This window comes from Rhizobium halophilum (assembly GCF_021648825.1).
GTDB lineage: Bacteria > Pseudomonadota > Alphaproteobacteria > Rhizobiales > Rhizobiaceae > Neorhizobium > Neorhizobium halophilum.
Genome location: NZ_JAKJHS010000001.1, coordinates 1 through 55165, shown reverse-complemented (window position 1 = coordinate 55165; position 55165 = coordinate 1). Strand labels below are relative to the sequence as shown.

Below are 55165 nucleotides of genomic sequence, written 5' to 3'. Positions count from 1 at the left end.
ATCGCGCATGTAATAGGCGTTCATCGACAAGATGACCTGCACCGGCGTTTCACCGGTTGCGAAAAGCTGCTGGCTGTTGGCGTCGTTGGTGTAAAAAGCTTTGTAGTTCGGCTTCAGGGCAGCCAGCTTTTCCTGGCCTTTCTCCCATCCCGCAGCATCGCTGCCTTCAAGCGTTGCGGCTACCGCGATCACATGGCTGGGATCGAAGTCCGGCGAGGCGATCATGCCCTTGAGCGCGGGGTTCCAAAGCCCTTCCCAGCTGTCGAAGTTGACCCCCTCGGGCAGTTGGTCGGGCAGGTAGCCGATCGTGTAGACGTAGGCCCAGGCACCGATGTGATGGGGGCTGATCTTTGCCTGCTCCACCAGATGCGAGGCGTTCGGCACCTTGCTCAGATCGAGCGTTTCGAACAGGCCGTCATTGGCATAGAGCCAGCCGACATGGGCGGTGGTGAAGGTAACGTCGCTTTCCGGCGCGCCGCCGGCGAGCTTGGCCTGGTTAAGGCGGTCCATCGTGCCGCCGGTTAAATATTCGACCTCGACGCCGGTTTCCTCGGTGAATTTCTGGCCGATTGCCTCATCGATCAGATCGCGGAAGCTGCCGCCCCAGGTGCTGACGACCAGCTTTTCCTGGGCATTGGCGACACTGGCTTGCGAGAAGAGTGTCAGGGCCGAAACGACTCCGGCCATCAGTACGGTTGTGCGATACATGCTGTTCCCTGCCTTTCTTGTTGAAGGTCAAATTTTGACCGCGTTGTCCGCGCCCACCGCTCCTCCCACGGCCGATGCCGGCTTTAACTTTGCTTCGCCTCAGGAGGCGGTGTCGGGATTTGGGACCAATCCCGCCGGTCGGGCTGTGGATCTCTGTTTGTTAGAATATATGCCTATTTTATCGCCGCAGCCAATCTGAATGACTATAATGCTTGAAAAATGGGCTGGACGGATGTTGAGGCATGCCATAGCATTTCCAAAATATTATTATCTTCTGTATTGGATAGGCTATAGCTATGAACCTGTCGCTTCGTGTTCTTCGCTACGTCGTCGAGACAGCCGACTGTGGGAGCGTGACGGAGGCGGCCCGCAGGCTGAACGTTTCGCAGCCGTCCATATCCACGGCGCTTGCGCAGGTGGAGGCGCAGCTCGGCATCCAGATCTTCGTTCGCCATCATGCACGCGGCGTCACCCTCTCGGCAGCCGGACAACGCTACGTCAATGACGCGCGGCTGCTGCTGAACCACGCGCGTGACTTTGCCAACAGTGCGCAGGCGCTTGGGGATTCCTTGCGGGGCGAGATCGTCGTGGGCAGTTTCCCAACCCTGGCCATCCGGTTCATGCCGGCGCTCCTGTCCGGCTTTGCGCAGCGCTATCCCGGGATCTCGGTCAAGCTTGAGGAAGGCGATCAGCAGGAGATGATCGGCCACCTGATCTCCGGGCGCACGGAACTGGCGCTGTCCTATCACTTCGCCGTTCCCGACGAGATCACCGGGGAGAAGCTGGCGGACCTTCCCCCTTACGCCCTGGTCTCCGCGGAACACCCGCTTGCCGGACGCGACGAGGTCAGCCTCGCGGAACTGGCCAGCGAGCCCTTCATCCTTCTCGACCTGCCGCACTCGCGCGACTATTTCTTCTCTTTGTTTGCCGCGTGCGGGCTGGAGCCGCAGGTCGCCTTCAGGACGCGCTCTTCGGAACTGATCCGCGGCCTTGTCGGCCACGGGCAGGGCTATTCGCTCCACAACGTCCTACCCCGCACGACCATTGGCTACGACGGCAGCAGGATTGCCATTTTGCCGATCTCGGAGCCGCTCTCGCCTGCCACCGTCACCTTCCTGCGTCTCACCCGTCATGGGTTGAGGCCGGCAGTTCAGGCCTTCGCGGACTATATGCGCGAGGCTTTCGCCAAGGGTGGGGTCTTTGCCTCCGGCTGAAGCGTCAATACCCGCGCTTTGGATCAATCCGGCTGAGCACCGCCTCGTTGCGCGCAATCCTCCTGACATTTTCGCCGATCTGCATTGCAGCCGAGGACGGCAGCGCGATCGAGGCCAGGTGCGGCGTGATGAGGACATTCTCCATCGTCCAGAGCGGACTGTCGGGGGAGAGGGGCTCCTTGGCAAAGACGTCGAGGGTCGCGCCGCCAAGCCAGCCGGACTGAAGTGCGGCGATCAATGCGGGCTCGTCCACGATACTGCCGCGCGACACGTTGATGAAGAAGGCGCCCTGCTTCATCGAACGGAACATGGCGGCATCGAGAAGACCGTCCGTCTCGGGGGTCCTAGGCAGCATGCAGACGACGATGTCGGATTGAGACAGGACCGAGACGAGCGCATCGGGCCCGCTGGAGCAGGAGATGCCTTCGACAGATTTTTGGGTTCGCGACCAGCCGAGCACCCTATAGCCCTGGCGCGCGACCTCTCGCGCAGATTCCAGGCCAAGCTCCCCGAGCCCCAGCACGCCAACGGTAATGTCGGCTGGGTCCTTTGGGTGAATATAATGCCAACGCCGTTCGCGCTGGGCTTTTTCGAACTGCGGAATGTCGCGGGCATAGCGCGTGACGGCAAACAGAACGAAACCCGCCATCATTCGAGCCATGCGTGGATCGGAGAGCCGGGTGATGGGAACGTCCGGCAGGTCGTTGCGTCCAACCAATGCGTCTACGCCAGCGCCTAGGTTGACGACGAGTTGCAGGTTGCGGAACCCTTGAAAGAAGCCTTGCGGCGGCTTCCAAACGAGTGCCGAACGCACGTTGTCGGCATCGGCGATATCCTCGCTGCGGCAAAGCTCAACTCCTTCCGATTCCAGCGCCTCGCGCCAAGCCTGAAAATCATCGAACGCGCTGTAGAACACCATGTACGAGCCCGTCATTTGGAGCTCCCTTCGCGGATCAGCGTGGCCACGGCCGTCAGCGCAAGCTCGTAACCGAGCGCGCCAAGGCCGGCGATGACGCCGGTGGCAGCCTTCGAGACGAAAGAGTGGTGACGGAAGGGCTCGCGCTTCCAGATATTGCTCATATGCGCCTCGATGATCGGGCCGTCGTAGGCAAGCAGCGCATCGAGGATCGGGATGGAGCTGTAGGTCAGCCCAGCGGCGTTGATGACCAATCCCTGGGCTGCCTGCCGGGCCTCTTGGATCCAGTCGACGATCTGCCCTTCGTGGTTAGACTGGCGAAATTCCAGTTGCAGGCCAATCGATGCAGCATGCGCGTGGCACCTGTCGCCGATCGACTCGAAGCTTTCGGAGCCGTAGGTCCCGGATTTGTCGAGACCATAGAGATTGGCATTTGGCCCGTTCAGGAAGAAAACGGTAGGTAGGGGTGTCATGGTGATGGCTCCTTGATGTGGAGCAAAACATAGCCAAACCAGCGCATTGATCGAATAGTAAAATGCTATCCATTGAACTGGATAACGATATGACCCCGTGCAATTTCATTCCGGAGGCCTTGCAGTCTTGGAGGCGCGGCTGAGAGCGGAAGTGCTGCTGTCACGACGGCCCGAGCAGGTTACGCGCTGCCGTTGCGGAGAACGGTGTCACGGCAGGGTATGTCGCCACTATGATTGCGGGGTCGAGTAACCCCTACTGCTCAAGAAATATGCAAGAACTGTGTCAATGTCCGTGCCCGCCAAAGGGGGCGCGCGTTACCTAGAGCGCGCTGCGATCTTCTTTTCGATGTATAGCTGACGAAGCGTGAGCGTCAGCGGCCCAGGTTTGCCGGTGCCGACCGCTTTTCCGTCGACTCGCGTAATGCCATGCAGGATTGCGTTGGAGAGGCCGCGCGTCACACGCTTGCCATCGCTGGTGATGATGTGGGCGGTGGCAGAGCTTGCTTCGGTAACGTAGCGGTCTTCAACCCCCCAGGCATCATCGCAGCCCCTGGCCATGGCTTCCATCTTAGCATGGAGCGATAAAGCAGTTGCACGTCTTGATGTCGTGGCGCGCCCAACGCTGATCAGGTAGCCGCGCCACGGAGATTCCGGTGGTGACCCTTGGGTTGTAGAAGACCGGCTTTGCTTGGGTAAAGAGCGTGAGTGTCGGCGTTGGGTCCTTGCGAAAGGCAAAATCGCGATCGGCTGTACCGCGAGAAATCTGTAGGTGGATCAGGCCTTGCTTCAGGTCGTTGCGGACGACGATCTCGCGATGGACCGCCAGTAGCTCTTCCGGCGTCAGCGGGCGCTTGATTGCGAGTTCGGCTGTGGATCGCTGCAAGGCGCGGCGTAACCGGCGTACTCCAGCAGCCTACCGTCAACCATACCAGTACTTCGAAGACAGCGTCGGCGAATAGAAAGCCGCGCTCGTCGGTCGGCGTAGACTTCGCAAGCGGCTGGAAGCTCGACGATCTTCCATAATTTGAACAGGCCGTTTGGACGACGTGCACGCTGAAGAGAGAATCGAGTTGGCCCGGCAGCCGCGCGATTTAGGACTTGAAGCTCGACGACACGCTTGACAGCGTCATCTTCTGTGTCCAGGGTGAAGCGGTTTAGTAAAGCGGTTTACCAAGTAGAAGAAGCTGTCACCAAACAGCCGGGGAATCTAACTGGGGAACACGTAGTGAAAAAGCGCGCGACCAGCTTGAAGGATGTTGCCAGTGCAGCGGGCGTCTCTGTCACAACAGTGTCTCGACTGCTTAACGGCACGATTGAGTTGCCGTTGGAGACGAAGTCGCGGATCCAAGCTGCGATCCAAGAACTAAGATACGAGCCCAATCCTCATGCGCGAAGCCTCAGTCGCGGGCGTTCGGACACGATCGGACTCGTAGTCCCCGACATAGCCAACCCCTTCTTCGCTACACTTGTCTCAGCTGTTGAAGAAGAAGCTGATCAACGTGGCTTGGCCCTCTCCCTGTACGCGACATTGAACAGACCGGGGCGAGAGATTGCATATCTTAGCGCGCTGGCTCGCAACCATGTCGACGGGCTGGTTTTCGTCACAAATCACCCGGACGATGGTGAATTGGCCTCGCGCATCAACCAGACCGGCAAAGTCGTTGTCGTCGATGAAGATGTACCCGATGCGATGGTCCCGAAGCTTTTCTGCGACAACGAGCAGGGGGGCTACCTTGCAGGTCAGCACCTCGTCCAGAACGGCCATCGGAGAGTGTTGTACGTCGGCGGCCCGCAGGAGATGATCAGTACCCGCCGCCGCTATTCCGGATTGAGGCGTGCGCTGCGCGAAGCGTCCATACCCATGGATGGCCTCTTACGATACGAAGGCGAATACACCGTCGAATTCGGACGCAAAGCAGCGCGACGATTCCTCAGTGAAGGGATGCCTGCAACTGCCATCTTTGCGAGTTCCGATGAGATAGCGATCGGACTGATCGAAGTTCTCAGGGAGCAAGGAGCATCCATTCCACGCGAAGTCTCTATCATCGGCTTCGACGACGTGGGCCCGCTTCATCTATTTGCCCCCTCGTTGACGGCCATCCGTCAACCCGTCCGGGCCATAGGACAGCGCGCACTTGCGCTTCTCGTCGACACCAACTGGGAGCAGCCGGAAGACCTCCTTTCTGAAGAGCTGTTACCCGTCGAAATCGTCGTGCGGAATTCCGTTGCTCCGCCTTCGAGAAAATAACAGCAGCGGGACCAACGCCAACCAGAGGATGAACTCATGACACTTCTAAGACGCAGAACCTTCACTGTCGCTCTCGCGGCAACCGCTATGGCAGGCCTGTCCTTCGGCGCTGCCCAGGCGCAGGACGCTCAGAAGACCTTCGCGCTCGTTCAGATCAATCAGCAGGCCCTGTTCTTCAACCAGATGAATGAAGGTGCACAAAAGGCCGCGGAGGAGGCCGGCGCGAAGCTGGTGATCTTCAATGCCAACAATGATCCTGCGGCGCAAAACAGCGCCATCGAAACCTACATTCAACAGGGGGTTGATGGTATTGCGGTGGTTGCCATTGACGTGAACGGGATCATGCCAGCCGTTCAGCAGGCAGCAGACGCTGGTATACCTGTAGTGGCAATCGACGCCATCTTGCCGGAGGGACCGCAAAAGGCGCAGATCGGCGTAGACAACGCCGCGGCCGGCGCTGACATGGGCAAGTTCTTCCTTGATTACGTGAATAGCAACATGGACGGCACTGTGAAATACGGTGTCGTCGGAGCCTTGAATTCCTTCATCCAGAACGTACGCCAGGAAGGCTTTGAAAAGGCGGTGCAGGGTGCCGAAGGAGTCGAGACGGCGGGTGTCGTGGATGGCCAGAACATCCAGGACAATGCCCTTGCCGCTGCAGAGAACTTGATCACGGGCAATCCAGACATGACGGCTGTCTACGCGACCGGCGAACCCGCCCTGATGGGGGCCATCGCGGCTGTTGAGAGCCAGGGCAAGCAGGACGACGTCAAGATCTTCGGGTGGGACCTTACCGCTCAGGCAATTGCAGGCATTGATGCCGGTTACGTTGCCGCAGTCATCCAACAGGACCCTGCGGCCATGGGCGCAGCGGCTGTCGAAGCCCTTCAGACCCTTTCTGAGGGCGGCAGCGTTGAGCAGACGATCTCTGTGCCGATCACCATCGTCACGAGGGACAACGTTGAGCCGTATCGGGACATGTTCAAATGATGGCGGAAGGGCAGCATCAATCCGCTGTCGCAGGAACCGGGGGAGGGCACATCCCCCGGCAACCTGGAGACGGCGTCAATCGTCAGCCCAGGGTGTCGTTGCGGAATATCCAAAAGAACTTCGGCTCTCATCAAGCGCTTCGGGGCGTTGATCTCGATATCTATCCCGGCGAGTGTTTGGGCCTGGTGGGAGACAATGCCGCAGGAAAGTCCACACTCACCAAGATTATCTCAGGCACCTACATCCCTGACGGCGGGTCGATTGCTATCGATGGACAGGAGGTCCGGCTGACCGGACCTGCCGACGCTCGCAAGCGCAATATCGAGATGGTCTTTCAAGACCTAAGTCTTTGCGACCACATCGACGTAGTGGGTAATCTTTTTCTCGGCCGGGAACTGACAAAGGGTCCATTCCTCGATCGTCCACGCATGGTGGCCGAGGCCCGTTCCATGCTGGACGCTCTCGAAATACGGATTCCGCGCCTCGGTGCAAAGGTGGAGAAGCTGTCCGGTGGACAGCGGCAGGCGATTGCCATCGCGCGTGCGGCCTCTTTCAACCCGAAGGTGCTCATCATGGATGAGCCGACCTCTGCCCTTGCTGTTGCCGAGGTTGAGGCGGTGCTCTCGCTGATCAACCGGGTGAAGGCGAGAGGGGTGTCCGTCATTCTGATCACCCATCGTTTACAGGATCTCTTCCGCGCATGTGATCGTATCGCGGTCATGTACGAAGGGACGAAGGTCGCCGAGCGCGACATTGGGAACACGGACCTTCAAGACCTCGTGCAGCTTATCGTCGGAGGGCAAAAGCATTGACCGCCTATACGGAACGCGCAGCCGGGTCGCCGATCGCGGATTTTCTCTCCGAACACGCTCAGGTTCTTTCGATCGCCGTGTTCTTCGTCGCCTGCCTAATCTTCTTTTCAGTTACGACTGACACGTTTCTGACGCTTGGCAACATCCTCAACGTCATCCGCCAGGCCGCTCCCATTCTCGTCGTGGCAGTAGCGATGACATTGGTAATCATCACCGGCGGTATTGACCTCTCTGTCGGTTCCCAGGTGGCGCTGGTGAACGCTGTAGCTGCAATGATCCTTGCCTTAGGCTATCCTTGGCCCGTCGTGGTCCTCGGCATGCTCGCGTTCGGTGCTTTGCTCGGAATGGCCCAAGGATGGTTCGTCGCCTATCAGGGGATACCTGCTTTCATCGTGACACTGGCAGGTCTTTCCATCTTGCGCGGCTTCGCGCTTTACCTGACGCAGGGCTACTCGATCCCCATCAAGGATGTTCCAGGTTTCTTCGCCATAGGCCGTGGTGAGCTTCTCAGCATTCCTGTGCCGGCGCTCATCGCCCTTGGTGTCGCTCTGCTCGGTTACGGCGTCATCGCCTATACAAAATATGGGCGGCAGGTCGTAGCTGTCGGTTCCAGTCTTGAGGCCGCACGACGCGTGGGGATGCCATCCAAGTGGATTGTGGCCTCTGTCTACATGATCTCGGGTATCGCGAGTGCGCTGGCCGGACTGCTCATCGCCGCGCGCCTCGGTTCCGGCTCCTCGAACGCCGCTGTCGGATTTGAGCTGCAGGTCATTGCAGCCGTTGTGCTTGGTGGCACATCCCTAATGGGCGGGCGAGGCAGCATACTGGGCACAGTGTTAGGAACGCTGACCATCGCCGTGATTGGCAACGGGTTGATCCTGATGCACATCTCGCCTTTCTTCACCCAGATCGTGACAGGCGCCATCATCTTGGTTGCGATCTGGCTCAACACAAAGATCTTCACCACGAACTTCCGCTTCGGCGGAAAGAAAGTGCGAGGATAATGTGAGCCAGGAGCTTTCTGAAGGTCATGTGCGCTCCGGCAAGGTGATGACCGTGGCCGGTCCGATCGCCGTTTCCGATCTGGGTCTGACCTTGATGCACGAACACATTCTCAACGATTGCCGCTGCTGGTGGCACGCACCGAAGACGCCAGAGCGGCAGTATCTGGCAGAGGGTTTCGTCTGCATCGAGATACTTGGGGAATTGCGTCAGGATCCCTTTGTCAACAAGCACAACATCACGCTTGATGACGAGCCGCTGGCCATCGCGGAGCTAAAGGAATTCGCCAGATGCGGCGGTAACACGGTCGTAGAACCAACCTGCCAAGGGATCGGGCGGAATCCGGTGGCACTGAAGCGCGTCTCCAATGCCACTGGCCTCAATATAGTGATGGGGGCGGGATACTATCTCGGCTCCTCCCATCCGGCGAAGGTGGTGGCAATGACCGTCGACCAGATCGCCGACGAGATTGTGCACGAGGCGGTGGTAGGCGTTGACGGCACCGACATCAAGGTAGGCTTGATCGGAGAGATAGGCGTCTCTTCTGAATTTACCGGCGAGGAAGAGAAATCTCTGCGAGCGGCGGCACGCGCTCAAGTTCGCACTGGCCTGCCCCTGATGGTCCATCTGCCGGGTTGGTTTCGCCTTGGCCACAACGTGCTGAACATTGTGGAGGAGGAGGGTGCTGACCTCAGGCACACCGTGCTCTGCCACATGAACCCCTCTCACGACGATCTCAGCTATCAGGTCGAGCTCGCTTCCCGAGGAGCCTTTGTCGAATACGATATGATCGGCATGGATTTCTTCTATGCGGATCAGCAGGTGCAGTGCCCGAGCGATGAAGAGGCGGCCCGCGCTATCGTTAAGCTGATCGAGCGTGGTTGCCTTGACCGCATCCTCCTGTCTCACGACGTCTTCCTGAAGATGATGCTGACGCGTTACGGCGGCAACGGCTATGCCTACATCCTAAAACACTTCCTGCCACGCCTGAAGCGCCACGGCTTGGCCGATGATCAACTCCAAATCCTTATGCGGGATAATCCCCGGTCCGTATTCCGCGCCCAGGGCTGAACCCGACATTGACTACAGAAATGGAACCAAGATGACCAAGAAAGTCCTCCTCGTTGGCGAAAGCTGGGTAAGCTCTGCCACCCATTACAAGGGGTTTGACCAGTTCGGCAGCGTGACCTTTCACCTCGGCGCAGAGCCATTGGTGAAAGCCCTGCAAGGGAGCGAATTCGAGCTTACCTATATGACGGCGCATGATGCCGTGGAGAAGTTCCCTTACGACATGGAGGGGCTGGACGCTTACGACCTTCTCATCCTCTCCGATATCGGCGCGAACTCGCTCCTCCTGCCTCCTGCGGTCTGGTTGCAGTCGAAAACGGTTCCTAACCGACTGAAGCTGATCAAGGCTTGGGTCGAAAAGGGCGGCGGTCTATTGATGGTGGGCGGCTACTTCTCCTTCCAAGGCATCGACGGGAAGGCTCGTTGGCGCCGGACCGCAGTGGAAGACACGCTGCCGGTCACGTGCCTTCCCTATGATGATCGCGTGGAGATCCCAGAAGGCGCGACGGCGGTTATCACGAAAGCGGATCATCCAACCGTTGCAGGCCTCTCAGGAAATTGGCCGCTTCTTCTCGGCGTAAATGAAGTCGAGGTGCGAGAGCGTAGCGATGTGGAGGTCGTTGCTCGCCTCCCGGACGATCAGGGTGGCCATCCGCTGCTCGTAACAGGAAGCTTCGGTCGTGGACGCAGCGCTGCCTGGACCTCTGATATCGGGCCGCACTGGCTTTCGCCGGAATTCTGCGAGTGGGAGGGCTATGGTCGCCTGTGGAGGAACATCCTCGGCTGGCTCAGCGAGGTTCGGTGAGCAGGGATCGGTTGCGGGTATCAGCGCGCCAAGATTGCCTGCAGTTCTTCGACCGTGGGGAAGGCCGCTCTGGTGCCGCGCCGGCTAACCGTCAGCGCCGAGGCGCAGGCGGCATGACCAACGGCTCGCGTATCGAGCTCAATGCCTCTCAAAGCCGCGGACGCAAGCGCGACTGCCATGAAAGTATCTCCTGCCCCTGTTGTATCCACGGCGTGGGTGGCGACTGCCGGTATGGTGGCGATACCATTGCCTCTAGTGGCGAGTATTGCGCCGTCGCCCCCAAGGGTAATGACGACGTGGCGGACGCCCGACTGTTGGAGGCGCTCAGCCGCTGCAGCGTCCGACGAGCGGGTAAGACTCTGAGCCTCTCCTCGGTTAAGGACAGCGATATCCACGAGCGGCCAGAGGTCCGAGAAGTAGGGCCGAAGCGGCGAGGGATTGAAGGCCGTGACAAGGCCACGGCGTTTGGCTTCCGCAAGCAGACCGCGGGTCGTGGTTTCTGCGAGATTGCCCTGGAGGACAACGAGATCACCGGTCACGGCACGGCTCAATCCTGCGATGGCATCGTCAGGCGTCAGAGAGCCAGCGGAATCGGTGGTGGTCACGATGGCGTTCTCGCCATCGGGCATGGTGAAGATAATCGAGAAGTCACTGGAGCGTCCGTCGATCACGGTAAGCTTTGCCTCAACCGGCTCGGGCGCCAGCTGCTCGCGAATGGTCTGGGCGCGAAAGTCCTCGCCCACGGCTGCAATCAGCGCGGTGGGGAGCCCTGTGCGGGCCATAACCACGGCCTGATTTGCGCCCTTGCCGCCCAGGTCCCGGGTCTCCTCGCGACCGAAGATCGAAGCTCCGGCTTCAGGCATGGACGACACTGAGATGGTTTCGTCGATGGCGACGTTACCGATGACATGGGCACGCATGGCTGGCCTTTAGGAAAGGGATGAGATGCAGACGATATCTGACAACAATTCGAGCGCCATAAGGGAAATATTTGGGACTGACAAGGCGCTGATCGGGATGATCCATTGCCTGCCTTTTCCAGGCGCGCCACGGTACCGTGGAGCTTCGATGGATGCGATATACGACGCGGCAATGCGTGACGCCGACGCTCTGATCCAAGGCGGTTTGCACGGACTGATTGTCGAGAACCACGGTGACATTCCGTTCTCCAAGCCAGAGGACATAGGCCCGGAAACGTCCGCCTTCATGTCGGTCATCACCGACCGCATCGCCCGCAATACAGGCGTGCCGATTGGCATCAACGTTTTAGCAAACGCTCCCATACCCGCCTTCGCTATCGCCATGGCCGGTAGCGCGAAGTTCATCAGGGTGAATCAATGGGCCAACGCGTATGTCGCCAACGAAGGCTTCATGGAAGGGCGGGCAGCGGAAGCCATGCGGTATCGTTCGCTCCTGCGTGCAGAGCATATCAAGGTGTTCGCCGACAGCCACGTCAAACACGGCGCCCATGCCATTACCGCCGATCGCACGATCGAAGAGCTTACCCGCGATTTGGCCTTCTTCGATGCCGACGCTGTGATCGCGACTGGGCAACGCACCGGCAATTCCGCAAGCATGGAAGAGATAGATACGATCGGCGCGGCCACGCACCTGCCGCTGCTAGTGGGATCGGGTGTTACCAAGGATAACATTGTTGAGATTTTGAAGCGCACCAACGGGGTGATCGTCGCATCGTCGCTCAAGGAGGGCGGCGTATGGTGGAACCCAGTTGAGCCGGTTCGCGTCAAAGCCTTTGTCGAGGCTGCTCTTCCTGCGCTGGAGCGTTGATATGATTGAAACGCTCTCGGAGCAGATACTACGCGAAAATGAGACAGTTCTCGACGCGATGGTCAATCATCGCTTCGTTACGGACATCAAGGCTGACCGCCTCTCGAAGGAGGTCTTTGAACGCTATCTCGTTTTTGAGGGTGCTTTCGTCGATACCGCGATCTCGATCTTCGCTTTCGCAGCAGCCAAGTCTGAGACAATTACGCAGAAGCGCTGGCTGATTGGCGTTCTGGATGCTCTCGCCAACCAGCAGATCGCCTATTTTGAGCGGACCTTTGCCGAACGCGGTATCGATCCCTTCGCATTCGACACGGCCATTCCCGAAGTCGCAGCCTTCCGCGATGGCATGTATTGGATTTCGTACGATGGCGGGTATCTGGACACCATTGCCGCAATGTTTGCAGCCGAATGGATGTACTGGACCTGGTCGCAACAGGCCGCACAACATCACATTAGCGATGTTCTTCTAAAGGAGTGGGTCGACTTGCATGCGGGGGAGGAATTTGCGGCGCAGGCGCTGTGGCTGAAGGCGGAACTGGACGCGGCAGGGGAGGGGATGAGCGAGGCGGAGCGCTCCCGTCTCAGCATGATCTTTGCCGAGGTGCAGAAGCTAGAGATCGCTTTCCACGACGCTCCCTATCTGTCGAATACGAAGACGGGGTAGGTCATGGTGGAGATTAACGGCAGTCGGCTGGAAGCGCGGCTCGATCAGTTCGCAGCCATCGGTGCAACGCCGAAGGGCGGCGTCAACCGGCAGGCGCTGACTGAAGGGGATCGGCATGCGCGGCGGCTGCTGACAAAGCTGGCGTTGGCGAGAGGCTTCGACGTCTTTCAGGATCAGGTCGCGAACCTCTTTATTCGCCGGAGAGGCCGCTATGACGACCTACCGCCGCTGATGATGGGCAGCCACCTCGACAGCCAGCCCACGGGAGGCCGCTTCGATGGCGCCCTTGGCACCTTGTCGGCCTTTGAGGTCCTTGAGAGCCTGGAGGATGCCAGTGTTGAGACTGAGCGTCCCATCATGGCGGTTTCGTGGACCAACGAAGAGGGATGTCGCTTCGCTCCTGGTTGCATGGGATCGATGGCCTTCTCGCGTGGATCTATCCCCGGGGAATGGTACGAAAAGACCGGGAGTGACGGCGCCTTATTCGCCAACGAGCTGAAGTCGACGATTGAGAGCCTGCCTGAGGCTCCTGTCCGAGCATTGGGGTTCCCGATCTACGCTTACGTAGAGGTCCATATAGAGCAGGGGCCTTCGCTAGAGGCAGAGGGCATCCCTGTAGGTGTCGTGACTGGCATCCAAGGCACACGCTGGCTCGATATTGCCGTGAAAGGACAGACGGCACACGCAGGCACCACGGGACTTGCCTATCGGCGAGATCCACTGGGGGCACTGACAGCTGCCCTTGCACAGCTCTATCATAATATAATGCCGTCGGATCCGGATGCCCGATTCACTGTAGGAAGGATCTCGGCTTCACCTGGATCGGTGAATGCAATTCCGGACGAAGTGATGTGCACGGTGGATATTCGTCATCCTCAGCCCGAGCGGCTAGATGAGATCGAGAAGGAAGTCATCTCAGCCATCACCTACACAGCGGACCTTCAGCATTGTGACGTGGACATTTCCCGGACCTTCGAGATGCCGCCGTGCACTTTCAACCAAAACCTGCAGGAGGTGATTATAGCAGCCGCTGGACAGCTGGATCTTGAATGGAAGGGCATGCTTTCCGGAGCCTTCCACGATGCGCTGTTTGTTAACCGGGTGGCGCCAGCATGCATGATCTTTGTGCCCTGCCACAAGGGGTTGAGCCACAACGAGGCTGAGTATGTCGATTCCTTACATGCCTTGGCTGGTTGCCGGCTGCTAGCGGACACGGCCACGAGACTGGCGGCGTATGGGCTGTGAAGCGTCTCACTGATGAGGAGTGCCGCAGGATCCTGACGACACTAGACGCGATTGCCGCGGAGTCGGCAAGCGGGGAGATCGAACCAGCCGCCAGCGACGAAGATATCCATACCTTCATTGAACGCCATCTGATCGAGCGCCTTGGGGACGTGGGAGGCAAACTTCGTGCGGGCCGCTCGCGCAATGACCAGGCCGCCAACGACCTCAAGCTATATCTGCGGGAGGAGGCGAAGGTTGTTTCGCAGGAGCTTCTGACGCTGACCGACGCCCTGATGGGACAGGCGTCGTCCCACTTGAACACTCCAGCGCCGGAGTTCACGCACCTCCAGGCGGCCCAACCAATCGTCTTCGGCCACCAGTTGATGGCTCATGCACAGGGGCTTTTTCGTAACCTCGACGGGGCCTGTGGATAGGGCGCGACTGCAATCTCACAAAAGCTCTTGACCCCATGCCAGTCCTGAAAAACGCCCGGCACGAGAGGTTCGCCCAGGTGCTCGCCAAAGGAAAGACGATGCAACAAGCTCCCCGCTGCCATATCGCGGCTCATCGGTTTCAAGGGTCCCGTTGCTCTACTTCTTGTCGGAAGGTTCCGGCCGGTCCGGACTTCGATTGTGCTGGCACTTGTAGGCGGTGTTTAGCCGCCGCAATAGTGCCTCTTAGACGCGCCGGCCTGGCCTATCGATATGCTTCCGGCCACCTTACCTGCGCCTTGCTTCATGAGCCTGCCGCCGCTGAGGCGCTCTAGATCCGTCAAGGTACTTTTCCAATCCGCACCGTTGCGAGCTCGCTTCTGTGCAATAAGCCACTCTGAGGACTTGTCGCGGATAATCCGACGGTAGGCAGCCTCAATGGCTCCCTTGTCCTTGATCGAAGCGGTCACCTTAATCCGACTTGGTTTTCCGTCAGAGGTGCACCCGTACACGAAGATGTCGCTGGCGGCATTCCCTAAGGCTGGCAATAGAAGCGCTAGGCACAGAACGACTGCGGACACGATCTTTTTTGGCATCCAATGTTTCATCGCAGCCTCGGCGTCCTGAAAAACAATCAAAGCATGCAGCAGGAAATCAAAGATGTCGAGAGGTGGGCGAAGAGACGGCGCCGGCCGTAAAAGAGGTAGCCCAAACGAGGCTACGCAGGAGCGGCAGGCGAAGGTGGTGGCCACAGGTGTCACGGAATGGTGGATGTGGATCATCGGACAGAGGCGCAGATCGAGATGCCAGCAGCGATGCAGGCACTGGGGGAGAAGGGCGATGAAGGGCGGGCTGCCGCTTGAGGCGCTGCACCGGCGGATTACTGCGGAGCTGCTGCCCACGGCGCGATACGCCTTGCTGGTTGATGCCGCCACAGAAAGCTCGGATCTGCCCTGGCTCGCGGGCTATTCAGCAGAGGCGCTCATTGATTGGGCCGCCGATCGGATGCCGTTCGTCCTCGACGAGAGCGGTTTGGCGGGAGCTCACTTAGCAGGAGCGCCGGCCGCTCGCGTCAAAGCTCAGCCATGACTCTATCAGCAACTGCGAAGAGCCAATGCTGCGGTCGCAGCTAAACTGAAGCAGCGTGGGTAGCAATACCTGAGCGGGCACGTGTCCTGGAGAGAACAGAAAGGAGCCCGCCGGAAAAGTGGCGGGCTCCTTTCTATCCTGCATGTCACAGCAGACGGCAGTTGTGCGAGGCCAAAACCGAATCCCGTGATCGCGATATGTCCCGCGGTCAGGCCGGCATCGGAACGCATTCCCGCTTTCGCGGAACGCCCGGTACAGAGCCAGTGACTTGCGTCACCTGACCTTGAGGACAAGCGCCGTCATCGACGAGTACCCGTTGGCCCGTCTTGAGGCTGCCTGCCTTCGGCTCACTTTTCAGTACTGTTTGGCACCCTGTCAGTCCGACGGCTAGTGCTAGCGCCAGAAGCCGATAACGCATTCCATACCCCCTCAGTTGCTCGACGCCTTTTTGGCGACGACTGAATTCACCATTAGACACCCCGCACCGCCTCACCCAAGTGGGTGAGACAGGGTGCCAATGAGAAGGGAGCTCACGAGGAAGAGACCGGAGGGACCGCCGCTAGCGCTGCGACGAAGTCCGTTTGTCTTTCCATGCCTGATTTAGCGAGAATGGACTTTACGTGCGTTCTGACGGTCTCAACGCTCACGCCAAAGTCTCTTGCTGTCGTTTGTATTGTTCCCCCACTCGCGAGGCTTTCACCGACCTTAGCCTCCGATGGCGTTAAATCGAAGAGGCCACGAATTATCTCTATCGGCGGCACGTTTCGCCGTCCAACTGGCGTCACCAAGACTATGAAGCTCGCCCTAGTGAAAACATCCCTCGCAGACCTTCGAATAGGAAGAATATGGACTATCGCTGGAGGCACATCTTCTATTGCAGGTACGGGGAAGGAATGGCCGTCAGAGCGATCACCTCTCTGAAGATTTGCTACGATGCCCGCAAAGCTACGATATGATCCGCTGGGACGGTGGCAGCAGAAATGTAAGGCATCTTTCGCTTCGACGACTGCCTGAGGTGCAAGTTTTGCGAAGGAGGCGTTGCGATCCAAGATCCTTCCGTCGCTCCTCACCATAGCAGCTGGAAGTCTCGCCAATTGAAGCGCGTGTAGCGCCGCCTCCGTCCGCGCGAATTGTAGACGAGTGGCTAGCAGTGCCGCCCTTGCCAAGTGCGGTCGGTAGATATCGAGTAACTCGAGATCGTTTCGCTGCACTGGGCCGAGGCATCTTCTCTTTTCGATCGAAAAAGCGATCACGTCTCCGCTGGGGGTCTGGACGGTGGTGCCGGCGGCATAGCCAAAGCCGTGTTTCCAAAAAAACTCTCGGTAAACGTCTTGTTCGGCCATCCAGTCCTCGCCGAGGTAGATTGCATCGCTGATGAAGCCCGGATGCGGGTTTCTTAACAGAGCTCTTGTTTTAGGGTTGTTGTACGCCCAGCCGCCTTCAAAGAAACTTTGAAACAGGCGCTTCACGCCCTCGCTTGCTATCCAGGGTGCGGATGGGTCACTAACGTTGGCAAGAAGAGCGCCTTCAGCACCTATCAAAGTCGAGATTCGATCGAGAACTGCTGGCCACGCTTCGGCCACGACCGCCGCTTCATAGATCTGATCCTCAAAGGTCCAAGTCATGTTGTCCGCAAGCGTAGTTCGCGAGGCCGCGATATTAGCTCACGACCATGCTCAGCAACAGATACAAAAGCGTTAGCGCGACGGTTGGGAAAGGACGCTCCTCGCTTTGTTTGAATCTTCAGAAACGGCAATTCTGTTCTTCTGAATCAATAGAGGAAACGTGCGTTTTAGAACGGAAACCAGATCCAACGGTGACTGCGCGATAGCAAACTCACGGCGAAAAAGGAAAACAGTAGATGCCCCGCATTCTACGGCAACCTCTTAGAGGCTCTGGCTTATCGTGAAGCGCGGACAATGCGCTTAACTCGGTGTTGTAGCCTGCGCGGGAGTACATCCCCGACCGCCTCCACGGCCTGGAGAGCTCGGCCATGGTCGTCATCATGCAGCGACTGCGCAAGAACGATGTCGCCGACACCATCCTGAAGCTTGGGTAGCCCTAACCGCAGTTTCTTTGTAGGGTTTGAAGGGATCGCTTGCCTCCCCTCATGAAACTCCCTGACGGACGGCTCGCCGTGTGACACGGCCGCCTTGCTCTCTTCCACGCGCCAGCCGTCATGACACCCTCCGGAGGTCGGTTCTCGCGGCAATGTAGTCTCGCCGGTGGCTGAAGAAGGTGATCCATTCCAGCGTTCTGTTGCCTGCCTCATCCGGTGGCCAGTAGCCTGGCAAGGCATAGCGGGGCTTTCCGGCTTTCGTGATGCGAAGGTTTAAAACTTCAAGCGAGGGGAAGCCGTGACGACGCAGCCAAAGGCGCCACTGTTCAATCTGCTTTGTCTTGGTCTCGGCGACAATACGAGCGGGATGGCGCGCTGCGTGTGGACGCGGGCAGGGGCGTCCTCACGCGGGTTAGGTTTATATATTTTCTCTTTCTCTGGGTTTGGTGGACGTATCTGTCCCCCTTCATCGGACGTATTTGACCGCCTTGCCGGACGATTTTGGCCGCCTTTTCCTGGGTAAAGGGTGACTACTTTGTCTGTCTTTTCGCGGGCCTCCGATGCGCGTAGAATCGACGCCGCTGAGGGACGATATTCTGTGTTGTGCCCGACGCCGTTTCCGCGCTGGATCTCGAACCATCCTTTGTCCTCAAGTTCACGGACGGCGCGCTGAATGGTCTTGAGGCTCTTGCCGGTCACTTCGGCAATCGTCTGATAGGACGGCCACGCCTTCTCGGTGTGGCCGTTCAAATGTGTGGTGACGATATAGAGCGCTATGGACCGGGCGTTATCGCTCAAATCCTTGTCGCAACTCAGCTGCTGAAGCCATTGCAGCTTCACATCCCGAAATGGCCGCGCCCCGCTCATGCGCACCTCCCAAGGTGCAAGACCACGGGAAAATGAGGGCCGGAAACGTCCGGAAAAAGTGGGACGGCGGCTTTGCTAAGCCGTTGATATCTATAAGAGGGGGTTTTCGTCCCACACAGGGTTAAGCTGCTGATATCATTGCGAATCAGCAGGCCCTCCGGGCCCACCAAAGATCTAAGTCTTTGATTTCAATTATGTTGGTTAGGCCTTTTGGTGGACGTGCACGCTGGAGGAGCGATCGCCGCTTGTTGCTCAACAGGGCTCTAGTTCGTCGATGGCCTCCCGCTCCTCGTCCCCTTGTCACCATCGAAGTCAGGTCGTCGCTGTGGAGGTCCTCGAGAGCCTACGAGAGGAACAGTGGGGGTTCAGCTGCACCCCGCCGCCAGGGCCACTGACGGGTTGCGACGACTGATCGCTTGGCCGGGAGAAAGGAACTTTCATTATTAGACTTTCAGCCCTATTATTTTGCAATCATTTGGGTGAAGTTTCAAAACGGCAGGCGCTTTTGGATAACCAGAACAGACACGATATCACAGACGCCGTTGCCAACTCCAAGCCAGCCTTGATGGAGCGGCAGTCATCGGTACGCAGGACGATGGAGATCGTCCTCGACACGTGGAACTTCTTGATACTCCGAGAAGCCTACTTCGGTGTCCGGAGGTTCGACAAGTTTCAGCAGCGCCTTGGCATCCCTCGGCAGACCTTATCATCAAGACTGGCCTCACTGCTAGCAAATGAAATCCTAGCGTTAGGCAAGCGTCCGAAAGAGCCGGGGCAACAGTACTTTCTTACTGAACGTGGAAAGGACCTGTTCCCGACGATGCTCTCTTTGATGGAATTCGGAGACAAGTGGCTCGCCGGCGGTAACGAACCGCCACTGCAACTGCTTCACAAGAGCTGCGGATGCAGCTGTCGGCCGGTGACTGTGTGCAACGAATGTCTCGAACCGTTCACGGCACGGGAGGTTGCGCCGCGTGATGGTCCGGGAGCCGGTTACACATCCGTTGAAGCGAGGCCAACATCCAGGAGAAGTTCGGACCCCGCATTGCTGGAAAGAGTAAGGCCTTGCTCTGTTGCACGGACCTTGGCGATCATCGGGGATCGCTGGAGTTTCCTTATTCTTCGCGAGGGTTGGAACGGCGTCCGCCGATACGAGGAAATGCGCGAGAACCTTGGAATCGCGACCAACATCCTCTCCGATCGGCTTGCACGGCTCGTTCAGGCAGGCGTGTTTCGCAAGACTCCATATGGTAGTGGAGACCGTTTCGAGTATCGCTTCACGGAAATGGGACTCGATCTCTATAAGCCGATGCTGGTCATGATGGCCTGGGGCGACCGCTGGTTGGCAAACGGCAAGCCCCCGATGCGCCTTCGGCACAAGAAGTGCAGCAATGATTTCTCTGCCGTCGTTGTCTGCTCCGAATGCAAGAAGCCCATCTCGGCGAAGGACACCGACTACCTGCTCAGTTACTCGTTCAACCTTTGAGGCGAGGCCGGCGCGTTCGCTTCGAGTGCTACGTCGGCGTCTGGATCGGCTGACCTGCTAGTGCCTTGTCGCGCAGCAACTGGAATATCCGCTCGGGGGTAATGGGCAGGGTCTCGACTGAGACGCCAAGATGGGCCAAGGCATCAGATACCGCGTTGGCAATAGCTGCTGGAGCCCCAATTGTTCCTCCTTCACCCATTCCCCGGAAGCCGCCAACGTTGTTTGGCAAGTCGGCCTCTATGTGTACGATGCTGATGTTTGGTACGGTGCCTGCGACAGGCACAAGATAATCTGCAAGGCTGGCAGCCACTGCTTGTCCATTGTCGTCGTGAATGATCTCCTCGAGCAGCGCGGCACCGATGCCTTGCGCTACAGCCCCATGTACTTGCCCGTCCACGATCATGGGATTTATGATCTTGCCGCAGTCCTCTGCCACGACATAGCGGCGTATTTCAACACCGTAGGTCTCCGGATCGATCTCCACCATCGCCAGATGGGTGGATGAGCAAGCCGTCCCCAGGTAAGGATCGTAGGTTTCCGATGCGGTGAGGTCTTCGCGTTGCTCGCGTGGGATGCGCCCCATTTGAGTATACACAGCTGAGGCGACTTCCTTGAGCGTCATCGTTAGATTGGACTGGCGGCTCGCAATGATACCGTCGCGGATATCCAGATCATCGACGTTCTGCTCCATGAGAAAGGCCGCTGCCCGTAACACCTTGCCTTTAACAACCCGTGCGGCGAGCGTGGCCGCGCCACCTCCTAGCACTGCCGAGCGACTGGCGTAGGTGCCGCTAGACATTGGTACGAGTGCGCTGTCACCGTGTCTTACCTGGATGTCCTCCAGCTTGCAGCCAAGCTCGTCGACGATCACCTGTGCAAGGGTCGTCTCCAGGCCTTGGCCATGTGACGAAATCCCGAAAGACGCTGTAATCGCGCCGGTTGCGTCTATCTCGATCTTTGAAGTTTCTGTCCCGGTGTTGATGGGCATGCCAGGCGCGACCGATATGCGTGAGCCTATACCCGTCAATTCCGCATAGCTTGCCAGTCCGATGCCCACCCACCGACCTTCCCTGCGTGCCGCGTCTCTCTGGCGAACCAGAGCCGCGTAATCGGCTTTCTCGCAAGCGCCTTCCAAACACTCTTGGAAGGCGGACTTGTCCCAGATGATCCCCGAAGCCGTCCGGTAAGGGAATTCTTCCGCCCGCACCAAGTTCTTTCGCCGGAACTCGACCGGGTCCATGTTCAACTCGCGCGCCGCCATTTCGACGAGCCGTTCCATGGCAAAGGTGGAGGAGGGACGGCCAACTCCCCTATACGGACCCGTGGGCGGCTTGGGAGTGAGGACACCCCTGATCCGGCCCCTGTAGTGTTCCATCCGGTATGGACCCGGGAGGAAGCTGACGACCTGTACGGTTTCCAGTGCGGCGGTCCACGGATATATGGAGTACGCACCGACGTCGCCGATCACGTCTGCTTTGAGCCCGATAAGCATTCCATTGCTTGTGACAGCCAATTCCGCCTCGATCAGTTCGTCGAAGGCTTGGCTTGTGGCTGATAGGTCCTCCAGACGATCGCTGATGAACTTCACTGGACGTTTCAGCTTTCGCGCCAGGACGCAGACTAGCATCTCTTCGGGGTACAACGACCCTTTAGCGCCAAAGCTGCCCCCGACGTCGGGTGCGACAACCCGCAATCGTGTTCCGGGCAAATCCAGGCAACTTGATAGTACGTCGCGTATGATACCCGGGCTGCCCGACGATGTGTGGAGGGTCAGCGACTGCTTTCTGCCGTCCCATTCGGCCAAGTAGGAACGGTTCTCCATCGCGACTGCCGTCTTGCGGGTCATCCTGAAGCGACCCTTCACTATAACGGCAGCCTCCTCGAAGGCGGCATCAACATCGCCTCGCTTGAACTCGCGGCGAATTATGGTGTTCGTCCCGGCCTCTTCGTGGAGTAACGGCGCATCGTCCTTGACTGCGTCAACCTGCCGGATGGCGAAAGGCAACGGATCGTACTGGATGTTTATGTGCTCAAGGGCATCCTCGGCGGCGTAGCGGCTCTCAGCGACCACCGCAACAACGGGTTCGCCAACATATCGTACTTTTCCTCGCGCTAGGGGCCAATTGGGAGTGGCGTAGTAGCCGGGCAAGCGGGATGTCGGGATCGCCGGCTTGATCTCGCCTTCGATGTCACTGATGTCATAGATGGCTACGACTCCGGGAACCGAGAACGCTTCGCCGACATCGATTTTCAGTATCCGAGCATGCGGCTGGTCGGAACGCCTAAGTGCCACATGCAAGGTTCCGGCGGGAGACATGTCGTCAACGTATTGCCCCATGCCGGCAAGAAGGCGAGGGTCCTCAGTGCGTTTGACGCGGGTCCCGACCATTTTTGGTCGGAGTTCGGCAGGATGTTGGTGATCGGTCATTCGTAGAATTCCGATCCTTTCCGAAGGCCCTTCCACTGAGCGTCATCGTGTCCTGAGATGACGGTATCGCCGCTGTCGCGCATGGATTTCAGACGCTTGAGGGCCGATGCTGCGAGCTCCATATCCCATGTATTCTTGGGCGCAATGCCGCTATTGATATTCTCCTGCAGAGGGGCCGCATCAGACGCGAGTACGAAAGCGCCGTCACGGCCCAGCTCTATTCTAGCAACGCTCATCCCCGGAGTGTGCCCCGGCATCGGGATGATCACGATCCTGCCGTCGTCAAAGAGATCATGCTCGTTGGCGAATGTCTGAAACCCCTGCGGCTGATCCCATTCGCGGGGAAGATAGCCCGCGCTAACGGCACCTTCGGCCTGTGCCGCTTGAAGCTCGGCCTCATGACAGATGATGGTGGCTTTGGCAAAGTAGGCGTTACATCCGCAGTGGTCAGGATGGAGGTGCGAACAGATGACAACGTCAACATCATCTGATGTCAGACCCACGTGGTTAAGCTGATGAATGACGGTTTGATCCGGCACGAACGCCGGCGTCATGACTTTGCTCAATCCTCCCCAACGCGCTTGGGGATCGATAGCGGCTTCGGGATTGCAGCCGCTATCGAAGAGTACGTTTCCTTGCGGGTGGCGTATCAGAGTGGCGTGCACAGGAAGCTCGATCGACTCTTCCTTTGGCGCTCCTGTGACATAGATCGACCGTCGCATGCGCAGCCGCCCACCTTCGAGGAAGTGCATTTTCATGTGAGAGGTCCTCTTTCCCGTGCCAGTTCGCGAACAGCGTTGACTATGTTCTCATATCCCGTGCAGCGGCAGATGTTGCCCGAGAGGGCTTCCCGTATTTGCTCGTCCGACTCGAGCGGGTGATGCCGGAGAAGGTCCGTGACTGCCATGATGAAACCTGGCGTGCAGAAGCCGCACTGAAGCCCATGATGCTGACGGAAGGCTTCTTGGACCCTGCCCAGGCGGTCGATCTCCCCCTGACCTTCGATGGTTTCGATCTCCGAGCCATCGACTTGGACCGCAAGAGTCAGACACGAGCGCACGCTTCGACCGTCCAGAAGTACGGTGCAGGCACCGCACACTCCATGTTCGCAGCCGACATGCGTTCCGGTAAGAGTCAGTTCTTGACGCAGGAAATCGCTAAGAAGCATCCGCGGTTCGACGGTGCGGGTGTAGGACATCCCGTTGACGCCCACAGTGATCGTTTTCTCAACCATTGGTCGCCTCTTTTCTACCGCCCGCTCTAACCCAGGCGGAGCGGAGCGCTCTCTTCGCGAGAACGCCGGACAAATGCCTGCGATAGTCAGCGGAGGCGTGGATATCGGTATTCGGCGTCAAGATGTCGTTGAGCTTTTCAGCGACCGCTTGGAGCACTGCTTGAGACAACTCCGTCTCCTCGAGAATCTCTTCGATTTCAGGAAGACGCAGAGGTACTTCGCCGACGCCCATCATCCCGATACGGACATCTCGGGCACGTCCGTTATCCATCCGGAGTGTGGCGGCAAAGGCGGCCAATGCAAAGTCACCGTGACGCTTGGCGAATTCCTCAAAGCCCCAACCGGCTTCATCGGGCATCACGTCGATCTCCACTGCGAGCACCATTTCATCCGGCTCGAGACTGTTGACCAAAGAACCCACGAAAAAGTCGGCCGCTGGGATACGTCGCTCGCCCCGTATCGACAAGGCGATGATTGTTCCGTCCAAGAACCGTGTCACCATCGGCATTTCGGCTGCTGGGTCGGCATGGGCGACGCTGCCGCAGAAGGTGCCTCGGTTGCGGACCGTGACATGTGCGACATGTTGCATGGCATCATGGACCACCGGCAGATGCTTGGCGATCAATGGATCAGAGGCTGTCTGATGATGGCGGACGGTCGCACCAATCCTTACCCGCTTCCCAACTAGCTCTATCCGGTTAAGGCCTGCGATCCGATTCACGTCGATGAGGATCGACGGCTTTACAAGGCGAAAGTTGATCATGGGCATGAGGCTTTGGCCGCCGGCAATGATCTTGCCGTCGCCGTTCGATTCCGCAAGCAGCCGCGCTGCTTCCTCGACCGTGTTGGGGACTGCATAATCGAACTGCGCCGGCTTCATCGTGCCACTTATCCCATCGTACCGGAGACTTGCCACCGATAGCCCTGTTATCAAGGCATTTCGGCTGCCATCTCTTCGAGATGATCCAAAAATCACTTGCATTATTAGACTTAACGAACGAATGTCAAGTGACCAGTGTGCGGCTCGGTATCAGTCGCAAAGGGACATAGGTGAGGAGAGAATCAATGGAAATGACGGGCCAGCAGATGATCCCGGCAACAAAGGAAGAGGTCTGGGCCGCGCTCAACGATCCTGAGGTGTTGAAACTCTGTATTCCAGGTTGCCAGGAACTGGTGAAAACTTCGGATACCGAGATGTCCGCGGTGGCCGTCATGAGGGTTGGTCCAGTCAAGGCAAGGTTTCAGGGAAATGTAACGCTGTCCGACCTCGACCCACCTCACGGGTACAAGATAAGCGGAGAAGGACAGGGCGGTGTCGCCGGCTTCGCGAAGGGCGACGCAACCGTGAAGTTGGAGGCCGTGGATGATGGAACCATGCTGCACTACAGCGTCGCCGCGCAGATCGGGGGCAAGCTTTCCCAGTTGGGCGGAAGGCTTATCGATGTTACCGCCAAACAGATGGCGGGGCATTTCTTCGCCAAGTTCTCTGAGGAAATTCAAGCCCGCAAGGCTTTGCCGGCCTCAGGCAGCCAGAAGCAGGACGGCTCTATTCAACTTACAGCGCAACATGGTGGCGCGACGGAGCCTGCGAATCCCGCGGCACCCGCCGCGCCTTCTGCCGGCCCATCTGGCGGAAGCCTGATTGCGGATACTCGTGGGGCAGCATCCTTGCCCGTGCTATCCCTTATAGTCTTTGTGTCAATGCTGGCGGCGTTGGCGGTTTACAGCCTGATCTCCCCGGCCTTAACGTCCGAAAGCGGCGTCCTGGACGGGGTATCTCCAGATTTGACGACTGTAGCGCTCTTGGCGATGGCCGCGGCAATCGGTTACTTGTTCGGCGCAAGGTCGAGATAGTCTGCGGTTGGACGAAAAAAGGCCGGATTGATCCGGCCTCCATGCTTGCATAACAAGACTTATCTACGCCTGACGTCGCTGGAGGAAGTGCTTCAATTCTCCAAAGACACCACGTCTAAACATCATGACGCAGACGATGAAGAAAAGGCCGATTATGAACGTGATCGGCAGGCCACTCGTTGCGAGGAAGTGTTCTAGTCCGACAACGACGGTTGCTCCGACGATTGGTCCGATAAGGGTCCCCATGCCACCGAGAAGCGTCATCAAGATGACTTCACCCGACATGTGCCAAGTCACGTCTACGAGCGAAGCCAGTTGAAAGGCTATCGCTTTCATTGAGCCCGCGAAGCCCGAAAGCGCAGCCGAAAGGGTAAAGGCGATCAGTTTGTAGCGCTCTGGCTTCAAACCCAACGAGGTTACTCGCGTCTCATTCTCTCGGATTGCTGAAAGGGTGTGACCGAAAGGCGAGTTGACGGTGCGCCAGATGATCACCAGGCCGAGGGCTGTGCCGCCGAGTACGGTATAGTACATCGCAGTGATGTTTTCGAGGTCGACGATTCCCAATAGGTAGCCCCGGGGCACGCTCTGAATGCCATCCTCACCGCCGGTGAAGGGCATCTGGACTGCGAGAAAGTAGATCATCTGCGCAAGGGCCAGCGTGATCATCGCAAAATAGATGCCGTGCCGACGGATCGCGATCGCTCCAAAAATGAAGCCGACTATCGTCGCAAATGCCGTGCCAGCGAGAATCGCGAGTTCAAAGGGCAGGTTCCAGACCTTCGCCGCATGGGCCGCGATGTATGCGCCCCCTCCGAAAAAGGCTGCGTGGCCGAAAGAAAGCAGGCCGGCGTAACCGAGCACAAGATTGAATGCGGCAGCGAAAAGCACGAAGCATAGGATCTTGATCAGGTACAGCGGATACGTGAGCAGAGGTGCGAGCAGCAGAATCGACGCGACCAATATCAGCAGGATGAGACCAATAGACCGCGCCAGGTTGGACTTCGGCAGAGAGGGGGAAAGGGCTGTCATATTCATATTACGCCTCCCGAGCGAAAAGGCCGGCCGGCCGAATGAGGATGACCAGCACCATCACCACGAACACCGCAATTGAAGATGCGGCAGGGTAGAATGTCTTGGTCAGACCTTCGATCACGCCCAACGCTAGCGCAGTGACGATCGCACCTCCGATGGACCCCATGCCGCCGATCACGACAACGGCGAATACGACAATGATGATACTTGAACCCATCCCGGGGCTCACTTGATAAAGCGGTGCCGCAAGAGCTCCAGCGAAGCCAGCGAGGCCGACACAGAAGGCGTAGGTCAATGTGAGCATCAGGGGAACATTGATGCCGAACGCCTGAACAAGGGACGGATTTTCTGTCGCAGCTCTGAGATAACCTCCAAGCTTCGTCCGTTCGATGACCAGCCACGTAATCAAGCAGATCGCCAGCGACACCACGATCACCCACGCCCGATACATTGGCAGAAACATGAAGCCGAGGTTGAGGCCGCCGCTCAGTAGAGTAGGGACTGGATAGGGCTTGCCGGCCGATCCGAATACGTGCCGGAAGAGGCCTTCTAACATGAGAGCGACGCCGAACGTCAGGAGCAGGCTGTAAAGGTGGTCCATGCGGTAGAGACGCTTCAAGAGCAACCTCTCCACGCCAATCCCCGCCAGCCCGACAACTAGGGGGGTCGCGATCAAGGTCCACCAGTATCCCAGGCCAAGTCTTGAGAGCAGGTACCAGGCGACAAACCCGCCAAGCATATAGAAGGCACCATGGGCAAAGTTGATTACGTTGAGCATCCCGAAGATGATCGCTAGACCAAGGCTCAGCAGCGCGTAGAATGAACCGTTGATCAGGCCGAGCAGCAATTGGCCCAAGAGGACGGGTATAGGCACCCCGAGGAAATCTGTCATTGGATTTCTACCTGTTGAAGTGTGTGTGCCACGGTCAGACCCCGAGGTACCGGTTGAGACGGTCCATGTTGGCGTCGAGTTCGCTGTTGGGGATTTCGTCGACAACCTTCCCTTGATCCAGCACAAAGTGACGGTCCGCGATGGAGGCTGCGAAGCGCAGGTTTTGTTCGACGAGGATGATGGTGATGCCTCGCTCCTTGAGTATGCGCAAGGCGGCCCCGATCTCCTCGATGATGACCGGAGCTATGCCCTCTGTCGGTTCGTCGAGAAGGATGATGTCCGCTCCAGTTCGCAACACTCTGCCTATCGCCAGCATCTGCTGTTCGCCGCCGGAGAGGCGCGTTCCGGGGGTCGCGCCACGTTCCCGGAGGTTTGGAAAGAGCTCGTAAATCTCGTCGATGCTCATCCCTCCTGTTTTCCACGCGGGTGGAAACAGCAGGTTCTCCAGTACGTTCAGTTTCGAGAATATGCCGCGCTCTTCCGGGACATACCCGATGCCGTGGCGGGCTACCTTGTGAGGTGGAACCTTCAGGAGGTCGACATTCCCCAATAACCCGCTGCCGGAGCGTTTTCCGACGATACCGATCAGGGTCCGTAAAGTCGTAGTCTTGCCCGCCCCGTTCCTGCCAATGAGCGTGACAACCTCGCCCCTCCTTACATTGAAATTCACTCCGTGCAGGACGTGGCTTTCGCCATACCAGGCTTCCAGGTCCTTTACATCGAGAAGTGCGGGTTCAGACATGGGACGCTCCCATATAGGCTTGTCGAACTTCGCTGTTGGCGGATACTTCGGCGTAGGAGCCTTCGGCGATCACTTCGCCACGACGGAGTACCGTGATCGTATCGGACAGGTCTGCCACAACCCCGAGATTGTGTTCTACCATCAGCACGGTTCTGCCTTTCCCAACCCGCCGTATGAGCTCAGCGGTTCTGCCGATATCTTCGGTGCCCATGCCTGCCATCGGTTCGTCGAGCAACAAAACCTCGGGCTCCAGCGCAAGTGTGGTCGCCAACTCCAGTGCGCGCTTGCGCCCGTAGGAAAGTTCGCTTGCCAATGCTCCTGCCTTGTCCGAAAGACCCACACTCTCGAGAAGCGCGCTCGCTTCGTCATCAAAGCGTCTGAGGCACGTATTGGATTTCCAGAACGAGAAAGTCTCGTGCTCGCGGGCCTGAAGGGCAACACGGACGTTCTCGTGTGCGCTTAGATGCGGAAACACTGACGAAATCTGGAAAGAGCGAACCAGTCCCAGCCTTGCGATGTCCGCAGGTGCCATGCCGGTAATGTCACGCCCCTTGAAAAATATGTGTCCGGAACTGGGGGAAAGGAACTTCGTAAGCAAATTAAAGAGCGTGCTCTTGCCCGCTCCATTTGGGCCGATAAGGGCGTGGATAGTTCCCGGACTGATTTGGATGTCGACGTTGTTGACGGCAACGAAGCCGCCAAACGAGCGCGTTAACCTGCGCGCTTCAATGATGGGTGCGTTTTCCGGCACGCGTCCTCCTACCGGCTCGAACTCTCCTCCAGCGCACCGATGAATGCTGCGCGCCCTCCCTTTCGAGAGGAGTTCAAGAAATCACACAAAGTCTAATAATGCAAGCTTGCAGAGTTTGGTTATTTCTGCTTTCTTTGCGACACAGTAGCTGTTGCGGCGCAATAAGATCGTTGGTCTCACCGGATCAAGGTACGATAGCGCAAGTGTCTATTGGCGTTGTGGAGGAGCCTCGACGCCGTAACTGGGAGGAGAAAGCCATGAGAAATCTGAGAGTCTTGTTGTCCTGCGCGGCGGCGTTTGCATCGGTAGGTATGCCCTTGCAGGCGCAGGAGTCGGGGCCGGTTAAGATCGGTGTTCTCACCGATATCAGCGGTCAATTCTCGCATGAGAGCGGGGAGGGGGCAGTCGCCGCCGTCAAGATGGCCGTCGAAGATTTCGGCGGAAAGGTTCTTGGCCGTCCTCTGGAGGTGGTTGTCGCGGATCATCAGAACAAGCCAGAGGTCGCCGTTTCCACGGCTCGAGAGTGGTACGAGTCGCAAGGCGTCACCATGATCAACAACCTGATCAACTCGGGAATTGCGCTTGCGGTGACGCAGGTGGCGAAGGACGAGGACAAGATCGCCATCGTGAATGGCTCCGGTTCGTCGCGCCTGACCAACGACAGCTGCACGCCGAACTCAATCCACTATTCCTATGATACCTACGCGCTCGCGAATGGTACTGCGAATGAGCTGATTCGCGAGGGCAAGAAGGACTGGTACTTTCTGACCGCCGACTACGCGTTCGGACATGCATTGGAAGCGGACGCAAGCCAGATCGTAAAGGCTAACGGTGGCACCGTCTCAGGCTCGGTTCGGTATCCGATCGAGACCTCTGACCATAGCGCGTTTATGTTGCAGGCCCAGGCTTCGCCTGCGGAGGTCGTCGCATTGGCGGGTTCCGGCACGACCTTCGTCAATGCCGTCAAGTCCGCTTCTGAATTCGGTCTCGCAGCGTCTGGCAAGACGGTCGCAGGTCTGCTGGTGTGGGCCACCGACGTCCATGCGCTGGGACTGGAGACGGCTCAGGGGATGATCCTCACCAACGCATTCTACTGGGACCGTGATGACGAGACGCGCGCTTTCGCCAAGAAGTTTCAGGAGCGGGTCGGTCGCCCCCCTCACATGGGAGACGCCGGGGATTATTCGTCCACGATGCACTACCTGAAATCCGTCGAGGCGGCAGGTACGACTGACACGACGGAGGTCATGGCGAAGATGAAAGAGACGCCAATCAATGACTTCTTTGCGACGGGCGGCAAAATTCGCGAAGACGGGCGAATGGTCCACGACATGTATGTGTATCAAGTCAAGACGCCCGAGGAGTCCAGTGGCGAGTGGGACCTGCTGAAGCTCGTCACAACGATCCCAGGAGACGAGGCATTCCGCCCCCTCTCCGAGAGCGAATGCCCCCTCGTCAAGAAGTGAGCCGACCAATGCCCGGCGGCGACGCCGGGCACCCTTGAGCTGCCCCATCAACTGGCGACGGGCCAGGAGCAAAGACGGACCACATGAGCGATCTTCTGCTTGAACGATCAGACGGCGTAGCTGTCGTAACCCTGAACAGACCGAAGCAACGCAACGCCGTCACCTACGACATGTGGCGCGGGCTGGCAGAGCTTTTTCAAGACCTCGATACCGACCAAGGCGTTCGTTCGATCATCCTCACGGGGGCCGGCACGGATTTCTCTGCCGGCGCGGACATCAGCGAATTCGACGCAATCAGAGGCAGCGCTGACGAGAGCAAACGTTACGAAGTCGCCGTGGATGCAGCTGGAGACGCGATCTTCAGCGTTTCCAAGCCCACTATCGCGGCCATCCGTGGCTATTGCCTTGGCGGGGCTGCGCACCTCGCAATGTCCTGCGACTTCCGAGTAGCGGAGCACAGCGCAGTGTTCGGCATTCCCGCGGCCCGGCTCTCGATCGTCTACGGGGTTTCCGCAACCCGGAAGCTGCTTTCGCTCGTCGGAGTGACGGAGGCAAAACGCATCCTCTATACCGCCCAACGTTTCGGAGCCGAAGACGCCCTCGGGAATGGCTTTGTCGACCAGTTGACGGATGACGCTTTACAGGCGGCCAAGGAACAAGCGGGTTCCATGGCCTCGAGCGCTCCCCTGACGATCCGGGGAGCGAAATACATTCTGAACGGATGCGTCAGAGGCAATTTCGACCGGGCCGAAGCGGACCGGCTGATCGACGCAGCGAGCGGGAGCCAGGACTACGCTGAGGGGCGAAGAGCCTTCAGCGAGAAGCGCCCCCCACGGTTTCTCGGTCGATAAAGAATTCAAGTGGCTGAACACGTTCGCGACGCTGGCAGCACGTTCCAACAGGAGACATGGAATGCAAACCAATCTGAATGGCAAGGTAGCGCTTGTAACGGGCGGAGGCCGCGATGTCGGCGGTGATATAGCCCGTTCACTGGCCGCAGAGGGCGCTGTCGTAGCCGTCAACTACAGCCGCTCGAAAGCCGAGGCCGACAGTGTTGTCGAGTCCATCGTCGCCAATGGCGGTAGGGCAAAAGCCTATCAGGCTGACATCAGCGTCAATGACCAGGTTAAGGCCATGATTGCTGCTGTTAAGGAAGACTTCGGCACGATCGATGTTCTGGTCAACAACGCTGGCTACGTAAAGTACCAGAGATTCATCGAATCGACTCCCGAGGAGTGGAGGAAGCAGATCGATGTCTGCCTCTACGGTGCGATCAACTGCTGTCACGCGGTGGCACCGCTGATGATTAGCCAAAACGCCGGCCGGATCATCAATCTTGTTGGCGATAGCTCCCGAATAGGAGAGGCAAACCTCGCAATCGCAGCTGCCGCCCGCGGTGGAACCATCGCGCTTGGAAAATCCCTGGCGCGCGAGTTCGGTAGAAACAGTATCACCGTCAACACGGTGTCCCTCGGCCTTGTCGAGACCTCCCATTCTGACCCCGAGTTCCTGGAGAAGAACCGCGAGAAGATCGTGAAGGCGTATCCGCTTCGCCGCATCGGCAAGCCCGACGATATCGCTCCGACGGTCACATTCCTCGCATCCGAAGCCTCGTCGTGGATCACGGGTCAAGTGATCAGCGTCAACGGTGGTTTCAGCATGGTGTGAGCGAGTAGGGGAGGAGCTTGCGATGATACACTTCGATCTCATAGCGCCCGTTGGCGATATTCTCCGCCGCAACGCGCGGATGCGTCCGGAGAAGATGGCCTTTGAAGATAAGCATCGGGCCATTTCATACAACCGGCTTGACGAGGAGACGCGGGCGCTCGCCTCCCATCTAAGGGCGGCTGGCCTGAAAAAGGGGGAGGCTGTCGCGGTCTTCCTTCCCAACTCGGTCAATTGGGTGGTCGCAGCCCTGGCGGTCGTCAGGGCAGGAGGCGTCTCCGTACCAGTGGCCATCGAATCCACCGACGCGGAACTGGCGTATCGGCTCGCCGATGCGGAGTGCTCAATTCTTGTCAGTGTTCCGGAAAAGAGGACGCTGGTTGATGCACTGCAGCCGCGCCTGGAAAGATCAGTGAAGGTCATAGAAGCGAGCGACACAGCCGGCTTCGAAGCTCTGGGACCGAACCCGGGCGTCGTGGAAGACGACCCCGATGTCGATCGGGCAGCATATATCGTCTACACATCTGGGACGACGGGGCAGCCCAAGGGTGTACTGTTGTCCACCCGTTCGATGCTATGGGTGACATCGGCCTGTTGGGCACCGATAGCGGGCTTGCACGAACATGATGTCGTCCTCAACACGCTGCCGCTATACCACTCCTACGCTCTGAATATCGCCGTCCTGTCCATCATTGCGACCGGTGCGAGTGAGTACATCATGGAGAAGTTCTCGACGACAGAGGCAACGAGACTGCTTCGAACCGGACGCTTCACCTTCATGCCGGGGGTCCCGACGGTCTTCCATTACTTCCTCTCTGCCTGCCAGGCGAACGGCGAAAAACTACTGTCATCAGTGCGGCTATGCGTTTCCGCAGGCGCGATTTTGCCCGGGACATTGAACAGCGACTTCGAGGCGTTCTTCGGGGTGCCGTTGCTCGACGGGTACGGCATCACCGAGACGTCGACCATGGTGACGATGAACTGGCCTGGCCGTTGGCGCGTCCCCGGTTCCTGTGGGTTGCCCCTTCCTGGGCTGACTGTGCGTCTGGTCGATCCGAAGACGGGGCTCGATGTTCCTCCAGGGACGGAAGGAGAGCTCATCTGCAAAGGCCCTAACCTGATGCAGGGCTATCACAACAAGCCTCTCGAGACCCAGAAGGCGGTAATCGAGGGGTGGTATCACACCGGAGACCTGGCAAAGTCAGACGCGAATGGCTTCCTTACGATTACGGGCCGGTTGAAGGAATTGATAATCCGCGGAGGACAGAACATCGCTCCAGCGGAAGTGGAGGAGGCTATACTGCTCAACTCGGCCATCATGGATTGTGCTGTAATTGGCATGCCACACACACTGCTGGGCGAAGTGCCGGTTGCTTGTGTCGTTCTGAAAGAGGGCGTGCCCTTCGATCAGGATGCTCTACTCAAGCACTGCAGGGACCGTCTTTCGACCTACAAGGTCCCTGACCGGGTTTACGTGGTCGGTCAAATTCCCCGCACTGGCTCCGGAAAGATTCTGCGTGTGAAGCTCCGCGAGAGCATCCCCGCCGCATAGACGAGACCGCATAGGAGAAGTGCATGAATCCGTTTGTTTTCAGTACAACGGCGCAGATCGTATTCCGGCCGGGGGCGGCAGCTGCGCTCGGCGAACTGACCGGGCAAAGGCTCGGCCGCCGAGTGCTTTTTGTGACAGACCCGGGGTTGCTGAAGCTCGGCCTCTGCGAACCTGCGCTCGCCTCCCTGGCCGCATCCGGGATTGAAACGACGATTTTCGACGGAGTCGAAGCCGATCCGTCGATCGGTACGGTCATGTCCGCCGCAGCAGCCGCAACGGCAGGAGATGTCTCGGGGGTCATTGGCTTTGGCGGTGGATCATCGCTTGATGTAGCCAAGGTAGTCGCCTTGCTATGTGGTTCCGGCGAACCGATTGAGGAGGCATGGGGCGTAGGAAACGCGAAGGGACCTCGCCTTCCTTTGGTGCTGGTGCCCACGACGGCCGGCACGGGGTCAGAGGTGACCCCGGTTTCGATCATTACCGTCGGAGGCGACGAGAAGCGTGGTGTCTCATCGCCGCTAATCCTACCCGATGTAGCAGTCCTTGATCCCGATCTAACTCTGGGCCTCCCACCCGGAATAACTGCTGCGACGGGAATCGACGCTATGGTCCATGCGATAGAGGCATATGCGTCAACGAACGCAAATAATAATCCCCTGTCGAAGATGCTTGCACGGCAAGCTTTGCTGCTTCTTGGCGCAAATATCGAGAAGGCGGTATTCGAGGGGCAGGATCGCAAGGCACGCGGCGCGATGCTTTTTGGCTCGATGCTGGCTGGCCAAGCTTTCGCGAACTCGCCTGTGGCGGCAGTACACGCCTTGGCATATCCGATCGGGGGGCGATTCCATGTGCCGCACGGTCTTTCGAACGCGCTCGTGCTCCCGCATGTCCTCCGATTCAATGCGCCTGCCGCCAGCTCTGTATACGCTGAGATCGCCGGTGACGTCTTTCCAGAGATGATCTCGGAAGAAGGAGAGCAGGGAAGATGTGCTGCTTTCATCGAGGGCCTCGCTGAGTTGTCGGTGAAACTCGGGTTACAGTCCAGGCTCCGCGACGTCGGAATCGGCCAAGCCGACCTGCCAGCAATGGCTCGGGACGCCATGAAACAGACACGGCTGCTCGTGAACAATCCACGGGAGGTTACCGAGGCTGACGCCCTCGCAATTTACAAGGCGGCGTGGTGATGGGAGAACGAGTAAAACCCGGAGATCGCTCTGCTTACAAGGTGTTCCGCACTATCGATCTAAGATGGTCGGACAACGACATCTACGGGCACATGAACAACGTCGTACACTACAGCATGTTCGACACGGCGGTGAACGCCTTCCTGATCGAGAATGGAGCGCTTGATATCCGGGGTGGCTCCGAGGTATTCCTGGTGGTTGAGACGGGGTGTCGCTATCACGCGGAGATGGCTTTTCCGGATCGCGTTACCGCGGGAATACGCGTCGCCAAACTCGGAAACTCATCCGTACGATATGAGATCGGGCTCTTCAGGAACGATGAAGACATCGCGTCGGCGGAGGGGTTCTTCGTTCATGTGAACGTCGATCGTTATTCGCGGCGACCGGTTCCGTTTGTCGGTAAGGCACGCGGAGTGCTCGAGCCCCTCCTGACGCAGCCCTAAGAAACTCCTGTAGAGGTAAAATTTCCATGGTCACTCTGAGACTGAAAGACCCATCGCTTCTGACTGACAAGTGCTTCGTCGCAGGTGAGTGGCGGGATGCGGACAATGGGGAAGTCCTGGAAGTCACCAATCCCGCCGATGGCACGGTTGTCGGGAGCGTTCCTCGAATGGGTGCCGGCGAAACGAGACGGGCCGTGGAAGAGGCTGGCAAAGCCCTTTCCGGCTGGAAAGCTCTTTCCGGCAAGCAACGGGCGGTGATCCTGCGAAGATGGTTCGACCTCCTGATGGAGAACCAGGATGATCTCGCTGCCATCATGACCGCAGAGCAGGGCAAGCCTCTTGCTGAGGCGAAGGGAGAAATAGCTTACGCGGCATCCTACATTGAGTGGTTTGGGGAAGAGGCAAAGCGCGTTTACGGCGACACCATACCGGCTCCAACTGCCGATAGACGTATCGTTGTCCTGAAGCAGCCGATCGGCGTCTGTGCGGCGATCACGCCGTGGAACTTCCCCGCTGCCATGATCACTCGCAAGGCAGGCCCGGCGCTTGCAGCGGGATGCACCATGGTGATCAAGCCTGCGAGCCAAACGCCGCTGTCGGCCCTGGCGCTATGCGTTTTGGCGGAGCGGGCAGGCGTTCCGAAAGGAGTATTATCCTGTATCACCGGGTCGGCTGCGGAGATCGGTGGCGAGCTTACGTTCAACCCGGTAGTCCGAAAGCTAAGCTTCACCGGCTCGACCGAAATCGGCAAGGTTCTGATGGCCCAGTGCGCAGCGACTGTTAAGCGCACATCCATGGAACTCGGAGGAAATGCTCCGTTCATCGTCTTTGATGACGCCGATCTGGAAGCCGCTGTTAAGGGGGCTGTCGCCTCCAAATACCGTAACGCCGGACAGACTTGCGTTTGCGCCAATCGCTTCCTCGTCCAAAACGGCATCTATGACAAGTTCGTGCAACGGCTGGCGGAAGTCGTCGGGGCAATGCCGGTCGGAAACGGCTTCGAGGCGGACACTCAGATTGGTCCCCTGATAGATCAGAAGGCGGTAGCGAAGGTTGAGGAGTTGGTTTCTGACGCTGTCCAGCGGGGTGGGCGGGTACTGGTAGGCGGCGAGAGACACGCCCTCGGGCATAGCTTCTATCAACCGACAGTTCTGGCTGACGTACCGCCCGGGTCTCAAATCTTCAACGAAGAAATCTTCGGGCCGGTCGCGTCTATCTTCCGCTTCGAGACAGAGAGCGACGCGATCAAACTTGCCAACGACACGCAGTTCGGGTTGGCAGCGTATTTCTACGGTCGTGACGTTTCCCGGATATGGCGGGTGGCGGAAGCGCTTGAGTACGGCATCGTCGGCATCAACGAAGGAATCATCTCTACTGAAGTCGCACCATTCGGCGGCGTGAAGGAAAGCGGGAACGGTCGCGAGGGTTCGAAATACGGAATGGATGACTATCTGGAGATAAAGTACTTGTGCATGGGTATCTGAGGATGTCAGCTGCTGGTTCTTGCTGAAGCGGTAGCTATTAGGGTCGCAAGGGCTCTGATGGTCGAAACCCTGCGATTCTCAAGGCGTCCCGACATCATGAAAAAGATCGTGAACCCTGCCGAGCAAACGGTCGACGGCCTTCGAAACGCAACCGGGCGCATCAGCGAAATCCACGTCTCAGATTGCCGCGATTACTTAGAAGCCGCCGATACGGTGCACCAGCGTCGCATTCCGCTATTCTCGTGCTGGCGTTGCCCCCCAAGTTCTATCCAGAGTTCGTTATCGGCGGTGGTCTTACATGATAGGGAACCGCAGTAACGTCCGCTCCTGCGGTTCGAAACTCAAGTGCGGATGGGTAGCTCTGTGCCCTGTCCAACCCGAGAACGGATCCTTTTCGAATGGCGGGTTTTGAGTCGCGAGCGAAACAGGCTGAAAGCTGAGATTGCGTCGGAAGCTGTCGTTATGATCAGCCCGCCCCAACGGCAGCTAGTTGATCCGCGACGCCCAGAAGCCGCCGATCCGCTTAGGGCCCCAAATCAAGTCGATGATCCCGCTGCCATGCTCGACGACGCTGCAGACACGCTGATGTGGAAACCGAACTTCACAGCGGCGGCCAACGAGGACCCCAAGGGTTACACCGACGATCAAGGACGGTGTCGTTGCAATTGAGCGTCTCGAGAGGCGAACTAGCGTTGTAGAGCTCTGGGTGCATTTGGGGCTACAGACGCTCCGCCCATTGGGATACAGGGGCCAGGTCCGCCGATGCGGGAGGTGACGCAGAAAGCAAAAGCAGTCGCAGGGAAGAAGTACGTCCGCTTAGCGCCCCCATTCCGGTCGTTTCTCTCATTTTTCCGCTTACCTCTTAGCTGCCGCGTTAAGCAACGAGAAGGCAAGACCAAGCTTGCCCCGGAAAGCGATAGCAATTATGCAACCTATCGCTACTGCCTGTCGACGCCTGATTGACCACCGCCCTCACAAGCTATTGTGCCAATAGGTCGATGATGAACCGCATGCAGACTGTCATGAGAAAGAATCCAAACAGCAGTTCGAGTTGACGCTTCTTGAGCGCGTGAGCCGCTCGAACACCAAGACGAGTGGTGAGGAGCGTGGTGGGCAGGAGCAGCAGGAATCCGAGAACCGACACATACCCCATTGCATCGGCCGGTAAACCCTCTTTGTTCCAGCCCGCGTAGATGTAGCCCAAGGTGGCAGGTATCGAAATGAGAACCCCGACGCCTGCTGAGGTGGCGACTGATCGATGAATGGGCGTGCGGAACAGTGAAAGGATCAGGTTGGAGATCGCGCCTCCCCCAATGCCCATCAGGGAAGAAAGGAGGCCGATGATCAAACCGAATACGCTCATGAGACCGCGACCGGGCAGTTTCTCCGAGACGCTCCAGGCTGAGCCTCGGATCATGCGCACAGAAACTACCCCTGCTACTGCAACGAAAGCTACCTTGAAGACCCAAGGATCAGCGTGACGTGCAGTCAATGCGCCGATGCTGACACCTGCAAGGATAGGAAGTGCCCATATCCGAAGGACACGGGCGTCCATCGCGCCACGCAAATAGTGGCCTCGCGCGGATTGCAGGGAAGTAGGGACGATAAGGGCCAGCGATGTTCCCACTGCCAGCGGCATGCGTGCGCTGTCATCAAGTCCTATCACACCGAACACTTCGTAAAGCACCGGCACGGACACTGCGCCGCCGCCGACGCCGAAGAGGCCGGCAAGGAATCCGACCGCGGCGCCCGCAAGTACCAGGAGCCCGCCAATCACCACGAGTGTTTCTGTATCCAAGAGCATGATGCTGAGCCGCTCCAAAGGCGACCTAAGCGCCGGACATGGTTTCTTCGTAGATGGTCAACGTCAAGCGGTATTGGTTCTGAAGCGCCGCTACCGCTCTATCGATGTCACCGGCCAACGCGGCATCTACGATGGCTTGATGCTCCTCTCCGCTACGGCGGCGGGGATAACTGTTGGCCATCGAGATGAAGCGATAGCGCTCGCCAAGTAGCATGAGTTCGCCGGCAAAGCGCAGGAGGTGCCTTGAGCCACAGTTGGCGATCAGGGCGCGGTGAAAGATGCGATGACGCTCTTCCCAGAGACTGTTGTCCGGTACCGGCATGCCAGGTTCGGTATGCTCATAGTAGTGGATTGGCGTGTTCTGGAGGCGATGGGTCGCTATGATCACAGCGTCCTCCCAGGCCTCAGTACGGTTGCGGATTGATTCCGCAAGCGCCTTGCCCTCTACCCAGCAGCGGGTGTTGACGATGTCACGGAAATCCTCGAGCGAGATCGGCGGCACGAAGAAACCGCGCAGGTCTTCCCGATCTACCAATCTTTCTGAGGAAAGACGGTTGAGCGCCTCGCGCACCGGGTTAGTGCCGGCGGAATAGCGCTCGGCGATCTGGTCGATGAGAAGCTTGTGGCCGGGCTCTAGCACGCCGCGCACGATGTCTCGCTTCAGGGCGTGGTACACGGCCGTCGCCGCAGTTTCCTTCTCGACTCGCCGCGGCGCGTTGCGGCGAGGTGAACTTTGCTGGATTGTCATCACGCACCGATTACTGTCATCGAATGTTGTTTGGGTGGTTCAAATGGTCAACGGCGGTCATCGACCCCGGTAACGGAGGCGCGATGCCAAAACACCAGCTTGCGCTCAATCAATACCACCGACCAGAACAGTAGGAAGCCGAGGACGCTGAGATAAAGGATGAGGGAGAAGACGCGAGGCGTCTGTAGCTGGCTAGCAGCAACGCGGATCAATTCGCCAAAGCCCTTGCCTCCACCCAGGAATTCAGCGGTAATCGCTCCGGCCATCACACCGACCGCCCCGATTTTCAGGCCGGTGAAGATCTGCGGCAGGCCGGTGGGGATCTTCATTCGCACCAAGGTCTGCCAGCGGCTGGCGCCGAGCGTGCGAAACAGCATGCGGGCATTCTCATCGGCGGCATGGAGGCCTGCGGCCGTTCCGACAACAATGGGGAAGGTGGCGATGAATGCCGCCAGAGCCACCTTGGAGGCGATGCCGAAGCCAAGCCAAGCAAGAAATAGGGGAGCGAAAGCAACTTTCGGCATCGTGTCGATGGCAACGAGGTAGGGCAGAACAGCCCTTTCGCCGAAGGAGGTCTCACCAACCAGGACGCCGAGAGAAAAGCCGATGGCGATGGCGAAGCCGAAGCCCCACAACACTTCTTTGGTGGTCATCCACAGCGCCGCTAACATATAGTTGCCGGTCAGGATATTCCTGCCGACGAGAATGATATCGCTGCCGACCTCGGCAGGGGAGGGGAGGATAATGCGCGACACGATCTCGAAATGATGGACCGCCCACCAGATCAGGAGGACGGTGAGGAGCAGCCCCGCCATGGCGACGACGCGGGGGATTTTGTCGATCCACGCCACCTGTTCGCTCCAGACTGTTTCCGGAAAGGAGCCTTGCTCGACCGTGATCGGACGCCCCAAGCCTTGAGGCGCCATTTCGGCATCAACGGATCTCATGCGGTTACACCTCCTTCGTCGAGACGGCTGCGGATGTAGCGAACATATTCACCGAACGTGGCGGTGGTCATCATCTCCAGCGTGCGTGGCCGCGGCAGCTCAATTCGCACGACCTCAAGGAACGTGCCTGGGCGCGGCGACATGATGTAGACGTCGTCCGACAGCAGCACCGCCTCCGGAATCGAGTGGGTGATCAGGAACGCAGTTGCGTTTTGGGAAAGGCAGATGCGCTGCAGTTCGATGTTCATGAAGTCGCGCGCAAGCTCATCTAGCGCGGAGAATGGCTCGTCGAGAAGCAGGACCTGCGGTTCGGTGATCAACATGCGGCAGATCGAGGTGCGTTGTGCCATACCGCCGGAAAGTTGCCGTGGATAGACCTTCTCAAAGCCCTTGAGCCCGACCAGTTCCAGGAGAGCCTGGGCATCGTTGTGGCGAGCCTTCGCGGCAGCCTTGCCATCGCGGATGCTGATCGGCAGAAGCACGTTGTCAAGCACAGTCATCCAGGGAAACAGCGTCGCCTGCTGATACATCATCCCGATCTCACGCCGCGCGCCGAGCACCGGTTTGCCGTCGAGAATGACGCTTCCCCCAGAGGGCGGGGTGACGCCAGCCATGATCTTCAGAAGCGTGGACTTGCCGCAGCCCGAAGGACCGATCACTGAAGAGAAAGAGCCCTCGCGCAGATCGAGATCGACGGGATCAAGCGCCCGGATCTTACCGAACGCATACGACTTTGAGACGTTGCGGAGTTGGTAGACCGGCCGGGCAAGGTGGTGCCCGACCGTTTGCTCCGCCAAAGGTTTGGCGTTCTGCATCATCTACTTGGCCGCATTCCAGACGTCGATGAACTTGTTTGTGTAAGCTGCCTCCAAGTCGTCCATGGGCTTGTCGAGGTCGCCGCTCGCCACGAGGCTCTCCTCCCACTTCTTCCAGGCGGCTGGCGGCATGAAACCCACAGGATCCTTCGGGTCGACGGGCACGGTTCTGCTCTGGATCGCGGTCAGCAAGGCTGCGGCAAAGGCGGGATCTTCGCTTTCCTGCGGATTTCCGGCGGCGACGTGCTTGAGCGTCGCATCCCGATTTGCCGGGTCGAGGCCGAACCGCGTTCCCTTCACCAATGCCCGGCCGAACCCTTCCAAGGTCTGCGGGTTCTCATCGAGAAACGCACGGGTCACCGCCCAACCGTTGCCGAAATAGTCGAGATAGGCGGTAGGCGTAATCTCGCGCAGCGGGATGCCGCGGGAGGAAATAATGGCCGCATCCGCCACCGCTGCGGCATAGGCGCTGACTTCCTTATTGATGAAGGCCGCGACAGCTGTGCCACCGTCGCCAATCGCCAGGAACTGGTAGTCGGTGCCTTCAGTGAGGCCGAGATCGGTCATGATGCCGCGGGTAAAGCCGACCTCGGCGCCATCCGCCGTGCCGACGCCGATGGTGGCGCCCTTTAGGTCCGCCGGTGTCTGGGCGGGCGACTCTTCCGGCACGACGAGGCCGAAGACCGAGCGGCTGAAATGATTGTAGATGAAGACGATATCCTCGCCGCGGACGCGCGCCGCCAGAAGGGGTGCCGGACCCGGCTGGCCGATATCGCCCTGGCCCGAAGCGAGCAACTGCAGCACGGATGCGGAACCGTTGACGGCCTCCACCTTCACGCTGAGGCCTTCTTCCTCAAAATAGCCTTCCCCCACCGCGACATGGAGCGGGTAGTTGTTGATCGCCGAGGGGTTGGGTACGACCACCGTCAGTTCCTTGACCTCTGCCGATGCGGGCGCAAACGCGCTCACCGCCAGCAGAAGGGCCACGCCCATGCGCTTCAGTCCACTCATCTCTTTCCTCCCTATGTGGTTCAATGCCCCCAAGGCTCCCGACCTTGAGGCTCCGGCCGTTCGGCCGGTGTCAGACGGCTCCTCTTCCGCTGACCTCCGAAGCTTGCGCGATATCTTATACGCTGTCAACGCGTGAATAATGTATGATCCGTATTGCGGAGAGGATCATACATGGTAAGTTCCGTTATGGACAGCCCGTCGGCAGGTAGGAGCGGCGGGTTCGGCCAATGACACTCGAGGAGGAGAAACACCCGAATGAGCAGCTACGTCATCGACGCCCCCAAGCCCGCCATCATTCCCGTTGTCGGCAGCGACCAAAGCTTTCCCGTGCGCCGCATCTACTGCATCGGCCGAAACTACGTTGCCCATGTGGAGGAGATGGGTGGGGATGCGGATCGCGATCCGCCCCTGTTCTTTCAGAAGCCGACCGATGCCGTGGTCAACAGCGGTGCGACCATCCCTTATCCCACCAAGACTGCCGACTTCCACCATGAGGTGGAATTGGTTCTGGCGCTGGGTAAGGGCGGCCGCAACATCTCGGAGGCGGACGCGCAGTCGCATATCTGGGGCTATGGGGTCGGCCTCGACATGACGCGCCGCGACATTCAGGGCGGCGGACTGCCGTGGGAAATCGCCAAGTCCTTCGACAATTCCTTCCCCGTAGGGGCAATCACGCCGGCCTCCCAAACCGGCATCATTGACAAGGGAAGGATCAAGCTTACGGTAAACGGTAAGACCGTACAGGAATCCGACGTATCGCTGCTGATCTGGCGCATTCCGGAAATCATCGCCCGCCTTTCGGAGTTCTTCGAACTGCATCCCGGCGACATAATCCTGACCGGCACGCCCCATGGAGTTGGTCCGGTGGTGCCGGGCGACAAGCTGGTGGCGACGTTCGAGGGCCTGTCGCCGCTGGAAGTGACAATCGGTCCGGCGGCCTGACCCGTGGGTGGGGACAGCGATCCTGCGCCCGTTTCGCCCGCGCTCCTGGAAGAGGTGGCCGGCTTTGGCACGGCCACACTTCACGAGGCGGCGGGGCGGATCGGCGCCCTGCCGGGAGCCATCGCGCCGCTCGACAGGAGGATGAAACTGTGGGGAAGGGCGATGCCCGTTTCGGCACCCGCCGACGACAATCTCGCGCTGCACCGGGCGATCGCCGAGGGACAGCCGGGAGACGTGCTGGTGGTGGAGAATGGCGGGTCGCTGTCCCACGGACCCTTCGGCGACATTCTCGCGCTCGCCGCCAAGGTTCGGGGGATCCGGGGACTGGTGATCGACGGCGGGGTCCGTGACAGCGAAAGCCTGATCGAGATGGGATTTCCGGTGTTTGCGCGCGGCTGCTCCATCCGGGGAACGATCAAACGGGACCCCGGAAGGGTGGGCGAGCCGGTGACGATCGGCGGGATCGAGATCCGGCGCGGCGACATCGTGATCGGCGACGCCGACGGCGTCGTGATCCTGCCTGCCGTCGATTTAGCTGTTATCCACCAAGCGGCCATTGCTCGGATGGCCGCAGAAGCCGACCTGCGCCAGGCAATTCGCCGAGGCAGACTCACGCTTGATCTGCTAGGACTTTCCCGACTTGTCTCATAGAATTGATTGCTTCGCTTGCTGCAGCCGTTGGCTTCCCGGACATTCTGGTCTAGCTCGTCAACTTGTTCGCCGAGAGCAGGCGGGACGAGGCGCACGACCTGTTCGATGCCCACCTGCCGCTGATTCGCTACGAACAGCAACTCGGCATCGGGCTACCCTGCGCACGCACGTGCTCAAGCGGCGCGGCGCGATCACCTCCAACGCCGAGCGCACGCACCGAGGTGGATTACCTGCTCAGCGCCTGGGCCGGCGGGACAAGCGGGCAGCTTCATGACGAGCCAGATCAATGTTCCCCGAGGACGAGGCGCCGCAAATTATCGTCCGACTTCCTCCTGTTCGGCGTTCATCCGCCAAAGTCCGCGTAGTCGAGCTGATGCCGGGCGATGGAACTGACGAAGGTCAGCCAGACGGAACGGCTCAGCCGGGGGCAGTCGGTCCCGCCTTCCGCTAGGGCGTCGCTATGCTAAGGCTCCTGCGGCTGCCCTTTTTCCAGCCGAGCCGTGTCGAGAATTCCCGCTTTCCCGTCCTGCGGCCGGCGCTATGCTGAAAGCTCCGATACTCTTCATTGTTTCGTGTGCGGCCTGACGGCCGCATTGTTCCTGGCCCGTTGGATCGCCCGCCGGATGACGTGGTTCTCTTGCTCTCCTCAAAGCGGCAGCCGTCATGACAGGCTCAGCGGACGCGGCCCCGGCAAGCTGGCCACGGGGAATGCGATCCTTTTGGCGTTCGATCTGCTCTACTTGGGCGGCCACGACCTGACAAAGATTGAATACGCGGCGCGCCGGCGGATTCTTGAGGACATGCTTGCCGCCAGCCAGGGCGGCATCCGGGTTTCGGAGGAGTTCGACGAGGATCCTGACGAGCTGCTCCGGCATGCCTGCGCGCATGACCTCGAAGGGATTATCGCCAAGCACCGCGAGCGGCCGTACAGATCGGGACGGACCGGCGACTGGCCGAAGATCAAGTGCGTCCAAAGCGACACCTTCGCCATCGTCGGCTACGAGCCTTCGACCGCATTGCCCGGAGCGATCGCGAGCCTGTTGCTGGCCGCCCGCTATCGGGACGGCTGGCAGTACGTCGGCAGTGTTGGGACCGGCTTCAAGCACGATGAGGCGCGGCGGCTAATAAAGCAGCTCGACAAGCTCAAGACGAGGATACCGGTTGTAAGCGTGCCGGGGAAGAACCTGGTGATGACGGAGCCATCACTCGTAGCAGAAATTGAATTCCGGGCCTGGACGCACACAGGCACGCTGCGCCATGCATCGTTAAGGGGCTGCGCGAAGAAGAGGACTGGTCGGAGGTTTACCGGCTGCCTGACTAGTGTGTGGTCGGTGGTACGTCCACGGCGCGGCAGGTGATCGACCAGTTTGCTCCCTGATAATGCCCCTCCGCCATTCGATCCATTTCCAGGAAGATTAGGGCTTCCAGCAGCTCTGGGATAGGTGCGTGTCTCGCCATCAGATTAAGGGTCTCCTCGACCGTCATTGTTCGTTCGACCGAGCCCGCTGGAGACGTGAAGCTGACGTGGATGAAGCGTGCGGGCATAGCTGCAAATTAGGTGGAGCGTGGCGATCGACAAGTAGGCCTCATCCCAGTCCCATTGCCTGGACGTCAAATAAGAAGTTCAGGAGTAGGATGCTCTGGTCTCTTCCGCGCCAAGGATAATGCCTTCTTGATCCAAGGATCATCTTTACAATCCTCGATCCAATGCTCCATCCCGATCAGCGGGAGACCCTTGTCGCCGGCACCTCGTCGTTTCCCTTCGTCGAAGGTATGAAACTCGTTTAGTGTGACACCGTACGTTTCGGGTAACATGATTGCGGTCGCGAGATGGATAGCGTCGGGTGTGGCGAGCTTTCTGAACGTCGTGCCGTCGGAATAAAGTAGGCTGCGAAGATGAGATGCTAAGGCCATCATCTCAGGATCTGGGCTGATCGGGATCACTGATCCACCAAAGTCCCGAAGAAAATCATCGAAGGTACCGATGCCTGCTGCCACGAGGGATTTCTGAGTTATCTCAGCGATCGTAATGCTCGAGCTATAGATTTTTGTCCTGCCTGCTTGGGCGTCCTTCAGGTGCTGGCTGATGTGATCTATGATCTGCCCCTTGCTGGATCGCTCATCGTTCAGGTGCGCGATGAAGACGCAGGTGTCCCAGTAGTACGATGCTGGGGAACTCAATGCTCACTCCAAGTCTGCTCATCGTTATCTAGATCGAATGCTCCTCGCCAGCGGGCCAGACCCATTCCATTGTCGAGGACGCGGATCCGCGTGACATCAAGCATCACTGGAAGAGGCTTTACCCCGTCATAGTGGGCGGCGCCGAAGAATATGGCGCGTTTCTCCAAGGCGGCAGTGATGTCATCAAGCTTTACGGCGGTGATGTTGCATTTAAGTGGTCGTCCGCCGGCGGTCAGCCAGATCACACCGCTCTTGGTCTCTCTCTGATAATCGACAGCACGAAGCATCCCATCGAAAGATCCGAAGGTTACACCCTCAAATCTGCCGACCTCGCTTCCTTGCTTGCGGATTGCCTCCAGAACTTGTTTCGCGCGCCTTTCTAGGAACTGATCGAGCATCACCGGCGGGCGATGCGGCAGTTTCAGCTCACCCACCTCAAAACGTCGTCCAACCCCTTTATTCAAGGCGACCACGTTCTCTACAAACTTTAGGGGAAGTGATCGAGCCTTGCGCGAGTTAGCGCGGATTTCCTCGACACCTTCAACGAAAAACGCAACCCCAGAGAACGAATCGTCTGAAGTCTTGGTTTGTCGCTCTAGAAGCTCTGCAGTAGCTGTGTTCTTCCTCAAGTCGGTGAGGATAAACTTATGTTGCCGCTCGCCATTTGCGGCCTCGTCGGCAGAGGCAAGGCCTCTCATGAAAGCAGAGAACTTCTCAGCGAAAACTTCCCCGTCGACCTCGCCATGGAAAGCGGCGAGCCCGTGGATCGTTAGCGTTATTTTTCCACCTTCGCCCACAACGGCTATCCTCGGAGGGTCTGCGACTTGTCCATGGACATATCACATCGGAAATAGTTTGCACGGAATTAAGGTCTAGGTTGAAGCGTGGGACAAAGCGGCAAAAAGGATAAGCAAGCCGGTGATGCTCGATGTGTCCCACAATTCTAGAAAGGAAATAAAATTGCCGTGTTTCCAGAATTCCTCCGGGACTCCGATAACGGACCATATGTTGAAGCGTGAACATCAATTTAAGGCTAGCGGCTAAACCCCTGCTCATCCAGACAGCGGAGGTTTTCGTGAAGTTCGTTTTGTTGTTTTCGCTGTGTTTGCTTGCCAGCTGCGCCCAGCGCGACCCAGATCTGTATATTCCGCCAACCACTGAGCCCGTTTACAATTAGGTCGGGCTGCGACCGACGGAGCCTGGGATTGAGAGGCGTAGCTGTTCTTCAAAACGGCGGCGCCTCTACATTCTTCAGGGATTTTCGCCGCAGCGGCGCGCAGGGGGTAGCGGTTCAGCTGCTCCGCAGCGGGCGTCCCGGCGTTGTGCGGGTTGACGTAAATGCCACAGGCCTAGATGGTGGCGTCTTGGTCATACAATGCTCGTTTGCTACACAAGCTCTCATGATCGTACGACAAGAAAATCCTCGGGATAGCGAAGAGATCCGTGCGCTTGTCACCGCCGCGTTCGACGGTGCTCCACATAGCAACGGAACCGAGGGAGCCATTATTGATGCCCTGAGGGAGGGAGGCGCTTTGTCCGTTTCCCTTGTGGCAGAACGAGAAGGTGAAATTGTCGGCTATGTCGGCTTCTCCCCCGTCCAGATCGATGGAAGGGATATTGAATGGTACGGCCTAGGGCCCGTTGCCGTACGACCTGACCGACAGCGGCAAGGCGTCGGAGTTCGTCTGATCGAAGCCGGTCTAGCACAGATGAAATCCATCGGTGCCGCTGGATGTGTCGTTCTCGGCGATCCTGGCTATTATTCCCGATTTGGTTTCCACGCCGATCCTGCTCTGAGCTTCCCCGGTGTTCCCCAGAGTATTTCCAGTGTCTGGATTTTGGGACACATACTCGGCAAGGGGTCGTCGTTTATCATCAGGCCTTCTACGGAGCGTAGGCGGCCTCTCGGAGCAGCAACTTCCTATATCGGGAGGCATGAGAAAAGCCCGTCAGGGGAACGGGCCTTTCACTCACCATGTGTGGACTGGAGATCCTGCTCTAGTATCTCTGGAAGATTGCTCGGTTCCGCCGGGCAGTGGGTGGCTCGCGGATAGTCCAAGGCTTATTTCGCTCATGATCTTTCTGTAGGCACGAGCGGTGAAGGGAGCGTATCGAGTTTCCAATGGTGGGCAAAGGCTGCGCTGCTCCTCACTTCTTCCCGATGAGGCTAATGCCGGGACTGCATGGCAACTCGCGCACTTGATTGTGACAGCCAATTGCCGTTGAAGATCCTGAATAACATTGGAGCTTCAATGTCCGAGATCGAGAAGATTGCAAAGACGGTGTCTCAGCTAGCTAAGCCAAAAATGCGGCCCAAGGAGCTTTCTGAAGCTGTGAGGAAAGTGCATCCCAAGGCAACCAAGAAGGAGATCACACGTGGCGCCTTCTACGCCGTGATCCTGGCTGCAGGTAGGCAGCCGAGCGCAGTCCATGGCCTTCATGCCCTCGCGATGGAGAGCCGAAAAGATACTCAAGACGACGCGGGCTGAGCCTCTAGAAGTGCCTGAGCCGCGCTTCGAATGGTTGATCCTTGGCTATTGATGAGGGGGATCAGTGTCCAGTCGGAACTCCTCAGAATAAGTGAGCTGAGGCCGGATCTGCCTATCAAGCTCGCGACACCGACTGCGCGAATGTGGGTCGTAGCCATCACCTCCGTTAGGAGCCCGGGTTAGCCCACCAGCGCCCTGAGCTCCACCTCCTGCCTCACACCGTGCTCGTAATGCTGAACAAGTTCAGCGGCGATGTACTCAGCGTCCAAGTCGCTCTTGTCGATGCCTCTCCGCTTGCAGGCCGCATCAAGGACGCGTTCAAGTATATCCAAGTCAGAAGGATCAAGAGGTCTTAGATCTGGCGTGTGATGTATCATGCTTTCAGTTTGGTGGAGCCTACATGAACGCTAGATGAACCGAAAGAGCGCGCTCGCTGGGCAAAAGTCCTACCACGTTGCGCCATAGGTCTTGCGGGGGAACGGGGACGACAAGTGCGCGTTGAGGGGGCTGCCACAACCCAAGGAGATGGCCATGAAGAAGATTATCATTGCCGCTGCGTCGCTTGCTCTCGTAGGCACCGCAGCTATAGCACAGGAAGGCACCGCCAGCGGTGCAGCAGGCGGTGCAGTAACGGGCGCCATCGTCGGCGGTCCGGTCGGCGCCGCTGTCGGCGGCATCGCAGGTGCAGTTCTTGGTACGGCCATTGATCCGCCACCGGAGCGCGTTGTCACTTACGTCCGCGAGCAGCCGATGCCGGCAGAGCCTGTCATGGTGCAGGCCGAAGTCGTCGTTGGCCAGCCACTACCGCAGACAGTCGTGCTGACGCCAATTCCGGAAGCGCCTGCGTACGCCTACACCTATGTCAACGAACGCCGTGTGATCGTTGACCCACAGACCTACACGGTGGTCCAGGTCCTGGATTGATTTAACCATATATCGGCATCCGGGCCCGGCGCATTGCGCGTCGGGTCTAGACAGGCTTTCCTCCCCCGAGCTCTATCTCCGTCCCCGTATCCAGCACGATGTGGAGATCCCGGATCATGCCGGCGGCGGTCAGTAGTGCGTCACGAACCTCCGAGGGATCTTTCGTTCGCGTTCCTCGAATGGCCACCATGACCTGCAGTTCTACTATCTTGTCTGCATCCGCCTGGGCTGATTGTATGCTGACGGTCTCCCGCATGGCCCTAATCGTCGTGACGGAGCGCTCGAATAGCCGTCCGCGCTCAATCTCTGTCAGCCTCTCCACTTCGTTCGCCGCCCGCACCAATTCCGCGATGAAGTCTGTGGTGTTGCTCAAAACTACGTCCCCCTATCACCAACCCGCAGCCATCTCCATTTTGTACGCCAGTAAACCCCCCACCGTGATTATGCCGACCGCCAGAACCACGTTCAATAAAATCTGCATCAGTCTAACTCCGGTATCTCACCTGTTGGAACAGGCTCACGGGCGGTCGTCACTCCGCAAGGGGAGCCCATAAGAGCAGAGTTTTTCTGCCGTTCCAACTACTCCACCGAAAGCGCTGTTGTCTCCTCACCTTGACCTCGCCAATGAGCTTGTTCTCCTCCGACAACTGAGAGGGCAGGTCGTGATACCTTCCACCTCCATCGTCTTTGGGAGGCCGACATGTGCAAGAGAGTGGTCATCTACGCCCGTTACTCAACAGATCAGCAGAACCCTGCGTCCATTGAAACCCAGATCGATTTGGGAACGTCATTTGTTTTGGAGCGTGGCTGGACGCTTTATCAGACATTTGTCGATGCAGGGGTAAGCGGCGCTAGCTTCGATACAAGGCCAGGTCTTCAGGCCGCCTTGAAGGGGGCGCGAGAAGGCGCATTCGACGTCCTTCTTTGCCTGACCCTTGATCGCCTGTCGCGAGACCTCGAGCACAGCGCGAAAGTGCTGAAGCTGCTGCACTTTCATGAGATCGAACTCTGGACCGTTCATGGCAGCTCGCAGGTGTCGTCAATGGAGCTTGGCCTTAGGGCCGTCCTCAACAGCGAGATGCTGGAACAGGTCCGATATCGCACAAGAGAAGGAATGAAGACGGTAGCAAAAAAGGGACGAGTGCCCGGCGGCATTTGCTACGGCTACGCGATCAAAAAGGTCCTTGGAGCAGACGGTGAGCCCATCCGAGGCCTGAGGGATATCAATCCCGACGAAGCCGATGTCATCGTTTGGATATTCCAACAGTATGCAAAGGGCTCTAGTCCGGACCTAATCGCCGACAGGCTTAACAAGAAGGGTGTAGTTGGCCCTCGCGGGCAGGCTTGGAGAGGAACGGCGATCCGAGGCCACCGGCGAAGAGGGACCGGAATTTTGAACAACGAGTTGTATATAGGCCGCTTGGTGTTCAATAGGCTCGCATACCGAAAGAACCCGGTGAGCGAACGCCGGGTATCCCGGCTGAACTCGCCAGAGCAGCACATCGTCCAGGAGATTCCACAACTGCGTATCGTCTCAGATACGTTGTGGAAGAGGGTGAAGCGGCGGCAAGCCAGTGGGAAGGGCGCAGACGCCCGTCGGCTTGCGGGCAAGTCTAATCAGTCACCTAAGCCCAAGGCAGGAGGCGCGCGATCTGACGCTGCTTATGACCATTTACAAGCGCTGTGAGCGTGCGGGTTAGGTACGCAATGGGATCAACAGCATTGAGTTTGCACGTCTCGATCAGCGAAGCGATGATTGCCCAATTCTCTGCTCCGGCATCATGACCCGCGAAGAGTGCGTTCTTCCGATTAAGGGCAATCGGACGGATGGTCCGCTCTACGCTGTGGTTGTCGATCTCGATGCGGCCATCGATCAGGAAGAGCTGCAGGCCATCCCAGTACTTGGCGATGTAGGTCAAAGCCTCGCCAAGTGGAGACTTCATTCCGACGCGTGCTCGATGATGGACGAGCCAGCTATGCAGGTCTGCGACGAGTGGCGCTGACCGCTCTTGCCGTCCAGCGAGACGAGCCTCGGGATCAAGACCGCGCAGTTCAGCTTCGATGCGATATAGTTCGCCGATCCGCTTGACGCCGTCCTCGGCAATCGGTGCTGACCCGTTGCGGGTGATCTCCACCAGCTTGCGCCGGGCGTGGGCCCAGCAAAGGCAAGCTGAAGTCTGGGCCGACACGCTCTGGTGCGATAAGCCTGTTGTATCCGGCATATCCATCCACCTGCAGGATGCCAGAGAAACCCTGCAGTATCCGTTCGGCATGAATGCCTCCCCGACCAGGAGCATAGGTGAAGGCGACACCCGGCGGAGCGCCACCGCCCCATCATCACGCGCCAGCGCCCAGAAGTATCCGGTTTTCGTCTTGCGGGAGCCAGGTCGAGAACCGGGGCACGGGTTTCGTCCATGAACAGCTTGGATGAGCGCTTTAAGTCAGCGATCAACGCATCGAAGACAGGCCGCAGTTCATAGGCTGCCCGACCGACCCAGTCAGCCAACGTAGATCGGTCAAGGTCAATGCCCTGGCGGCTCATGATCTGGGCCTGCCGATAGAGCGGAAGATGATCGGCGTACTTGGTACCAGCACATGGGCGACGGTCGCTTCCGTCGGTAACCCTGCCTGGATCAGCCGTGCCGGAGCTGGGGCTTGGACGACCCCATCGGTGCAGGCCCGGCAGGCATACTTAGGGCGGCGGGTGACGATCACGCGGAACTGTGCCGGGATCACGTCCAGCCGCTCGGAGACATCCTCGCCAATGCAGTGCATGCAACCACCGCAGGCGCAGATCAGGCTTTCTGGCTCGATCACCTCCTCGATACGCGGAAGATGCTTTGGAAGGGAGCTGTGATTGATCGCACGTGGCTCGCTGATCCCGTTTCCTGCAGGAGCGTCCGCCTCATCCTCAGCATGGATCACGGCGATAGCCGTCTCTAGGTCTTCCAGCGCCGAGTCGAATTGGTCAGGATCGGTCTTCTCGGAGTTGCGTCCGAAGGCGGCCTGCTTGAACGCTGGTACGAGCTTCTCAAGGCGTTCGATTCGCTCATCCTTTCGGGCGATATGCTCGTCTTTGCTGGCTATCGCGACGTCCTTGGCCGCCTCGCGTGCCTGCGCCGCGATCAGCAGCGCCTTTAGGGCGGCAACATCATCGGGAAGGTCGGCGGCATCAAGCATGGCCGGAAGCTACCAAATCCTGGGCTGATTTACCTCTCGAATTTGCGGTGCTGAGTCATCGTGGCGCAGCTATTCGATGGCCTCCGTCGTCCTCGTCTGGACGGCATGAACCCGCCGCCAATCAAGTCCCGCAAACGGGGCTTCGAATTGGGCGTGGGTGAGCGTCATCAGACCATCTTTGATGCCGGGCCAGATGAACGTGCTCTTCTAGCCGCTTGTAGGCCATGACGATCCCGGACCCATCCCAGTAGATGAGCTTCAAACGGTCTGCCTTGCGTGACCGGAACACGAAGACCGTTCCGGTGAACGGGTCCTTGTGCAGTTCATTCTTCACCAGCGCCGCCAAGCCATCATGACCCTTGCGGAAATCTACGGGTTTGGTCGCCATCATGATCCGCACGCGGTTTGACGGAAAGATCATGTTGCCGCCGCCAAGGCGCGGCCGATGGAAGCGATCCGGGACGCAGACGCTCCTTCCTCAAGACGGATGGTGACTGGGCCGACGACGATCTCGGGGCGCGTAGCAGCCTTTACCGTCGGCGGCTCCGGCAATGGCGTATCGATGACCATGGCCGCGAACTCAACCGCGTCCTCCGGCTCTGGCAACACCAACTTGCCCTGCCGCGCCAGCGTGCGCCAAGATGACAGGTGGTTGGCCTTCAGCCCGTAGCGCCCCGCTACTTCATTCACCGTCGCGCCTGGTCGTAAGCTCTCGGATACAATCCGTGCCTTGACCTCATCAGGCCATTGGCGATTGCCTTCGCGTCGCCTACCACCTGTTGTGAGAACCTCCAATGTAGTCTCCATGGAGAAACTCCTTGTCGCTCGTCCATGGAAACTCGATCACAGATCAAGCAACAGCGGGCAACGTGGGATCAAAACACCGGGTACACTCCACCTCTCCCACTCGCGTCATCTCCTCCACCAGCGCCTCCGGTAATTCTTGCTGTTGATTAAGCACGGGTAGCAGCAGGTCGAGAGTCAAGGGCTTGAGGCGAAGCTCATACAGGGCGATCGGCTGGAGCACCTCATCGTTGTCCTCACCCAGCTCACGGCCTTTGATCAACTCCATTCGATGAGTCGCTGCCTCGGTCACGGCTTCTTCCATGCTGCGGCAGTAGCCAAGTAGGTCGTCGGAGCCAGGGACGATCTGGAAGGCGAACAGGTTGTTCATCTTGACACTCCGTTGGATCGGAGCGCCACCATAGCAAGGTTTGGCAGGAGGATAAGGAGAGGGTACGGAGGCGCGTCCCGGGGCGCGACAAAGTTCGCTGAGTCAACGACATGAAAAAATGCCGCCGGGGGGAACGGGCTTCTTTCAGATGCACGGACTGGAGTTCCTGCTCAATTACTCGCAACAGCGGGAGAGGTTCCGGAATAGGCAAACCGGCGCGCGAACCCGGTGGCGAACTACAGCTCCACCTTCCTCACGAACGTCAGCCAGACGGAACGGCTCAGCCGGGGCAGTCGGTCCCGCCTTCCGCTAGGGCGTCGCTACGCTAAGGCTCCTGCGGCTGCCCTTTTTCCGGCGGAGCCGTGTCGAGAATTCCTGCTTTCCCGTCCTGCGGCCGGCGCTATGCTGAAAGCTCCGATACTCTTCATTGTCTTGTATGCCGCCTGACGGCCGCATTGTTCGTGGCCCTTGGATGGCCCGCCGGATGACGTGGTCGTCTTGCTCCCCTAGAAGGGGCAGCCGTCATGACACCCTACGGAGGTCGCTTCTCGCGGCAATGTGGTCGCGGCGGTGGCTGAAGAAGGTGATCCATTCCGACGATCTTGGGTTCGCCTCGTCCGGTGGCCAGTGCCCCGGCAAGGCATAGCCTGGCGTTCCGGCTTTCGTGATCCGTACCTCCAAAGCTTCCAGCGAGGGAAAGCCATGACGACGGAGCCAGATGCGCCACTGTTCGATCTGCTTCGTCTTGGTCTCAGCGACGAATACCAGCGGGATGGCGCGCTGCGTGTGGACGCGGGCAGGGGCGTCCTCGCGCGGGTTAGGTTTATATATTTTTTCTTTCTCTGAGTTTGGTGGGCATACCTGTCCCCCTTCATCGGACATATCTGACCGCCTTGCCGGACGATTCTGACCGCCTTTTTCTGGGTAAAGGGTGACTACTTTGTCCGTCTTTTCGCGGGCTTCCGATGCACGTAGAATCGACGCCGCTGAGGGACGATACTCGGTATTGTGCCCGACGCCATTTCCGCGCTGGACCTCGAACCATCCTTTGACCTCAAGTTCACGGACAGCGCGCTGGATGGTCTTGACGCTCTTGCCGGTCGCGTCGGTAATCGTCTGATAGGACGGCCACGCCTTCTCGGTGTGGCCGTTCAAATTTGTGGTGACGATATAGAGCGCCACGGACCGGGCGTTGTCGCTCAAATCCTTGTCGCAGCTCAGCTGCTGAAGCCATTGCAGCTTCACATCCCGAAATGGCCGCGCCCCGCTCATGCGCACCTCCCAAGGTGCAAGACCACCGGAAAATAAGGGCCGGAAGCGTCCGGAAAAAGTGGGACGGCGGCTTTGCTAAGCCATTGATATCTATAAGAGGGGGTTTTCGTCCCACACAGGGTCAAGCTGCTGATATCATTGCGAATCAGCAGGCCCTCCGGGCCCACCATTTCTTGCTCACGGTGGATCGTTTTTCGAAGCGTCCAGTTGCTACTTGCCAGCCGGATATTTCGCCGCTAAAGACACAGCCGCGCTTCACGGAGCGCCGACCAGCGAAGCGGAGAGGTGGCTGAGTGGTCGAAAGCACCGCACTCGAAATGCGGCATACGGGCAACCGTATCGTGGGTTCGAATCCCACCCTCTCCGCCATTCCCTCCCCTGTCCGACCCGGACACATAGGTAACGGTTTGTACCTAAGACATGGGTGACAACCTCGTGCCGAACGGATTGTCGATG

57 protein-coding genes, 1 tRNA gene and 2 pseudogenes (1 of these 60 cut by a window edge) are annotated in these 55165 nt (G+C 58.7%); 29 read left to right on the top strand and 31 right to left on the bottom strand.

From position 1 onward, the window contains the following. Positions 1 to 708: the 5' portion of an ABC transporter substrate-binding protein gene (locus tag LXM96_RS00300; RefSeq protein WP_239996233.1), read on the bottom strand. It extends 336 nt beyond the left edge of the window; the window shows 708 of its 1044 coding nt (coding positions 1–708); the start codon lies at positions 706 to 708; the stop codon falls past the left edge of the window. 296 nt (positions 709 to 1004) lie between these two features. Between LXM96_RS00300 and LXM96_RS00295 the strand changes: the two genes are divergently transcribed. Next, the gene (locus tag LXM96_RS00295; protein ID WP_239996232.1) at positions 1005 to 1922 is read left to right on the top strand and encodes a LysR family transcriptional regulator; all 918 of its coding nucleotides are present in this window, start codon (positions 1005 to 1007) and stop codon (positions 1920 to 1922) included. A 4-nt stretch (positions 1923 to 1926) separates the two neighbouring features. Here LXM96_RS00295 and LXM96_RS00290 read toward each other — a convergent pair whose 3' ends face one another. The 4 genes from LXM96_RS00290 to LXM96_RS00275 all read right to left on the bottom strand — a co-directional run bounded on the left by LXM96_RS00290 (position 1927) and on the right by LXM96_RS00275 (position 4194). Further along, complete coding sequence (locus LXM96_RS00290) at positions 1927 to 2856, bottom strand: 2-hydroxyacid dehydrogenase (RefSeq protein ID WP_239996231.1); 930 nt, start codon at positions 2854 to 2856, stop codon at positions 1927 to 1929. Next, entirely contained in the window at positions 2853 to 3311 is a 459-nt protein-coding gene (locus LXM96_RS00285) for a type II 3-dehydroquinate dehydratase (protein ID WP_239996230.1), read from the bottom strand. Before LXM96_RS00285 ends, LXM96_RS00290 begins: the two co-directional genes overlap by 4 nt. 315 nt (positions 3312 to 3626) lie before the next feature. Continuing rightward, on the bottom strand, positions 3627 to 3869 hold the full coding sequence (locus LXM96_RS00280) for an aminotransferase class IV (protein ID WP_239996229.1): 243 nt from the start codon (positions 3867 to 3869) through the stop codon (positions 3627 to 3629). A 10-nt stretch (positions 3870 to 3879) separates the two neighbouring features. Continuing rightward, positions 3880 to 4194 (bottom strand): aminotransferase class IV, encoded by a 315-nt coding sequence (locus LXM96_RS00275; RefSeq protein WP_239996228.1) that lies wholly within the window; start codon positions 4192 to 4194, stop codon positions 3880 to 3882. Positions 4195 to 4557: 363 nt separating this feature from the next. Here LXM96_RS00275 and LXM96_RS00270 point away from each other — a divergent pair, with 363 nt between their 5' ends. Genes LXM96_RS00270 through LXM96_RS00245 form a run of 6 tightly spaced genes read left to right on the top strand, consistent with a single transcriptional unit; the run spans position 4558 to position 10236 of the window. After that, positions 4558 to 5559 carry a LacI family DNA-binding transcriptional regulator gene (locus tag LXM96_RS00270; RefSeq protein WP_239996227.1) on the top strand — a complete coding sequence of 334 codons (1002 nt, stop codon included), beginning with the start codon at positions 4558 to 4560 and terminating at the stop codon, positions 5557 to 5559. Between the two features lie 36 nt (positions 5560 to 5595). Beyond that, on the top strand, positions 5596 to 6549 hold the full coding sequence (locus LXM96_RS00265; RefSeq protein WP_239996226.1) for a substrate-binding domain-containing protein: 954 nt from the start codon (positions 5596 to 5598) through the stop codon (positions 6547 to 6549). Beyond that, on the top strand, positions 6546 to 7361 hold the full coding sequence (locus LXM96_RS00260; protein WP_239996225.1) for an ATP-binding cassette domain-containing protein: 816 nt from the start codon (positions 6546 to 6548) through the stop codon (positions 7359 to 7361). The genes LXM96_RS00265 and LXM96_RS00260 overlap by 4 nt, the downstream gene beginning before the upstream one ends. Next, positions 7358 to 8365, top strand: a complete 1008-nt coding sequence (locus LXM96_RS00255) for an ABC transporter permease (protein ID WP_239996224.1) — start codon at positions 7358 to 7360, stop codon at positions 8363 to 8365. The genes LXM96_RS00260 and LXM96_RS00255 overlap by 4 nt, the downstream gene beginning before the upstream one ends. Before the next feature lie 46 nt (positions 8366 to 8411). Beyond that, positions 8412 to 9434, top strand: a complete 1023-nt coding sequence (locus tag LXM96_RS00250; RefSeq protein WP_239997162.1) for a phosphotriesterase family protein — start codon at positions 8412 to 8414, stop codon at positions 9432 to 9434. Between the two features lie 31 nt (positions 9435 to 9465). Next, positions 9466 to 10236, top strand: coding sequence for a glutamine amidotransferase (locus LXM96_RS00245; RefSeq protein WP_239996223.1), 771 nt, complete (start codon positions 9466 to 9468; stop codon positions 10234 to 10236). 20 nt (positions 10237 to 10256) lie between these two features. Here LXM96_RS00245 and LXM96_RS00240 read toward each other — a convergent pair whose 3' ends face one another. Then, on the bottom strand, positions 10257 to 11156 hold the full coding sequence (locus tag LXM96_RS00240) for a ribokinase (protein WP_239996222.1): 900 nt from the start codon (positions 11154 to 11156) through the stop codon (positions 10257 to 10259). 25 nt (positions 11157 to 11181) lie between these two features. Between LXM96_RS00240 and LXM96_RS00235 the strand changes: the two genes are divergently transcribed. The 4 genes from LXM96_RS00235 to LXM96_RS00220 are packed head-to-tail and all read left to right on the top strand — an operon-like array spanning position 11182 to position 14346. After that, on the top strand, positions 11182 to 12024 hold the full coding sequence (locus LXM96_RS00235) for a BtpA/SgcQ family protein (RefSeq protein WP_239996221.1): 843 nt from the start codon (positions 11182 to 11184) through the stop codon (positions 12022 to 12024). Position 12025: 1 nt separating this feature from the next. Then, complete coding sequence (locus tag LXM96_RS00230) at positions 12026 to 12688, top strand: TenA family protein (protein WP_239996220.1); 663 nt, start codon at positions 12026 to 12028, stop codon at positions 12686 to 12688. Positions 12689 to 12691: 3 nt separating this feature from the next. Further along, positions 12692 to 13933, top strand: coding sequence for a Zn-dependent hydrolase (locus LXM96_RS00225; protein ID WP_239996219.1), 1242 nt, complete (start codon positions 12692 to 12694; stop codon positions 13931 to 13933). Next, complete coding sequence (locus LXM96_RS00220) at positions 13930 to 14346, top strand: lyase family protein (RefSeq protein WP_239996218.1); 417 nt, start codon at positions 13930 to 13932, stop codon at positions 14344 to 14346. The genes LXM96_RS00225 and LXM96_RS00220 overlap by 4 nt, the downstream gene beginning before the upstream one ends. Positions 14347 to 14567: 221 nt before the next feature. On the opposite strand, the gene LXM96_RS00215 is transcribed toward LXM96_RS00220, so the two are convergent. Then, positions 14568 to 15095 (bottom strand): hypothetical protein, encoded by a 528-nt coding sequence (locus LXM96_RS00215; RefSeq protein ID WP_239996217.1) that lies wholly within the window; start codon positions 15093 to 15095, stop codon positions 14568 to 14570. 88 nt (positions 15096 to 15183) lie between these two features. Between LXM96_RS00215 and LXM96_RS00210 the strand changes: the two genes are divergently transcribed. Then, the gene (locus LXM96_RS00210; protein WP_239996216.1) at positions 15184 to 15432 is read left to right on the top strand and encodes a hypothetical protein; all 249 of its coding nucleotides are present in this window, start codon (positions 15184 to 15186) and stop codon (positions 15430 to 15432) included. A gap of 208 nt (positions 15433 to 15640) precedes the next feature. Here LXM96_RS00210 and LXM96_RS21700 read toward each other — a convergent pair whose 3' ends face one another. The 3 genes from LXM96_RS21700 to LXM96_RS00200 form a co-directional block, all read right to left on the bottom strand. Beyond that, positions 15641 to 15850 (bottom strand): DUF6719 family protein, encoded by a 210-nt coding sequence (locus tag LXM96_RS21700; RefSeq protein WP_317208182.1) that lies wholly within the window; start codon positions 15848 to 15850, stop codon positions 15641 to 15643. Between the two features lie 112 nt (positions 15851 to 15962). Next, entirely contained in the window at positions 15963 to 17057 is a 1095-nt protein-coding gene (locus tag LXM96_RS00205; protein WP_239996215.1) for a helix-turn-helix transcriptional regulator, read from the bottom strand. A 707-nt stretch (positions 17058 to 17764) separates the two neighbouring features. Continuing rightward, positions 17765 to 18358 (bottom strand): helix-turn-helix domain-containing protein, encoded by a 594-nt coding sequence (locus tag LXM96_RS00200; protein WP_239996214.1) that lies wholly within the window; start codon positions 18356 to 18358, stop codon positions 17765 to 17767. Between the two features lie 595 nt (positions 18359 to 18953). Between LXM96_RS00200 and LXM96_RS00195 the strand changes: the two genes are divergently transcribed. Further along, complete coding sequence (locus tag LXM96_RS00195) at positions 18954 to 19844, top strand: winged helix-turn-helix transcriptional regulator (protein ID WP_239996213.1); 891 nt, start codon at positions 18954 to 18956, stop codon at positions 19842 to 19844. A 28-nt stretch (positions 19845 to 19872) separates the two neighbouring features. Here the strand turns inward: LXM96_RS00195 and LXM96_RS00190 are convergent, their stop codons facing one another. From LXM96_RS00190 to LXM96_RS00175, 4 genes are read right to left on the bottom strand one after another with little or no spacing between them, the layout of a single operon-like run. Further along, entirely contained in the window at positions 19873 to 22272 is a 2400-nt protein-coding gene (locus tag LXM96_RS00190) for a xanthine dehydrogenase family protein molybdopterin-binding subunit (RefSeq protein WP_239996212.1), read from the bottom strand. After that, on the bottom strand, positions 22269 to 23030 hold the full coding sequence (locus tag LXM96_RS00185; protein ID WP_239996211.1) for an N-acyl homoserine lactonase family protein: 762 nt from the start codon (positions 23028 to 23030) through the stop codon (positions 22269 to 22271). Before LXM96_RS00185 ends, LXM96_RS00190 begins: the two co-directional genes overlap by 4 nt. Beyond that, a complete protein-coding gene (locus LXM96_RS00180; RefSeq protein ID WP_239996210.1) occupies positions 23027 to 23506 on the bottom strand; it encodes a (2Fe-2S)-binding protein in 480 nt (159 codons plus the stop codon). The genes LXM96_RS00185 and LXM96_RS00180 overlap by 4 nt, the downstream gene beginning before the upstream one ends. Then, positions 23499 to 24386 carry an FAD binding domain-containing protein gene (locus tag LXM96_RS00175; RefSeq protein ID WP_239996209.1) on the bottom strand — a complete coding sequence of 296 codons (888 nt, stop codon included), beginning with the start codon at positions 24384 to 24386 and terminating at the stop codon, positions 23499 to 23501. Before LXM96_RS00175 ends, LXM96_RS00180 begins: the two co-directional genes overlap by 8 nt. A 185-nt stretch (positions 24387 to 24571) precedes the next feature. Between LXM96_RS00175 and LXM96_RS00170 the strand changes: the two genes are divergently transcribed. After that, positions 24572 to 25360 (top strand): SRPBCC family protein, encoded by a 789-nt coding sequence (locus LXM96_RS00170; RefSeq protein ID WP_239996208.1) that lies wholly within the window; start codon positions 24572 to 24574, stop codon positions 25358 to 25360. A gap of 63 nt (positions 25361 to 25423) precedes the next feature. On the opposite strand, the gene LXM96_RS00165 is transcribed toward LXM96_RS00170, so the two are convergent. Genes LXM96_RS00165 through LXM96_RS00150 form a run of 4 tightly spaced genes read right to left on the bottom strand, consistent with a single transcriptional unit; the run spans position 25424 to position 28777 of the window. Then, positions 25424 to 26389 (bottom strand): branched-chain amino acid ABC transporter permease, encoded by a 966-nt coding sequence (locus LXM96_RS00165; RefSeq protein WP_394801877.1) that lies wholly within the window; start codon positions 26387 to 26389, stop codon positions 25424 to 25426. A 7-nt stretch (positions 26390 to 26396) separates the two neighbouring features. Beyond that, entirely contained in the window at positions 26397 to 27284 is an 888-nt protein-coding gene (locus LXM96_RS00160; RefSeq protein ID WP_239996206.1) for a branched-chain amino acid ABC transporter permease, read from the bottom strand. Positions 27285 to 27318: 34 nt separating this feature from the next. Then, positions 27319 to 28026: an ABC transporter ATP-binding protein gene (locus LXM96_RS00155; protein WP_239996205.1), complete on the bottom strand. Its 708-nt coding sequence runs from the start codon at positions 28024 to 28026 to the stop codon at positions 27319 to 27321. Continuing rightward, the gene (locus tag LXM96_RS00150) at positions 28019 to 28777 is read right to left on the bottom strand and encodes an ABC transporter ATP-binding protein (RefSeq protein ID WP_239996204.1); all 759 of its coding nucleotides are present in this window, start codon (positions 28775 to 28777) and stop codon (positions 28019 to 28021) included. Before LXM96_RS00150 ends, LXM96_RS00155 begins: the two co-directional genes overlap by 8 nt. 257 nt (positions 28778 to 29034) lie before the next feature. Between LXM96_RS00150 and LXM96_RS00145 the strand changes: the two genes are divergently transcribed. The 7 genes from LXM96_RS00145 (at position 29035) to LXM96_RS00115 (ending at position 36571) form a co-directional block, all read left to right on the top strand. Continuing rightward, positions 29035 to 30243 carry an ABC transporter substrate-binding protein gene (locus LXM96_RS00145; protein ID WP_239996203.1) on the top strand — a complete coding sequence of 403 codons (1209 nt, stop codon included), beginning with the start codon at positions 29035 to 29037 and terminating at the stop codon, positions 30241 to 30243. Between the two features lie 83 nt (positions 30244 to 30326). Further along, positions 30327 to 31094 carry an enoyl-CoA hydratase-related protein gene (locus tag LXM96_RS00140; RefSeq protein ID WP_239996202.1) on the top strand — a complete coding sequence of 256 codons (768 nt, stop codon included), beginning with the start codon at positions 30327 to 30329 and terminating at the stop codon, positions 31092 to 31094. Between the two features lie 61 nt (positions 31095 to 31155). After that, positions 31156 to 31911 carry an SDR family NAD(P)-dependent oxidoreductase gene (locus LXM96_RS00135; RefSeq protein WP_239996201.1) on the top strand — a complete coding sequence of 252 codons (756 nt, stop codon included), beginning with the start codon at positions 31156 to 31158 and terminating at the stop codon, positions 31909 to 31911. Between the two features lie 22 nt (positions 31912 to 31933). Then, positions 31934 to 33460 (top strand): class I adenylate-forming enzyme family protein, encoded by a 1527-nt coding sequence (locus LXM96_RS00130; RefSeq protein ID WP_239996200.1) that lies wholly within the window; start codon positions 31934 to 31936, stop codon positions 33458 to 33460. 23 nt (positions 33461 to 33483) lie between these two features. After that, positions 33484 to 34644: an iron-containing alcohol dehydrogenase gene (locus LXM96_RS00125; protein WP_239996199.1), complete on the top strand. Its 1161-nt coding sequence runs from the start codon at positions 33484 to 33486 to the stop codon at positions 34642 to 34644. Next, complete coding sequence (locus LXM96_RS00120) at positions 34644 to 35087, top strand: acyl-CoA thioesterase (protein WP_239996198.1); 444 nt, start codon at positions 34644 to 34646, stop codon at positions 35085 to 35087. Before LXM96_RS00125 ends, LXM96_RS00120 begins: the two co-directional genes overlap by 1 nt. 26 nt (positions 35088 to 35113) lie before the next feature. After that, positions 35114 to 36571 (top strand): NAD-dependent succinate-semialdehyde dehydrogenase, encoded by a 1458-nt coding sequence (locus tag LXM96_RS00115; RefSeq protein ID WP_239996197.1) that lies wholly within the window; start codon positions 35114 to 35116, stop codon positions 36569 to 36571. 979 nt (positions 36572 to 37550) lie between these two features. Here the strand turns inward: LXM96_RS00115 and LXM96_RS00110 are convergent. Genes LXM96_RS00110 through LXM96_RS00090 form a run of 5 tightly spaced genes read right to left on the bottom strand, consistent with a single transcriptional unit; the run spans position 37551 to position 41896 of the window. Next, positions 37551 to 38375 (bottom strand): sulfite exporter TauE/SafE family protein, encoded by an 825-nt coding sequence (locus LXM96_RS00110; RefSeq protein ID WP_239996196.1) that lies wholly within the window; start codon positions 38373 to 38375, stop codon positions 37551 to 37553. 25 nt (positions 38376 to 38400) lie between these two features. Beyond that, complete coding sequence (locus LXM96_RS00105; RefSeq protein ID WP_239996195.1) at positions 38401 to 39123, bottom strand: GntR family transcriptional regulator; 723 nt, start codon at positions 39121 to 39123, stop codon at positions 38401 to 38403. Between the two features lie 47 nt (positions 39124 to 39170). Continuing rightward, on the bottom strand, positions 39171 to 40070 hold the full coding sequence (locus tag LXM96_RS00100) for an ABC transporter permease (protein ID WP_239996194.1): 900 nt from the start codon (positions 40068 to 40070) through the stop codon (positions 39171 to 39173). Further along, the gene (locus tag LXM96_RS00095) at positions 40067 to 40888 is read right to left on the bottom strand and encodes an ABC transporter ATP-binding protein (protein WP_239996193.1); all 822 of its coding nucleotides are present in this window, start codon (positions 40886 to 40888) and stop codon (positions 40067 to 40069) included. The genes LXM96_RS00100 and LXM96_RS00095 overlap by 4 nt, the downstream gene beginning before the upstream one ends. Next, positions 40889 to 41896 (bottom strand): ABC transporter substrate-binding protein, encoded by a 1008-nt coding sequence (locus LXM96_RS00090; protein WP_239996192.1) that lies wholly within the window; start codon positions 41894 to 41896, stop codon positions 40889 to 40891. Positions 41897 to 42151: 255 nt separating this feature from the next. Between LXM96_RS00090 and LXM96_RS00085 the strand changes: the two genes are divergently transcribed. The 3 genes from LXM96_RS00085 (at position 42152) to LXM96_RS00070 (ending at position 44847) form a co-directional block, all read left to right on the top strand. Continuing rightward, on the top strand, positions 42152 to 42838 hold the full coding sequence (locus LXM96_RS00085; protein WP_239996191.1) for a fumarylacetoacetate hydrolase family protein: 687 nt from the start codon (positions 42152 to 42154) through the stop codon (positions 42836 to 42838). 3 nt (positions 42839 to 42841) lie between these two features. Then, on the top strand, positions 42842 to 43489 hold the full coding sequence (locus LXM96_RS00080) for a 4-carboxy-4-hydroxy-2-oxoadipate aldolase/oxaloacetate decarboxylase (protein WP_239996190.1): 648 nt from the start codon (positions 42842 to 42844) through the stop codon (positions 43487 to 43489). A 593-nt stretch (positions 43490 to 44082) separates the two neighbouring features. Beyond that, positions 44083 to 44847 (top strand): ATP dependent DNA ligase, encoded by a 765-nt coding sequence (locus LXM96_RS00070; RefSeq protein WP_239996189.1) that lies wholly within the window; start codon positions 44083 to 44085, stop codon positions 44845 to 44847. 253 nt (positions 44848 to 45100) lie between these two features. On the opposite strand, the gene LXM96_RS00065 is transcribed toward LXM96_RS00070, so the two are convergent. Beyond that, a complete protein-coding gene (locus LXM96_RS00065) occupies positions 45101 to 45670 on the bottom strand; it encodes a type II toxin-antitoxin system VapC family toxin (protein ID WP_239996188.1) in 570 nt (189 codons plus the stop codon). Beyond that, a complete protein-coding gene (locus LXM96_RS00060; RefSeq protein ID WP_239996187.1) occupies positions 45667 to 46467 on the bottom strand; it encodes a hypothetical protein in 801 nt (266 codons plus the stop codon). Before LXM96_RS00060 ends, LXM96_RS00065 begins: the two co-directional genes overlap by 4 nt. A gap of 603 nt (positions 46468 to 47070) precedes the next feature. Between LXM96_RS00060 and LXM96_RS00055 the strand changes: the two genes are divergently transcribed. From LXM96_RS00055 to LXM96_RS00045, 3 genes are all read left to right on the top strand, one after another. Next, the gene (locus tag LXM96_RS00055) at positions 47071 to 47724 is read left to right on the top strand and encodes a GNAT family N-acetyltransferase (protein ID WP_394801876.1); all 654 of its coding nucleotides are present in this window, start codon (positions 47071 to 47073) and stop codon (positions 47722 to 47724) included. A gap of 198 nt (positions 47725 to 47922) precedes the next feature. Then, entirely contained in the window at positions 47923 to 48159 is a 237-nt protein-coding gene (locus LXM96_RS00050) for a hypothetical protein (RefSeq protein ID WP_239996186.1), read from the top strand. Between the two features lie 525 nt (positions 48160 to 48684). Beyond that, complete coding sequence (locus LXM96_RS00045; RefSeq protein WP_394801864.1) at positions 48685 to 49083, top strand: DUF1236 domain-containing protein; 399 nt, start codon at positions 48685 to 48687, stop codon at positions 49081 to 49083. 46 nt (positions 49084 to 49129) lie between these two features. Here the strand turns inward: LXM96_RS00045 and LXM96_RS00040 are convergent, their stop codons facing one another. Further along, a complete protein-coding gene (locus LXM96_RS00040) occupies positions 49130 to 49456 on the bottom strand; it encodes a hypothetical protein (RefSeq protein ID WP_239996184.1) in 327 nt (108 codons plus the stop codon). A gap of 327 nt (positions 49457 to 49783) precedes the next feature. Between LXM96_RS00040 and LXM96_RS00035 the strand changes: the two genes are divergently transcribed. Continuing rightward, entirely contained in the window at positions 49784 to 50770 is a 987-nt protein-coding gene (locus tag LXM96_RS00035; RefSeq protein ID WP_239996183.1) for a recombinase family protein, read from the top strand. Here LXM96_RS00035 and tnpC read toward each other — a convergent pair. The 5 genes and pseudogenes from tnpC to LXM96_RS00010 all read right to left on the bottom strand — a co-directional run bounded on the left by tnpC (position 50709) and on the right by LXM96_RS00010 (position 54709). Then, positions 50709 to 52263, bottom strand: a pseudogene (gene tnpC, locus LXM96_RS00030) (IS66 family transposase). The gene LXM96_RS00035 and the pseudogene tnpC overlap by 62 nt on opposite strands. A 69-nt stretch (positions 52264 to 52332) precedes the next feature. Beyond that, a pseudogene (gene tnpB / locus LXM96_RS00025) lies at positions 52333 to 52684 on the bottom strand (IS66 family insertion sequence element accessory protein TnpB). Further along, positions 52681 to 53070 carry an IS66-like element accessory protein TnpA gene (tnpA, locus tag LXM96_RS00020; protein WP_239996182.1) on the bottom strand — a complete coding sequence of 130 codons (390 nt, stop codon included), beginning with the start codon at positions 53068 to 53070 and terminating at the stop codon, positions 52681 to 52683. The pseudogene tnpB and the gene tnpA overlap by 4 nt, the downstream one beginning before the upstream one ends. Before the next feature lie 43 nt (positions 53071 to 53113). Continuing rightward, the gene (locus LXM96_RS00015) at positions 53114 to 53437 is read right to left on the bottom strand and encodes a hypothetical protein (RefSeq protein ID WP_239996181.1); all 324 of its coding nucleotides are present in this window, start codon (positions 53435 to 53437) and stop codon (positions 53114 to 53116) included. Between the two features lie 522 nt (positions 53438 to 53959). Continuing rightward, on the bottom strand, positions 53960 to 54709 hold the full coding sequence (locus LXM96_RS00010; protein WP_239996180.1) for a helix-turn-helix domain-containing protein: 750 nt from the start codon (positions 54707 to 54709) through the stop codon (positions 53960 to 53962). Positions 54710 to 54988: 279 nt separating this feature from the next. Between LXM96_RS00010 and LXM96_RS00005 the strand changes: the two genes are divergently transcribed. Then, positions 54989 to 55078, top strand: a tRNA-Ser gene (locus LXM96_RS00005). The last annotated feature ends 87 nt before the right edge of the window (positions 55079 to 55165 follow it).

Coding starts and splice junctions, on each gene's coding strand:
- LXM96_RS00295 (WP_239996232.1), top strand. CDS start 1,005: ATGAACCTGTCGCTTCGTGTTCTTCGCTACGTCGTCGAGACAGCCGAC.
- LXM96_RS00290 (WP_239996231.1), bottom strand. CDS start 2,856: ATGACGGGCTCGTACATGGTGTTCTACAGCGCGTTCGATGATTTTCAG.
- LXM96_RS00285 (WP_239996230.1), bottom strand. CDS start 3,311: ATGACACCCCTACCTACCGTTTTCTTCCTGAACGGGCCAAATGCCAAT.
- LXM96_RS00280 (WP_239996229.1), bottom strand. CDS start 3,869: ATGGCCAGGGGCTGCGATGATGCCTGGGGGGTTGAAGACCGCTACGTT.
- LXM96_RS00265 (WP_239996226.1), top strand. CDS start 5,596: ATGACACTTCTAAGACGCAGAACCTTCACTGTCGCTCTCGCGGCAACC.
- LXM96_RS00260 (WP_239996225.1), top strand. CDS start 6,546: ATGATGGCGGAAGGGCAGCATCAATCCGCTGTCGCAGGAACCGGGGGA.
- LXM96_RS00250 (WP_239997162.1), top strand. CDS start 8,412: ATGACCGTGGCCGGTCCGATCGCCGTTTCCGATCTGGGTCTGACCTTG.
- LXM96_RS00245 (WP_239996223.1), top strand. CDS start 9,466: ATGACCAAGAAAGTCCTCCTCGTTGGCGAAAGCTGGGTAAGCTCTGCC.
- LXM96_RS00240 (WP_239996222.1), bottom strand. CDS start 11,156: ATGCGTGCCCATGTCATCGGTAACGTCGCCATCGACGAAACCATCTCA.
- LXM96_RS00235 (WP_239996221.1), top strand. CDS start 11,182: ATGCAGACGATATCTGACAACAATTCGAGCGCCATAAGGGAAATATTT.
- LXM96_RS00230 (WP_239996220.1), top strand. CDS start 12,026: ATGATTGAAACGCTCTCGGAGCAGATACTACGCGAAAATGAGACAGTT.
- LXM96_RS00225 (WP_239996219.1), top strand. CDS start 12,692: ATGGTGGAGATTAACGGCAGTCGGCTGGAAGCGCGGCTCGATCAGTTC.
- LXM96_RS00210 (WP_239996216.1), top strand. CDS start 15,184: ATGAAGGGCGGGCTGCCGCTTGAGGCGCTGCACCGGCGGATTACTGCG.
- LXM96_RS21700 (WP_317208182.1), bottom strand. CDS start 15,850: ATGCGTTATCGGCTTCTGGCGCTAGCACTAGCCGTCGGACTGACAGGG.
- LXM96_RS00205 (WP_239996215.1), bottom strand. CDS start 17,057: ATGACTTGGACCTTTGAGGATCAGATCTATGAAGCGGCGGTCGTGGCC.
- LXM96_RS00200 (WP_239996214.1), bottom strand. CDS start 18,358: ATGAGCGGGGCGCGGCCATTTCGGGATGTGAAGCTGCAATGGCTTCAG.
- LXM96_RS00195 (WP_239996213.1), top strand. CDS start 18,954: ATGGAGATCGTCCTCGACACGTGGAACTTCTTGATACTCCGAGAAGCC.
- LXM96_RS00190 (WP_239996212.1), bottom strand. CDS start 22,272: ATGACCGATCACCAACATCCTGCCGAACTCCGACCAAAAATGGTCGGG.
- LXM96_RS00185 (WP_239996211.1), bottom strand. CDS start 23,030: ATGAAAATGCACTTCCTCGAAGGTGGGCGGCTGCGCATGCGACGGTCG.
- LXM96_RS00180 (WP_239996210.1), bottom strand. CDS start 23,506: ATGGTTGAGAAAACGATCACTGTGGGCGTCAACGGGATGTCCTACACC.
- LXM96_RS00175 (WP_239996209.1), bottom strand. CDS start 24,386: ATGAAGCCGGCGCAGTTCGATTATGCAGTCCCCAACACGGTCGAGGAA.
- LXM96_RS00170 (WP_239996208.1), top strand. CDS start 24,572: ATGGAAATGACGGGCCAGCAGATGATCCCGGCAACAAAGGAAGAGGTC.
- LXM96_RS00165 (WP_394801877.1), bottom strand. CDS start 26,389: ATGACAGCCCTTTCCCCCTCTCTGCCGAAGTCCAACCTGGCGCGGTCT.
- LXM96_RS00160 (WP_239996206.1), bottom strand. CDS start 27,284: ATGACAGATTTCCTCGGGGTGCCTATACCCGTCCTCTTGGGCCAATTG.
- LXM96_RS00155 (WP_239996205.1), bottom strand. CDS start 28,026: ATGTCTGAACCCGCACTTCTCGATGTAAAGGACCTGGAAGCCTGGTAT.
- LXM96_RS00145 (WP_239996203.1), top strand. CDS start 29,035: ATGAGAAATCTGAGAGTCTTGTTGTCCTGCGCGGCGGCGTTTGCATCG.
- LXM96_RS00140 (WP_239996202.1), top strand. CDS start 30,327: ATGAGCGATCTTCTGCTTGAACGATCAGACGGCGTAGCTGTCGTAACC.
- LXM96_RS00135 (WP_239996201.1), top strand. CDS start 31,156: ATGCAAACCAATCTGAATGGCAAGGTAGCGCTTGTAACGGGCGGAGGC.
- LXM96_RS00130 (WP_239996200.1), top strand. CDS start 31,934: ATGATACACTTCGATCTCATAGCGCCCGTTGGCGATATTCTCCGCCGC.
- LXM96_RS00125 (WP_239996199.1), top strand. CDS start 33,484: ATGAATCCGTTTGTTTTCAGTACAACGGCGCAGATCGTATTCCGGCCG.
- LXM96_RS00120 (WP_239996198.1), top strand. CDS start 34,644: ATGGGAGAACGAGTAAAACCCGGAGATCGCTCTGCTTACAAGGTGTTC.
- LXM96_RS00115 (WP_239996197.1), top strand. CDS start 35,114: ATGGTCACTCTGAGACTGAAAGACCCATCGCTTCTGACTGACAAGTGC.
- LXM96_RS00110 (WP_239996196.1), bottom strand. CDS start 38,375: ATGCTCTTGGATACAGAAACACTCGTGGTGATTGGCGGGCTCCTGGTA.
- LXM96_RS00105 (WP_239996195.1), bottom strand. CDS start 39,123: ATGACAATCCAGCAAAGTTCACCTCGCCGCAACGCGCCGCGGCGAGTC.
- LXM96_RS00100 (WP_239996194.1), bottom strand. CDS start 40,070: ATGAGATCCGTTGATGCCGAAATGGCGCCTCAAGGCTTGGGGCGTCCG.
- LXM96_RS00095 (WP_239996193.1), bottom strand. CDS start 40,888: ATGATGCAGAACGCCAAACCTTTGGCGGAGCAAACGGTCGGGCACCAC.
- LXM96_RS00090 (WP_239996192.1), bottom strand. CDS start 41,896: ATGAGTGGACTGAAGCGCATGGGCGTGGCCCTTCTGCTGGCGGTGAGC.
- LXM96_RS00085 (WP_239996191.1), top strand. CDS start 42,152: ATGAGCAGCTACGTCATCGACGCCCCCAAGCCCGCCATCATTCCCGTT.
- LXM96_RS00055 (WP_394801876.1), top strand. CDS start 47,071: ATGATCGTACGACAAGAAAATCCTCGGGATAGCGAAGAGATCCGTGCG.
- LXM96_RS00050 (WP_239996186.1), top strand. CDS start 47,923: ATGTCCGAGATCGAGAAGATTGCAAAGACGGTGTCTCAGCTAGCTAAG.
- LXM96_RS00045 (WP_394801864.1), top strand. CDS start 48,685: ATGGCCATGAAGAAGATTATCATTGCCGCTGCGTCGCTTGCTCTCGTA.
- LXM96_RS00035 (WP_239996183.1), top strand. CDS start 49,784: ATGTGCAAGAGAGTGGTCATCTACGCCCGTTACTCAACAGATCAGCAG.
- tnpA (WP_239996182.1), bottom strand. CDS start 53,070: ATGGAGACTACATTGGAGGTTCTCACAACAGGTGGTAGGCGACGCGAA.
- LXM96_RS00015 (WP_239996181.1), bottom strand. CDS start 53,437: ATGAACAACCTGTTCGCCTTCCAGATCGTCCCTGGCTCCGACGACCTA.
- LXM96_RS00010 (WP_239996180.1), bottom strand. CDS start 54,709: ATGAGCGGGGCGCGGCCATTTCGGGATGTGAAGCTGCAATGGCTTCAG.